Below are 45,470 nucleotides of genomic sequence, written 5' to 3'. Positions count from 1 at the left end.
GGATGGAGAAGGCTGCAGCGAGAACGAGCGTACAAATCCATACGGCCTTGTCTCTTAGGATTAGTTTGAGAAGAAGTCGACAGTACATTTAGAAGCACCTACGTTCCTCAAAGAATTGTTAGATTAAAAGTAACAGACCGGATGAAGATACGTGCGACGGGGGCGAGGCGAATGGCTGAGCGGTATCGATATGCGGGTTCAACGGTATCACATTGGCCACATAGATTTTTAACTTGCATTTCTACCCGCCCTTTTCGTAGAGTCGCCGATACGTGCTTAGCGCACCCTCGGCGCGTCCGGCAGGCTTTGCGAAATGAGATCCAGGAGACTTCGGCGCAGCATCATCTTGCGGAATGCTTCTAATGAGCCTCCCATCCTTCAAAAACAGAATCTCATCGCACAGCCTATCGACCGAATCCAAGATGTGGGATGACATGATGATGCACGTACCAGAATCGGCCAGCTTCCTGAGAATCTCGGAATGCAAGTCCACCCTGCTGGGGTCGAGCGCGTTCATGGGCTCATCTAATAGAAGGTACCGCGCGCCCGTCGCATACGCGATCGCCAGGGTAAGCTGCTGCTTCATGCCCTGGCTCAGAGTGCGGATCCTCATCTTCGCGAACTCGCCTATCTGCGTTTGTTCCACTATCTCTTCGATATCGCGAGCATGCGGCCACATATCGCAAACCATCTTGAGGTGATCTTCCGCACGCAATCCGGGATACAGCAACGTCCCCTCACCAGGTGCATAGAAGATCATAGAACGGACCTCTCTCGCACCCGTACCCTGCACCTCATCCAGAACGATGCTCCCGTCCACGCGAGGACCCGGCAAACCTGCCATCGCACGCAGCAACGTCGTCTTTCCATGCCCGTTCGGAGCGACGAGACCGTAGACCGTACCCGGGGCAAACTCAGCGTTCACCGAATCTACGAGCACCTTCTTTCCATAAGAGATCGTCAGCGTTTGAAGGTCAATCATCGAGATCATCCCCTTTCGATCTTTGGAACACTCAGGCGCACCATCAACGGAGATACGGCGCCCAAGACCACCAGCAGAGCGCCCGATGCGCCGACGACCTCTCCAAAAGGCATCGCGTTCGTCCCTCGCCCAAGGAACCCAATCGTCCCCACCTGGGAAGCGGGATCAAACGAGGCGAATGGAGCCAGCAGCGCGACGCCCATGCCCACGCTTTCAACATGAGCGCTCAACGAACCCAACACCAAGAGAACCGCGCAAACCATTCCGGTGACAACGGGGTTGCGGCTAATCGCTGCTGTCAACGCAGCGACGACGGAAATCACGCCGTATGCCATGACCAGCAACGGAATACTGCACAACACCGCCTCCCCCACCGTGGACGTTGTCGAAGCTCCCGCCCGAATGAGAGCGACGGGATACTCCGATCCACCCGCACCGTTCTTAATCACGGACACAACGACAGCGGGAACCATCGACACCAAAAGCAGCACCAAGCCAAGCAGGAGAGCCAGCGCAACAGCCGTCAGAAAACGCACATGCGCTGTTGCGGGGATCTGGAGAACCAGAAGGGAACGACACTGCAGGTGGGTGCACGCGAGCGATGTGACAACCACGGGCAACAGCAAAAATAAGGAGGGAAGCGCTGCCTGGAGATACGAAAGGAGGATTAATGGGGGCATCTTCGTACTTAACTCGTAAACCTTGGGGTCCGGCAAGCTCGCGATCGACTCAAGCAGAAGGGCGCGCGCCTCCGCGCGAGAAGGAGTCTCCGGCTCGATTCCGATCGATTGCAGGAGAGTCGCATCTGCCGCGCCCAGCTCACCTCGAGCGCGCTCGTACGTCGCAAGGCTTCGAAACCCCTCCGCAGGCATAGGCGCGTACACGAAACCCGAAAGAGCATCCCGCATGTCTTCCAGGGCCGCTTTGCCCTCGACGTCCATATTCGCAGCGTTCTGCTCTAGATACCGATCTATTGAACGGAGCTCCCCATCCCTATACCGAACAGCGGAAACGTTATCAGCGTCAGGAAACATCTCGACCAGAGCCGGGGCCAGCATCGTCGTCGACATTGCAATCGCGCATACGGCGAGGGTAGGAGAACGCAGGAGCAGTTTCCCCATCGTTCTTACGTATGCAACGGCGGAGGCACAAGCGCTCGAACGAGTTGCCGTTCTCGATGCAGTGAAGGAACCTCTCTCAAGACAAATCGGGGATATCGGGCACGCGCAGCCGCTCTTTCCAGCAACGCAAAGCAGGCTAATTGCCAGCACCTCGATCCCGATTGCGCATACGAGGGCAATCGCGCCACGCTCGAAGCAAAGTCCAGGCAGATTCACTATCTGCGTTGTCGGGTACGGGCTATAGGCGCCGACGGTCAACTCAGTGTTCGCATACGTAAGGGGATTCAACAGGGCGAACTCACGTAAAGCGATGGATCTTCCGTAATACCCGGGAACCATCGTCACCCCCATCAGGGCACATACGAACACGATTCCAAGCGTAGGGTTATTGGCAATCTTCACGGCAAGGTGAACGACAAGCGAGATGAACGCTGCCACCAAGAATTGCAAGATGGCCGTCTGCGCGAACACCAGCCAAGCCGGTTTGATAACCGGAGTCGCATATTGAATGTAGCCTATCGGATAGAACGGCGAGCCCGGGCCATTCTTCACAAGCGCGGCGATTATCCCTGGAAGATTGATGGCGAGGACGGCAAGCATTGCAAAAACACTCGCCCATACGCTCGATGCAACAAGTCTACCCAGCTCGCCCATCGGTGCCTGGATGATGAGCTTTTCACGTTTGTTAAGACGCGCGGCAAGGAACGAGACGGCAACGGCCGTTGCGACCCATAGCAAGTACTCCTTCGATCCGTCATAATAGGTGTACTCTCCATCCGATATCTGCAGAAACGGAAGTAGGGGAGAGAGCGGTGCCAAGATAAGACGTCCCGCGGCAAGAGGGTACAGAAGCGCGGGCATGCTTGATGAAGAGGTATAGACACCGTCCTCCCCCGCATTCACAAGCGCATCCGCATAGGATGCTGACAATTCCTGCTCAACACGGGTTATTCCCGACTCGAGGTATTCGACCCGTCCGTCGATGCCAGCCGCGCTCCTGAAGACGGGCAGAGCACAAAGAACCATCAACGCAACAACGACAACACAGAGCGACCTGGAGGAGAGAAGCGACCTAAAGATCGCCTTCGAGATTTTGAGCATATTCATCGCCAACCTTAACCTCATCCAGTCGGAACAGAGGGGCCGAACAAAATGCTCGGCCCTTATTACTTGCCGGCAAAGTCAATTTAACATAAACTGTTAAAAAGTAACCTGAGTTTTTTAAATTCTTCGGAGGTTATTATGAGTTCCGACAATCGCACTCCCCGGCTTCATTCCTTCCGCATCGCATGTGCGATAGCCTCTGCGACCCTTTGCGCCACCGCCATCGCACAAGTGGCGTTCTCCTTAAAGCCAGCAATCGAAGTGCTCGACAACCCTGTAATTGCAGACTCCCCCGCGTATCCAGCCCTTGCGATCTCGACATTGGTCCCTGCCGTCATCGGTATCGCTACGACCATCCTCAGCGCCGTTCTCGTGTGGACGATCAAGAGCGGAGACCCCTTCAAGAAAGGGTCTGCGACATGCTTGAAGGTGCTCGGCATTCTCTTCGTTGTTCAAGCTGCCACCAGCCTCTACGCCGGCTCACTCAAAACCTCCGTTTCGATGTTTGGCGGCGAGGGGGCCGTCGGCGCCCAAGAGATCGCTTCATCATTCGATTGGACCTCTCTGGTTCTCGGCATCGTCCTGTTCATGCTTTCCCAGCTCTTCTTGTACGCCCGAGAGCTGTACCTCGACTCCGACGAGATTGCGTAAGGAAACGCCATGCCCGTAATTGTTCGCCTCGACAAGATCATGGCCGAGCGAAAGATTTCCTCGAACGAACTTGCCGAAAGGATTGGAACCACGCCCGTGAACCTGTCCCGTATTAAAAAAGGGCATATTCGCGGCATTCGCTTCAACACACTCGAGCAGCTATGCCTCGCCCTTCGTTGCCAACCCGGAGACCTTCTCGAAGTCATGAGCGAAGAGGATGCCCGAAAGGAGTTCGGACTCGATTGGTCCGCCGAGGATTAGAGGGCGGTCGTACTCGCCCTGCACACGGGGATGCGAATCGGCGAGGTCTGCGGCCTTCGGTGGTGCGATGTGGATTTCGAGACGGGCCTGATCTCGATCAGACACTCGGTGGCGTACGCGAAGGGAATGGGTTCGTTCATCAAGGACACCAAGACCCATGACGCCAGGGGTCCCCATCGACCCGGTCGGCCTACTCCCCTTCCTGAAGGAGACCCACGAGATCGACTGCGGAAAGCTGCGCTTGCGCGACCTTACCGGGGCGGTCGAGATCGGGGACTGCTACATCCTGTCGGAGCCGGGCGCGACCTTCGCGACGACAAGCTATATCCGCAGGGCGTTCAAGACGTTCTCGGAGACCAACGGCCTCATGGGCACCAACGACGAGCTGATCACGTTCCACGGCCTTCGCCACACGTTCGCAACGCAGTGGATCCGCCAAGGCGGCGATATCAAGGCGCTCCAATCGATCCTCGGCCACAAGGACGCCATGGCGACGCTCAACGTCTACGCCGACATCGAGCCCATCTCCAAAATCCATAACATGCTGCGCGCCACGCCGTGCCTTTGGCGCGGGCACCTCGGGCCGAGGGTCGATCCGGGTCCCATGTTCCAACAGAGGATCCAGGAGTCCATCGAGACGCTCCAGGCGTTCGGCTACGGCATCACCGAGCCGGACGACCGAAATATCGCCATACGCGACGTGAAGACGAACAGTTGGCTCTAGCTCACCGAGTACGCGGCAGTGCTGGGCCCATCCCAACTGAGGTCACGGTGGTCCGATAGGGGCGCCGCCCGCGGCATGCGCCGCGGAGCGGTATCCCCTAACGAAGGGCGGGGATGCCCTCCGCTTCCAGTTCGGAATCAGCCGTCGGAGGCGTTCGGCTGACTGCGGGAACGGCCTGTCCGCTCAATGTGTTCGGCCGAGATCGGAAATCAACCCAACACGAGCCGGACACGCGCCAGACGGCTCTTCCCCGTGCGGCCTTCCCCCTTACGCTCATGTTGCAGGCATGTAACGCCGCAGCGAGCGCGCCTTTTTTGCGCCAGACAGGTACAATGATGAACACTGTACCGTAGCGGAGCGCCCCGCGCGCGCCGCAATCACGCGAAAGGGTTTCCCATGGCCGAGATCTCGTCCTCCCGTATCGTCATCACCGTCCTTGGCAAGAACCGCCCCGGCATCGTCGCCGGCGTCACCCGTGTCCTAGGCGAGGCCAACGTCGACATCCGCGACATCACGCAGTCCATTATCGAGGACATCTTCACCATGACCATGCTGGCCGATACCGCCGAGTCCAAGCTCGACTTCGCCGAGCTGCAGAAGGCGCTGGCCGAGGCCGGCGAGCTTTCGGGCGTCAACGTGTCCATCCAGCGCGAGGACGTCTTCAACTTTATGTACCGCCTGTAGCGAGCAAGCCGCTGGGGATAGCCTGACGCGCGCATGCCCATGCAAATCACCCCGATGCGGCCCGGAGAGGAGCGCGCATGGCCTACGACGCCAAGAAAATCTATTACCGCTTCGATGACCACTTGAGCCGCCTGGTTCTGGATTACGAAGCAAGCCGCCAGATTTCGCCCGAGAGCGAAAGCCTCTACCACGGCCTGCCGACCGACCCTTATGACGAGGGCTTGTTTGTCGAGCACAATGTCAAGCGCGGCCTGCGCAATGCCGACGGCTCGGGCGTGGTCGCGGGCCTCACTCGCATCTCGGATGTGCACGGCTACAACAAGGTCGACGGAAAGGTCGTGCCCGATCAGGGCAAGCTCACGCTTCGCGGCTACAGCATCGAGGATCTGGTCAACAATGCCCAGGCCGAGAATCGCTACGGCTACGAGGAAGTCGCCTATCTGCTTATCACGGGTTCGCTGCCCAACAAGGAAGAGCTCGACGGCTTCTGCGAGCGCCTGGGCGCCTTTAGACATCTGAGCGACGAGTACGTCAAAGAGTTCCCTATGACCACGGTGTCGTCGAGCATCATGAACGTGCTCCAGCGCGCCGTGCTGCTGCTCTACGCCTTCGATGCCGAACCAGACGTGATCACGCCCGAGCACGAAATCGACGTCGCCATCTCCATGCTCGCCCGTCTCCCCCGCATCGCCGCCTTCGCGCATATGGCCTCGGTCGCCAAGCGCCGCGGCTCCGAGGTTCATGTACCGCACCCCACACCCGGTCTCTCCACCGCCGAGACCATCCTGCAGGTGTTGCGCGGCGGCATGGCATTCACCCGCGACGAGGCCATGCTGCTCGACGTGATGCTCATGCTGCATGCCGAGCACGGCGGCGGCAACAACTCCACGTTTGCCTGCCGCGTGCTGTCCTCCTCGGCCACCGACCCGTATTCCGCCTACGCCGCGGCTATCGGCTCGCTCAAGGGTCCGCGCCACGGCGGCGCCAACGCCAAGGTCGTGTCCATGCACGAGGACATCCGTGCGCATGTCTCCAACTGGGAGGACGAGGACGAGGTCGCAGCCTACCTGGGCAAGATCCTCGATAAGCAGGCCTTCGACGGCACGGGCCTCATCTACGGTATGGGCCACGCCGTCTACACGCTGAGCGACCCGCGCGCCGAGGTGTGCCGCCGTTACGCGCGCACGCTTGCCGCCAAGAAGGACCTGGGCGAGGAGTTCGCGCTCATCGAGCGCATCGAGCGTCTGGCCCCGCAGGTGATGCGCGATCACGGCATGACCAAGCCCATCTGCGCCAACATCGACCTGTACACGGGCTTTATCTACAAGATGCTCGGCGTGCCCGAGACGCTCTTTACGCCGCTGTTCGCCGTCGCCCGCATGGCCGGCTGGTCGGCGCACCGCATGGAAGAGCTCTTCTGCGCGCATCGCATCATCCGCCCGGCATACCGTCCGGTGATCGATCCGCTGGAGTACAAGCCGCTCGCCGATCGCTAGGACGCGGACCGTTATAGAACCCGAGCGTGGCCAGGGCATCACCGCCCTCGGCCACGCTTTTTATGCCAGTAGAAAGGGCTGCATCGAATGATTGTGTTTTCCGATATGGATGGAACGCTGCTGACGAGTGACAAGCAGATGAGCGACGCCACCTGGGCGATGCTCGACGAGCTTGCGCGCCGCGGTGTTGAGTTTGTGCCCTGCACGGGGCGCCCGCTGTCAGGCATCTTTGAGCCCATCCTCGCTCACCCCGCCGTACACTACGCGGTCTGCGCCAACGGTGCCAGCGTCTGGCAGCTCGACGCCGGTACGCCCACCGACGTCTCGCGCGCCACGTGCATCTTGAGCCGTCCGCTCGACCGTGGCATTGCCCACCGCATCCATCGCATTGCCGCCGGCCACGATGTGACCTTCGATATCTTCGCGGATGGGCAGTGCTTCCTCCCCCGCTCGCTATACGGGCGTCTGGATGAGTTCTGTGGCGGCGACCCCCACATCGCGGCTTCGCTCAAGCGCACACGAACACCGATCGACATGGATATCGACAGCAAGATCGACGAGGTCGAGACGCTCGAACGCATCGCCATGTACTGGCACGACCCGGCCGATCGCGACGCCATCGCGGCGGCGCTCGACACGCTCGAAGGCATTGAGGTCACGCGTTCGTACGCCATGAATATCGAGGTCATGGGCGAGGGCGCCACCAAGGGGACGGCCCTCACGTGGTTATGCGAGCACCTGGGCGAGCGTCTCGCCGACGCCTGGGCGTTCGGCGACAACATCAACGACATCCCCATGCTACAGGCAGCGGGCCACGGCATGGCCATGATCAACGCCGAGTCCGAAGACCGCGAGGCCGCCGACGCCATCACCGAATACGACAACGACCACGACGGCGTCGCCCGCACCATCATGGCCGCCCTCGCTTAGTCGTTGGGTAGTCATTGGGGACGTTCTTAAACGACTAGTCGTTGGGGACAGTCTTCGCAAAAAAGCTGCAAGGACTGTCCCCCCACTGCCGGCAGAAAAGGAACGTCCCCATCTGCCGGATTAAGCGAGACTCTCCAGCACGCGACGGAGCTCCTGCTGGACGGCGTGGTCGCGATTACAACCCACCACGCGATCGGCCACCGCCTTGAGCGCGGGACGCGCGTTTTCCATCGCGCAGCCCGTGCCGACAAAGCGAATGATCTCGTAGTCGTTCATCGAGTCGCCAAACGCCATGACCTCGTCGCGTTCGACGCCATAGTGCTCCATGAGCTGCTCGATTCCCGAGGCTTTCGACACACCGGGCTGCATGGCATCGATCCATGCGTTTCCAGAAGGCGCAAAGGTAAAGAGCTGGCCAAGCTCGCGCTGCAGTACGTAGGCACTGTCCATAACGGCACAGTCATCGCAAAAGATACTCGCCTTGATGATATTTACGCTGGGATCGGGCAGCTCCCAAATGCGCTCGGCATTGGGAAGGTCCTTATCGACCTCACGCACGAACTTGCACTCGTCATCGAGCAGGAAGGACTTGGTTCGGTCAAAGAGCGCAAGATGCAGATTGGGAAACGTCCTGACGGCTTGGGCGAGCCTTCGAATCGCCAGGTGGGAATACACCTCACGGTCTACCATCTTACCGTCGGCGTAGACCTGGGCGCCGTTGGCGGCGACAAAGTCCATCTTGTCGAGAACGGGTGCAAAGAACTCGCACAGGCGATCGTAGCGGCGGCCTGACGATACGGCAAAATGCACGCCATGCTCGCGTAGCGCCAAAATCAGTTCGTAGGTCTCGGGAGGCACCTGGCTGTTTTCGTCAAGCAACGTGCCGTCCATATCGGATGCAATCAGTTTAAACATAGAAAAGCTCCCTTCGGGCTTGTTGGAATCGGGCATCTATCCGAACCCACCGTACCCAAAGGGAGCACGAATAAGACCCCGCAGACATAAACGTTACAAGGACCTGGCAAATAGCTCACGCGCGCCAGAGGTCCCACGGTCGCAGCGTCAGGCGACACGCCAAAGAGCGTCGCAGGCGACTAGTCGTTTAAGAACGTCCCCGATGACTAGTCGGCGTAGGTGAAGGTGGTGACGTCGAACATGCCCTCGGGGCGGATGCGGAGCGTCGGGATCACCGGCAGGGGCAGGAAGATGATGCCCATGATGGGATCGAGCGGCGGCTCGATACCCATGGCGCGCGCCTTGACCATAAAGTCGTCGTGCTGCGCGGCGACATCCTCGGCCGTGCCCTCGCTCATCAGGCCACCGAGCGCCAGCGGAATACGCGCCACGACCTCGCCGTTGCGCACCAGCACGTGGCCGCCCTGCCCCACGGCTTCAACAGCCGCCATCATATCGGCAGCGTTATCGCCCACGACGCATACGTTGTGCGAATCGTGGCCAATCGTCGAGGCGATGGCACCACCCGTGATGGTAAAGCCGCGCACCCAACCACGGCCGATATGCTTGCCGACCAGGCCCAGACCCGCGGGGCCGTCACCGTCGGTGCCCTCGGCCTGCAGTGACACGCCGCGGCCATGGCGCTCAATCAGCATAATGCGGCGCAGGCCCTCGGCACTCTCGGGGCGAGCCATACCCGTGATGGCCTTACCCGGCACCACGTCGATCACGGCCTCGCCCGGCTTAAAGGCATAGTCGAACACGTCGAGCGAAAGCTTCGGCAGCTTAACGGAGGCGCGCAGCTCATCGGCAAGGGCCGCAACCTCGGCCATCTCGGGCGCGATCTCGCCCACAAAGGTGCCGTCCTGCGCCACCAGAGCACCAGCGGCATATACGCGATGCGGAGCCGTGGCAAACGTCAGGTCGTTGAGCACCAGCAGGTCGGCACGCTTGCCCGGGGCGATGGCGCCACGCAGCTCGTGCGGGTCGCGGCAACCGTGGTCCAGGCCAAACGCCTCGGCCGTGGAGAGGGACGCCATGGAGATCGCGACCACGGGGTCGATGCCGGCCTCGATGGCCACGCGGCAGGCATTGTCGATCATGCCGGTCGCAAGTGCATCGGAAGGGGCGCGGTCGTCAGTCGCAAAGCAGCAGCGGCGGGCGCGGACAGGGTTCTCCAGCAGCATCGGGGACAAATTGGCCAGGTCGTGGCTGCACGTGCCCTCACGCAGCATCACATACATGCCGCGGGACAGCTTGTCGAGTGCCTCCTCGGGAATCGTCGACTCGTGGTCGGCGATAATGCCCGCTGCGGCATAGGCGTTGAGGTCCTTGCCGGCAACGAGCGGCGCATGGCCGTCGACCTGCTTGGACGGCGTCTGGTTGGCAGCATCGATGCGGGCGCAGGTCTCGGGATCGGCCATAAAGACGCCCGGCAGGTTCATCATCTCGCCCAGACCAAAGACATCGCCCGGATGCTCGGCAAAAAACGCCTGCATATCGGCAGCCGAAATGACGGCGCCGGCCTGCTCGTCGGGCAGCGCGGGCACGCACGAAGGCATCATGTACTTGATGGAGATGGGCGCACGGCGGCCGTCCTCGATCATAAAGCGCAAGCCGTCCAGGCCGGCAACGTTGGCGATCTCGTGGCTGTCGGCAATGGCAGTGGTGGTGCCGCGCGTCGCCGCCATGCGCGCATACTCGGCGGGACGGATGTTCGAGGACTCGATATGCAAATGTCCGTCGATAAAGCCGGGGGCAAGATAGCGACCCTGGCAGTCGATGACCTCAGTTGCCTCGTAGGTGCCGGCGGCATCGTCGCGACCATCGTAGAGCACGCCGACGATCACACCGTCCTTGACGGCAACGCTACCGGGCGCCACGCGCTGGCCATATACGTCGACAATCTGCGCATTGGTAAACAGCGTGTCGACGGCCACACGACCCTCGGCGGCCTCGATCACAGACCTCATGACCTCAACGGACATACATACTCCTTCTACTGTAGAAAAAAGCTGCGGAGCGGACAGACCTTCACCGCAGCAAACTAATAGCCATTGTATGCCCAAACGATGGGCCAACAATACGCCCCTCCGCTTAACGACATACGCCGCTTGGCGCAATGGAGACAGGCCGCTTTGCACCAATGACAAGGAGCGTCCCAAAGTGCCGGCACAAAAGGAGCGTCCCCAAGTGCCACCCCCAAGCGCCAGCCACGGCAGCGCCGATATTTTGGCAACGACAGACACTATGACCCAATCCGAGGGCACTAAAAAGATAGGAGCCCCCGCTCGTGACCGCGGGTCGGGGCTGCGACAATGATGTTGAAGTGCCATAGGCGCAGCCGCGCCGCAACGAGGTTGGGAGGCTCCCATGCCAAAGTATTCTACCGCGTTCGGGATGGACGTCCACCTGAGGTCGACCACCGTCTGCGCCCTCGACGCGGACACCGGCGAGGCCGTGACGAGGAGGTTCCCCGGCAACCCCTGGGGCGAGATCGCCGGGTGGATGGATGGGTTCCCCGGGCCGTCGCTCGCGGCCTACGAGAGCGGCTACCTCGGCTTCGCCCCGCAAAGGGAGCTCGCCGGGCTCGGCGTCGAGTGCGTCGTCGCCGCGGTCTCGAAGATCCCCAGGTCGGCCGCCGACTCGGCCTCCAAGAACGACAGGAACGACGCCGCCAGGATGGCCAAGGCGATACTCGCCCACGACATCTCCCCCGTATGGGTCCCCTCCCCCGAGGTCGAAGGCATCAGGGACCTCGCCGGCGCCTACGACGGGGCGACCGCGCGCCTGGCGACCGCCAAGCAGCGGCTGCTCGCCTTCCTCGCAAAGCGAGGGTTCGTCTACGGCGGCACCACGCCCGCCGGCAACCCGAGGAAGTACTGGACCTACGACTTCCTGAGGTGGCTCGACAAGGTCAGGCCGGAGGACGACGGCGGGGTTCGGACGCTCGCCGCCCTGAGGAACGAGGTCGAGGCCGCGGCGGAGGCCCGGGCGGACCTGCTCTCCGAGTACAGGGCCGCCGTGGATGCCAGCCCGATCGCCGCGGAGGCGGCCGCCCTCCAGTCGATCAAGGGCTGCGCCTTCGCGCTGGCCGCGGCCTTCTCGGCCGAGGTCGGCGACTTCACGAGGTTCCGTTCCGGAAGGCAGGTCACGGCCTATTTCGGCCTCGCGCCGAGTCAGAGGTCGAGTGGCGACTCCGTGCGGCTCGGAGGCATCAGCGGCGCGGGCAACGCGCTCGTGAGGAAGCTGGCCGTTGAGGGTTCATGGTGCTACGCCGCGGCACGGCACCAGCCGAAGCTCATGCCAAGGGACACGGGCGTGCCCCTCGAGATAAGGATGCACGGGAGGAAGGGGTCCGAGCGGCTCCTGCGGCGGCGCGAGGAGATGCTCGCCCGCGGCGTGCCCGCGGCGAAGGCCAACGCGGCCACCGCGGCCGAGCTCGTGAGGTGGCTGTGGGCCCTCGGCACGATGTGCCGGGAGGGCGAGGAATAGACATAGCCCCCGTCCCGGCGAGCCGGGCGGCCTTCGGGGATACCCCCTATTTCGCTGTGCGCGCGGAGCCCTCCGCATGCGCCTCGACAGACTTGGGGAACCCCGCCGAAGGAATGGAGTGCGGGCCGACAGAACGGTATCCGCGGATATGAGACTGAGCCGAAGGCGTCGACGACATGCCGGGGGCGGACCGGGACGGGTTCAACGGCAGGCCCCGCCGACCGATTGCAAGCGGTCGGCGGGGCCATTGTGGCTCTTGACAGCGGATTGGGTCATATGAGCGAAAACCCGCCAGAGCGAGCAAGGTGCCTTGAAACAAGGCGGCATTGATCTTTTGATCATGCCGCCGAAGTTGAAAGGCAGATTGCCGCTCTGGCGGGTTTGCAGCGTCGACCGGTTACGCGGTTTGGTAAAACCGCGTAACTAAATAAGCTTGAAGCCCTTGCGCTTGCCCACGGAAAGGGTGTCGCCCAGCTTGAGGGCACTGGGGTCGATGTTATAGCTCTTGGGAGCCACGGCCTCGCCGTTGATCTTGACGCCGCCGCCGTCGATGTCGCGACGGGCCTGGCCGGCGCTCGCTGAAAGGCCCAGGTCCTTAAGCAGGCCTGCGAGGTAGATCTGGCCCTCGTCGTTAACGGTCAGCTCGACGTGCTTCTCGGGGAAGTCGGCAAGCTGGCCTTCCTTGAACACACGGTCGAACTCGGCCTGGGCCTCGTCACCGGCGCCGGCGCCGTGGTAGGTATCGCACAGGTCGCGGCCCAGAGCGCGCTTGAGCTCGTAGGGGTCGGCGGAACCATCGGCCAGGGCGGCGTCGATCTTGTCGACCTCGGCCGGGGTGAGCGAGCTGGCCAGACGATAGTACTTGCCGATCATCTCGTCGGGGATGGACATGGTCTTGCCGAACATATCCTTGGGAGCATCGGTCAGGCCGATGTAGTTGCCGTAGGACTTGGACATCTTGCGCACGCCATCGGTGCCCTCGAGCAGCGGCATGGTGAGCGCGATCTGCGGCTCCATGCCCATCTTCTCCATGAGCTCGCGGCCAGCGAGCAGGTTGAAAAGCTGGTCGGTGCCGCCCATCTCCACGTCGGCCTTGATCTGAACGGAGTCGAAGGCCTGCATCACGGGGTACAGGAACTCGTGCAGGGCGATCGGCGTCTGGGACTGGTAGCGCTTGGTAAAGTCATCGCGCTCGAGGATGCGGGCGACGGTGAACTTGGAGCACACCTGCAGCAGTCCGGCCAGATCCATCGACAGGATCCAGTCGCCATTGTGCACGATGGTGGTCTTCTCGGGATCCAGGATCTTCATGGCCTGGCTGACATAGGTCTCGGCGTTGGCCTCGATCTGCTCCTGCGAAAGCTGCGGGCGGGTGGAGTTCTTGCCCGAGGGGTCGCCGATCAGTGCGGTACCGTTACCGATGATGAGGGTGACGTTGTGGCCCAGGTCCTGGAACTGACGCATCTTGCGCAGGGGCACGGCATGGCCCAGGTGCAGGTCGGGGCTGGTAGGATCGACGCCGAGCTTGATGTTGAGGGGCTCGCCCTTCTCAAGCTTCTTGCGAAGGTCGGCCTCGGGGACGATCTGCGCTGCGCCCGAGGTGATGATACGCATTTGCTCGTCGACAGACAGCATTGGGTATCCTCCTTTTGCTATAGCACCCTCACCGGATACGGCGGTGCTCGAAGTTCATAAACCCACTCATAATAACCAAAACGGCGCGGCCGAACACCTACGACAGGAAAATCCTCGTCCTGCCGCACGCGTCGATAACGACCGGCAAACGCGTACCGTCACGTTCGACCAAAAAGCGCCCCTGCTGACGGCGCGAGCAGTCACGGCAACGGACCTGCCCCGTCGCATCCGTGGCGCAGGTGCCCTCGGCAGTCAGCAAGCAGTGCTCGCACACCATGAGCTCGGGACGGCCGGCATCGACAGGCCCCAAGACACCGGGGCAAGCGGAAAGCTCGGCAACACGCTCCGCGTCGTGGGCGACAAGCTCGGCAGGCACATACACACAGCCCGCGCCGAGCCCGCGTAGCCAGGCAAGCGTAACCCGGTTTGCGCAAAACACCGGTGCCGCAACGTCAAACGCCACGCCCAGCTCACGCGCCATCGCCACCTGTCCCAGATTACGACAGACGACGCGCCCGGCACGCCGCATAAGCGAGCGGGTACGCGAGGCATCGGCTGCACGACAGACCTCGTCAAGCACCACAACGACGTCGGACAAATCGAGTTCTCCGCGCGGGTCGGCATCCATCAGCCGCCAGGCAAAGACCATGCGATCGGAAGCCCCCTTTTCCGTCGGCTCCGTCAACGCCGCCTCGGGCACGTCGCCAACAGTCATGGCGGCCTCAAAGGGCAGTATCTCAACGGCTCGTGCAACGGGTACGACCGCGTCCGCCTCGACCCGCATGTGCCCCAGCGCCGTCGCCGTCTGCTCCAACACGCCGGCGCTACGAATCAGGTACACCTCGCATCCCGCATCCACCTTGCGCTTGCAGTGCACGACAACGCGCTCCCCCGCCGCAGCATCCACCGGACAGGGCACCTGGGGCCAGCGCTTGGGCACATCGGGGCGTGCATCGGCACCCGGATAGAACCGGATCTCGAGCGTGTCGCCCGCGGCCACGGCGGCATCGAGTTCGACGGTCACCTCTTCGTGACCCACCGTCACCAAGTGGCCCACGCGCACGCCCTGGTTAATCGCACGCTCAAAGCTCATGAGCTCAGCACCCGATCGCCCCCGCAGATACGCATCGGTAAACCCGCGGTTGAACGACCTGCCCAGCTCGCGCTCGAGCGCCGACACGGCAGCGGCATCCCACGCGCCATCGCGCAGCATATCGAGTGCACGACGCCACACCCGCACCACGTTGAACACGTAGTCGGGGTTTTTCATGCGCCCCTCGATCTTGAGCGACGCCACCCCGGCCCCAACAAGCTCGGGCAGGTGCGCAATGCCCAGATAATCGCGCGGGCACAGCAGACGATCGCCCTCCACGGAAACGACGCTCTCCCCCGCCTCGTCCACCAGGTCGTACGCCAAGCGACACGGTTGCGTACAGTCGCCGCGCATCGCCGATCGTCCACGCCGCAGGGCCGAAAACTCACAGGCGCCCGAATATCCAATGCAAATCGCACCGTGGCAGAACACCTCGATAGGCACGCCGGTAGCACACAAGGCGGCAATCTCGTCGACTGCCAGCTCGCGGGCGGTCGTCACGCGCTCGACCCCGAGCTCATCGGCAGCCAGGCGCACGGCGCCTTCGCTATGAACGCCCGCCTGCGTGGACAGGTGAATCTCGACCCCGGGAATCGCCGCGCGCAACGCGCATACCAATCCGGCGTCGGCAACAATCAGGGCGTCGGCACCCAACTCTTGCGCGTGTGCCCCCAGTGCCACCGCGTCGGCCAACTCGTCGTCGAACACAAATACGTTAAGCGTCGCATACACGCGCACACCATACGCACGCGCCACGGCACAGCCGCGGGCGAACTCGTCGTCGGTAAAGCCGTGTGCGCTCACGCGGGCGTTGAACCCGCCCAGGCCCGCATAGATGGCATCGGCACCCGCTGCAATCGCCGCGAGCATCTGATCGAGTCCGCCGGCAGGCGCCAGCAGCTCGGGCAGCGCCGCCTCGGCAGCCCCCGGCTCGTTATCGCATTGTCCACTCGGCCCCGTCGCCCGAATCGCCATCGGCAAACTCCTTACCAACAAGGTATGCATTCACTCTGAAAAATACCGTCATCCAGCATACACGAGGCCTCGCGCGCCTCGTTTGGTTTATCGTGTAATAACTTATGTCCATCCTGCCCCAGCGGCGCACCCGCCGCCCGGCACGACATACCTGGAGGTCAATATATGGGTCCTCGCCAACGACAGGGGCGCAGTCGTTCCAAGACGCATGCCCTGCCCATGATCCTGCTCTCGTTCTTGGGCCTTTTGCTCATCGCGGGCGTAGCGTTTGGGATTGGCATGATCGGCAACGTCAATCGTTGGCTGTCCGATCTGCCCGACTATACCGACGCCAACGCCTATCTGGTGAGTGAACCCACCGAGATCGTCGATTGCAACGGCAACAAGATCGCGAGCTTCTACACGCAAAACCGCAAGTCCATCACCAAGGACCAGGTTTCCCCGTACGTGCTGCAGGGCACCGTCGACGTCGAGGACGAGCGCTTCTACGAGCATGGCGGCATCGACCTGTGGGGCATTGCTCGCGCAGCGGTGGCGACCCTTTCCGGTGGCCACGAGGGCGCCTCGACCATCACCCAACAGCTGGTGCGTAACACCATCCTGCAAGAGGAGCAGTTCGACTCGACCATCGAGCGTAAGGTCCGCGAGGCCTACATCGCCATCAAGATGGAGGAAATGTACTCCAAGGACGAGATCCTCATGATGTACCTCAACACCATCTATTACGGCCACGGTGCCTACGGCATCGAGGCCGCAGCCGAAACCTATCTGTCCAAGAGCGCCGCCGACCTCACCCTGAGCGAGGCCGCGCTGCTCATCGGCCTTCCCAACTCGCCTTCGCAGTACGACCCCACGGTCAATCCCGATCTGGCACTGTCTCGCCGCAACAAGGTTCTCGATAACATGCTGCGCCTGGGCCACATCACCCAGAAGGAGCACGACGCCGCGCAGGCAGAGCCCATCACCCTCAACGTAACCGAGATTTCGGGCAGTGGCGTCGACGTGTATTCGCAGCCCTACTTTGTCGCCTATGTTAAGCAGCTGCTGGAGCAGGAGTTCTCCACCGACGTGCTGTTTAAGGGCGGCCTAACCGTCAAAACCACCATCGACCCGACCATGCAGCAGACTGCCGAGGAGGCCGTGCGCGCCCAGCTCGACACGCTTTCGCTCGACGGCCTGGACATGGGCATGGTCGTCGTCGACCCCAAGACCGGCTACATCAAGTGCATGGTGGGCGGCTACGACTATAACGCCGACGAGAACCACGTGAACCACGCCACGGCCAAGCGTCCCGTAGGCTCCACGTTTAAGGCCTTTACGCTGGCCACTGCCATCCAAAACGGCATGAACCCCAACGTCACCCTCAATTGCAACTCGCCTCTTACAGCCAAGGGCACCACGACCAAGGTGCAAAACTATGCCAACCAGAGCTACGGCACCATCACGCTCAAGCAGGCGACGGCATACTCCTCCAACACCGGCTATATCCAGGTTGCAGAGGCTATCGGCAATAACAAGATCATGTCCCTCGTCAAAAAGCTCGGCATCGATCCATCTAAGGACAATATCGAGGACGTTCCCGTCATGACGCTCGGCACCGGCTCCATCTCGCCGCTCGAGATGGCCGCCGCCTACGCGACGTTTGCCAACGGCGGCTACTATCGCCAGCCGATCGCCATCACCGAGATTGACTCTCGTACCGGTTCGGTGCTGTACCAGCACACGGACAATCCCTCACAGGTGCTTACCGAGGGCGAGGCCGCCGCGGTCACCGATGTTCTGTCCGGCGTCATGCAGGGCAGCGGTACGGGTGCTGCCGGCGCCTTGAGCGTCAACCAGCCCTATGCCGGCAAAACGGGCACCACCGACAACACCACCAACCTGTGGTTCTGCGGCTATACCCCGCAGCTGGCGTGCGCCCTGTGGACCGGCTATTCCGCAGGTGAGATCCCCATCCAAAAATACGGCACGGACCTGCTGGGCGACAGCACCAACCTGCCTGTCTTTAAGCGGTTTATGAACACCGTTCTGACCGGTACCGAGCGCGAGGAGTTTGCGACCGGAACGGCGCCCACCTACAAGAACAACAGCGTCTGGAAGTTCTACGGCACCAACAACGCCAAGAAGACGGAGAACGACGACAAGGACGAGAACGAGGACGAAGAGGAAACTACCACAACGACTACCACGACGACCACGACCACCGAGACCACGGGTGGCGACACCACCGGCGGCACCGGTACGACCGGTGGCTCGACGGGCGGCTCAACTGGTGGTTCGACCGGCGGCGATGGCGGCACGCCTACGCCTACGCCTACGCCTACGCCTACGCCTACGCCTACGCCTACTCCCGACCCCTCGCCCACGCCTGACGATACGGTCGGCTAGAAATCATCCGGCCATAAGCAACAAGGCCCCCGAGCAGCTTATTAAACTGCTCGGGGGCCTTTTAGTTTAAAGCGACCTGGTGGGCGGTCTTTATACCGGCAAACAAAAAAAGGGGGTACCGACCAACGTCGATACCCCTTACAAGCCACTATGTCACGCACACAGTGCCGAGCGCACGACCCGCACGCCTACTTGCGAGAATTGCTCAGCTTATTGATCAGCGCCTCAAGACGCTCGCCGTCCTCGGCCGTCTGGGCAATAACCAAAATCGTATCGTTGCCGGCAAGCGAGCCAAGCACATCGGGCAGCTCTGCCGCATCAACGGCGGCGGCGATGCCGGAAGCCGTGCCAGGCTGAGCCTTGATCATAACCAGATTATCGGTGCGCAGAACGCCCGTTACGAGCTCGGAAACCATACGCTGCAGGTGCAGGTCCTCTGCCAGAACATAGATGCCCTCAGGGAGCTTACGCAGCCCCATATCGGCAATATCGCGAGAGACAGTCGCCTGCGTGCAATCAAAGCCCATAGCGCGGAGCTCATCGACCAGCACGCGCTGCGTACGGACGTCCTTATTGCGCACAATATCTCTAATGGCATCCTGGCGCCCATTGCGTTTTTTAGCCATACAAACCCTCTCTCCAAAAGATGGCGGAGACAATCAATCAGTGATTGAATAGTTTAACGCTATTTGAAGGCTTTTGTGTATAAGAACGCATTTCGAAACAATTCTATGCAAGTTTGTTTCGAAATGAGCCGTTTAGGCGGTTTTTGCGCCCGTCCGGTTAAGAAAAGCTGCCAGATGCGTACACATCACGCAGCGCGCGGGCTTGGCGCTGGCGATCGGCCCAAACAACAGACCGAGCCCCCGATGGTTATCCTTGAGCGCGGCGACCATCTGACGGGTTCGAGGCGCATCGAGCATATCACGCATGCGGGCGGAACGCTCGATTGACGACACCCCATGCGGGCTCAGACACAAATTCTCGATGCAGGCGACCAGTCCGGCAAAGTAGAACTTTTGGCTTGCCAGCTTGAGCCGACCACCGCTGTCTGCTTCCGAGAGTGAGTCCGCAAGCTCGTCGAGCGCTCGAGTGTCATCGGATACCTTGGCATACATGGTGGGATCAAAGGCATCTGTAAGTTTAGGTGCCGCCGTGTGGAAACAAGCATCGCCGCAGCCGGACACGCATCGTGTCTGCGAAAGCGCGTATGCCATAAACCCAACTGTGCGAAACACCTTGTCGCACAAAAAGCATGCCTCAAACAGCGAGCGGCTGTACATCACGCCAGAGGTCTGAACGACTAGGCCGCCTAAAATCAACTGAGGCAGCCCGGCCACCATCGAAGATTTGCTATCAATGGAAATATGAGCAGCATCCAAGACGCGCGAATGGCGCTCTCGATGTGCATCATAGCGGTCGAGCGACACCGTGGGGAGCACTATGTCTGCCGTAGTATCGCACGCGATATCGACCATCTTGGAAAGGGACTGCGGAGCAAACCACTCATCGGCGTTCATAGCGATGATTTGAGAGCCGCGCGAGGCAGCAAAACCGGCACGAAGACAAGCGCCGCGCTTCGCGTCCTCGACGTCAATCAAATCAATATGGATGTCCCTGTCGGCAGCAACTTGAAGCGAATGTCGCACACCGGGCGCAGCATCGCGGCAGACAACGACAATCTGCAAATCGTAGAGGTCTTGGTTCTGGATACTCTCGAGCGCACGCATCGCATAGCTGGGCGAACCTTCTACCACAAGGATCACCGAAAGTCGCGGATGCGAGCCACGTCGAACCAAGTTATCCGTCCTCTCGACAGCAGTGAATCAAACTGTCGTTCATGGTACACCCCGGCAATAAAAGCAATGAGACACCGGTTGTATTGCACGCCAAGAACAGATGTTGCACACGCGCAGCCCACAGATGACAGGTGTCGACGCACGACGCGTCGAGCCCTCCCCTAGTCGAGCACGATAAGCTCGGCGGGATCGTAATCCACGCCCATAAACGTAAGGCCGCAGGCAGGAGCCGTGGGGCCCGCAGCGGTACGGTCGCAAGCATCGATGACCTCGCGCATCCACTCGGGTTCACGGCGATGCATGCCAATCTCGACAAGCGTGCCCACGATCGTGCGGACCATCGAATGCAGAAACGCATTGCCCTCGATGGTAAACGTCAGGATGTCCTCGCCAAACGCAACCTCATGGCCAAACTCGGCACGCATCACGCAGCGATGCGTGGGCTTGCCAACGGCAGACGCCACCTTGCAAAAGCTCTTGAAGTCCTGCTCGCCCAGCAGCGCGGGACAGGCCGCAGACATCGCCTCAACATCCAATGGGTAGCGGTGCCACCACACCGCACCGCGCGAAAGCACAGGGCGCGCGTCGCGATCGGCAATACGGTACGTATACGTACGGGAACGCGCATCAAAGCGTGCAGAAAAGCCTTTACGGGCCTTGTAGACCTCGTTTATGGCGATATCTTTGGGCAGGAGGGCATCCATAGCCCTCAGCCACCTACGGCGCGTCAAAGCCAACTCAGCGTCCGTTACGGGCACGCTGATGAACTGTGCCACCGCATGCACGCCGGCATCGGTACGCCCCGCACACGTCAGGTCGATCGGGCGGCGCAGGAGCGTCTCGATAGCGCGGCGCAACTCGCCCGCAACCGTCGTCTGACCGGGCTGCTCGGCAAAGCCGCTGTAGGACGAGCCATCGTAGGCCACGCGGAAAACGAGCGTGGCATCGAGCTCAGGAATCGAATTGAAATCAGACGGCGCGGTCATGGGCGCTCCCAACAAACAGGCAATGGCATTTCGATAAAAAAAGAGGGGTACGCGAACGTACCCCTCGAATATAGCCTATGCAGACGGATTGTCTACTCAGCGGTCTCCTCAGCAGGAGCCTCCTCGGCAGCCTCGACCTTCTTGGGAGCAGCGGCCTTCTTGGGGGCCGGAGCAGCCTTCTTGGCCTTAGGCGTGCAAGGCTCGGTGACGAGCTCCATGATAACGATGGGAGCGTTGTCGCCCTTGCGGTTACCGAGCTTCATGATGCGGGTGTAACCGCCGTTGCGGTCCTGCCACATACCCTGGGCAGCCTTGTCGAAAATCTCGGCAACGAGCTGCTTATCGCCGAGCTTGGCGATAGCCAGACGACGAGAGTGCAGGTCGCCCTTCTTGGCCCAGGTGATGATCGGATCGACGACCGAACGCAGCGCCTTAGCGCGGGTCTCGGTGGTCTTGATGCGGTCGTTCTCGAAGAGGGCCTTAGCAAGGCTCTTCTTCATGGCCTTGGTGTGGCTCGCATCGGTGCCGAGCTTCAGGCCCTTCTTAACGTTGTGACGCATGGTCTAGTTTCTCCTCAAATATGCGAAGCATTAAGCCTTCAGGCTCAGGCCCATGGACTCAAGCTTGTCCTTCACTTCCTCGATCGACTTAACACCGAAGTTACGGATGTTGAGCAGATCGTTCTCCGAGAACTCAACGAGCTGACGGACCGAGTGAATGCTGGCGCGCTTAAGGCAGTTGTAGGAACGGACGGAAAGGTCCAAATCCTCGATTTGCTTGTCCAGCTCGGCGTTGTCGTTGGTGACCTCGGGAGCGAAGATCGAAGCCTCCTCCTCGACCTCGGGGGTCTCGGCAAGGTTCATAAAGGCGGCCATATGCTGGTTGATGATATTGGCAGCCTGGACCACGGCGTCGCGCGGGGCGATGGAGCCGTTGGTCTCGATCTCGAGGACAAGGCGGTCGTAGTCGGTGTGCTGACCGACACGGCAAGCCTCAACGAGCTTGGCGCAACGGGAAACCGGCGAGTACAGCGAGTCGACGTGGATCACACCGATGGGATCGTTGTCGCGCTTGTTGGCCTCGCCAGAAACATAGCCGCGGCCATAGCCGATGCGCATGCTCATGGTGAGATGGCCACCCTCGGTGAGCGTAGCAATGTGCTGCTCGGGGTTGACCAGCTCAAACTCGGACGGAATAAAGAAGTCCGCACCGGTGACCTCGCAGGGGCCGTCAACCGAGATGGTGGCGGTCGCCTCGTCGGTCGTGCCGAGAGCCCTGAAGACAAGACCCTTGACATTCAGGACGATGTCGGTGACATCCTCGACCATGTTAGGGATGGTCATGAACTCGTGCTGCGCACCATCGATCTGAATAGCCTCGACGGCGGCACCCTCGAGCGAGGACAGAAGTACGCGACGAAGGGAGTTACCCAGCGTATCGCCGTAGCCACGCTCGAGCGGCTCGACGGAGACACGAGCAGACGTCTCGTTGATCTCTTCGACCTGAACCTGAGGCCTAATGAATTCTGACATGTATTACCTCCAGCCTCAGCAGCCCGGATGGACTACTTAGAGTAGAGCTCGACGATGAGCTGCTCGTTGATATCACCGCTGATCTGCTCACGCGTCGGCAGAGCGAGCACGTTACCAGACAGCTTCTCGATATCGACCTCGAGCCAGCCAGGGACCTCAAAGCGCTCGGAGGAAATCAGAGCCTCCTTGATGGGGAGGAGGTCACGGAACTTCTCGCCGACAGCGACGACGTCGCCGGCCTTGACGCGATAGGACGGGATGTCCACGCGCTTGCCGTTCACGGTGAAGTGACCGTGACGGACGGACTGACGAGCCTCTTTGCGGGTGCGGGCGAAGCCAAGACGGAAGACGACGTTGTCGAGGCGAGACTCAAGGATAATCATGAGGTTCTCACCGGTGACGCCGTTCATCTTGCGGGCCTTATTGAAGTAGCCGTGGAACTGCTTCTCCAGAACGCCATAGATGAACTTGACCTTCTGCTTCTCACGCAGCTGCATGCCGTACTCAGATTCCTTGCGACGGCGCTTGGGCTGACGGATAGATTCCTTCTTGCTGCTGTAACCGAGCTCAGCGGGATCGATCCCGAGCTGACGGCAGCGCTTAAGAACAGGAGTCCTGTCGATTGCCATATTGATACGATCCTTTCAGTTACACGCGGCGACGCTTCTTGGGGCGGCAGCCGTTGTGCGGGATGGGGGTCTTGTCCTGGATGCTCGAGACCTCGAGGCCAGCAGCCTGGAGGGAGCGGATGGCGGTCTCACGACCGGAGCCGGGGCCCTTGACGAAGACGGAAACCTTCTTCATACCGTGCTCCATGGCCTGCTTGGCAGCAGCCTCGGCAGCCATCTGGGCAGCGAACGGCGTGGACTTACGGGAGCCCTTGAAGCCCACCTGGCCAGCCGACTTCCAGGAAATGACGTTGCCCTGGGGATCGGTGATCGAAACGATCGTGTTGTTGAACGTAGAACGAATGTGAGCCTGGCCCACGGAAATGTTCTTACGGTCCGCGCGCTTCAGACGGGCAGCGCGAACGTTCTTCTTAGCAGTAGCCATCTATCTAGCGCTCCTTATTTCTTCTTCTTAGCACCGATCTGACGCTTCGGGCCCTTGCGGGTACGAGCGTTAGTGTGGGTGCGCTGGCCGCGGACCGGGAGGCCCTTGCGGTGACGAAGGCCGCGGTTGCAGCCGATGTCCATAAGGCGCTTGACGTTCTGGTTGCGCTCACGGCGGAGGTCGCCCTCAACCATGATCTGGTTCTTATCGATATAATCGCGGATGGCGTTAACCTCATCCTCGGTGAGGTCCTTAACGCGCGTATCCACGTTAACGTTGCACTCGACGCAAATCTTCGTCGCAGTGGTGCGGCCGATGCCGTAAATGTAGGTCAGACCGATCTCAACGCGCTTCTCACGCGGGAGGTCGACACCATTAATACGGGCCAACGTAGTCTCCTCTCTTAACCCTGACGCTGCTTATGACGGGGGTTCTCGCAAATGACGAGGACCTTGCCATGGCGCCTAATGATTTTGCACTTATCGCACATCTTCTTGACCGAAGGACGTACCTTCATCGTTCTTCCTTTCGGTAGCGCTCAAACTACTTCCCTACTATCTACTCGCCCAGCCGCAGGCGTTTAAAACTATGGCTGGTCTTCACACACAATCCGACCGTAGGTTGAGCTAAGCCTGCAGTCGGAAATGGAGTGCGTGTATGCGTGCCGCTATTTGTAGCGATAGGTGATGCGGCCGCGGGTCAGGTCGTACGGGGAAAGCTCCACGACAACCCTGTCACCGGGGAGAATACGGATGTAATTCATTCGGATCTTGCCAGAAATGTTGCACAGAACCGAATGACCGTTCTCGAGCTCGACCTTAAACATGGCGTTGGGCAACGGTTCCTTTACCGTACCCTCGAGCTCAATTGCGTCTTCCTTCTTCACAAGCAATCATCTTTCTCTAGAAAACGACAGCGATTGAGTATTCTACAACACGTATGCACGCATTGTAATAACTTCGTAATGGCTCCACAACTAAGTGGAACTTGTTACATTTGAAATGTAAAACAAAGCCGTTCCCTGATGCCCAAGATCGCCTTGAAATGAGAAGGCATAGACCTTGGGGTCATGCCTTCGAAATTGAAAGGCGAGGTTGGGCATCAGGGGGCGGCGACTTTTACATTTCACCGCCTTGCAAGGAACACCAAGCACCTTGGGCATCCGTGGTGAGAATCACCGGACCGTCATTGGTAATGGCGACGGTGTTCTCGTAGTGCGCGGCGGGCAGGTGATCGTTGGTCGTAACAATCCAACCGTCGGAGCCCGTGCTCACATGGTTGGAACCCATCGTAACCATCGGCTCGATGGCAATGACCATGCCGGCCTGGAGGCGAACGCCCCTCCCCTTCTTTCCATAGTTAGGAACATTGGGGTCCTCGTGCATCACGCGGCCAATGCCATGGCCCACATAATCACGAAGCACGCCGTAACCGTGAGACTCGGCGAGGAACTGAACGGCATAACCGACGTCCCCGATATGGTTACCGGGAACAGCCTGCTCGATGGCAGCCTTAAGGCAATCACGCGTGACCTCGCACAAAGCCTTGGCTTCGGGCGTGGGGGTGCCGACGAAAAACGTCCAAGCGTTATCGCCGACCCAACCGTCGACAACGGCTCCCGTATCGATGGAGATGATATCGCCATCGCGCAGGATCATGTCGGGGTTGGGAATACCGTGGACCACGGCATCGTTGATCGATGCGCAAATGGTCCCCGGGAACCCGCCATAACCCTTAAAGGCCGGGGTGCCGCCATGCATGCGGATAATCTGCTCCGCGAGCTGATCGAGCTCAAAAGTCGAAACGCCGGGGCGCACCATGGCTCCAACGTGGCGGAGCGCCATCTTAGATAGCGCTCCTGCCTTCTTCATCTGCTCGATTTGCGTTGCAGACTTAATCTTGATCATAGACCGAGAGCCTCTTTGACATCCCCGTACACGGTCTCGCGAGCCTGGTCACCGTTGACCGACTTGAGCAGACCCTGGCCACGATAGTAGTCAACGAGCGGGCTCGTGGACTTCTCGTAGACGTCGAGACGGTTCTTAATGGTCTCGGGCTTGTCGTCGTCGCGCTGATACATCTCGCCACCACACTTGGGGCAGGTAGCATCGGCAGCGGTGCCGGTGTAACCGCAGGCGCGGCAGGTGCGACGCGAAGACAGACGGTCGATGATGACCTCGGGGGCCACGTCGACCAGAAGGGCGCAGTCGATCTCGCGACCCATGGCGGAGAGCTCGGAATCGAGCGTCACAGCCTGGGCGGTGTTGCGCGGGAAGCCGTCGAGGATGAAGCCCTGCTGGGCGTCATCGGCGGCAAGGCGCTCCTTGACAAGGTCGATCACGAGCTGGTCGGGAACGAGCTCGCCAGCGTCCATGTACTTCTTAGCCTGAATACCAAGCTCGGTGCCACTCTTGACGGCAGCACGCAGCAGGTCGCCCGTGGAAATATGGGCGACGCCAAACTCGGCGACGAGCTCCTGTGCGACGGTGCCCTTACCGGCACCCGGAGCTCCGAGCAATACGAGGTTCATGAGCAATCCTCCTCTAGCCTATTTAAAGAATCCATCGTAATCATACATCTTGATCTGGCCTTCGAGCTTATCGACCGTGTCGAGCACGACGCCGACCATGATGAGGATGGACGTGCCGCCAAATGCCTGAATCAGATGGTTACCCGTGAAGGAGAAGATGATCGAAGGCACGATGGCGATGAGCGCCAAAAAGACAGCGCTGGGAAGCGTGATCTTGTTGAGCGCGTTCTTGATGTAGGCCGCGGTAGCCCTACCCGGACGGACGCCCGGAATAAAGCCGCCCTGCTTCTTAAGGTTATCGGCCGTGTCATCGGGGTTGAACACCATGGAGGTGTAGAAGTACGCGAAGAACACGATGAGGACAACGTTAAGCACCCAGTTGAGCCAACCGGTCGAAAGCGCGGAGGCAACTGCCTGAATCCAGCCGATGCCGGGGAAGAACACGGCAATCTGAGCCGGGAAGTACAGCAGCGCCGAAGCGAAGATGATCGGCACGACACCCGCGGTGTTGACCTTGATGGGCAGGTAGGTGGTCTGGCCACCCATCATGCGACGGCCCACGACGCGCTTAGCGTAGGAGACCGGGATGCGGCGCTGGCCGCGCTCAAGGAAAACAATCAGCGGGATAACCAGCAGGATGATGGCGCAGATGATCACCATGGTGATGATGCCACCGGCATTGCCCTCGGTGCTGGAGAAGATAGCCTGCGGCAGACCGGCCATGATGTTCGCGAAGATGATCAGCGACATGCCATTGCCGATACCGCGCTGGGTGATGAGCTCACCAATCCACATGATCAGCATGGCGCCCGCGGTGAGCGTACCGACGATCATGAGGTCGAAGATGATCTCGGGAGCGCCGGCGCCATTGAAGCTGATGCCGAAGCTCTTAAAGAGGAAGAGGTAACCCACGGAGTTGAGGATTGCCAGAGCAAGGGTGAGGTAACGCGAATACTGCGTAATCTTGGTCTGACCGACCTCGCCCTCGCGGGCAAGCTCATGCAGGGAAGGCACGACGGCCTGGAGCATCTGGAGGATGATCGAGCTGGTGATGTAAGGCATGATGCCCAGCGAAAACACCGACACATAGCTCAACGCGCCGCCAGAGAAAAGATTCAGGAGGGCCATAGCACCTGCGGCGACCGAATTGTTATCGGTCGAGAAAAGGCCCAGCATCCCCTGGAAGGGAATGCCGGGCACAGGAACGTGCGCACCAATGCGGTACACGACGAGCATAGCTATGGTAAAAAGAATCTTTTCGCGCAATTCTTTGATGCGGAAAGCATTCTTAAGACCATTTAGCACGGCAGCTCGACCTTTCCGCCGGCGGCCTCGATCTTGGCCTGCGCAGAAGCGCTGACCTTGTCGACCTTGACCGTGAACTTCTTGGTGAGCTCACCATTGCCGAGCACCTTGACGGGCTCGAACTCGCTCTTGGTGATGCGAGCGGCCTTAAGAGCGGCACCGTCGATCACAGCGCCGTCCTCGAACTTGCGCTCGAGACGCTCAACGTTAACAGCGGTGTACTCGATACGACGGGGGTTACGGAAGCCCGGAAGCTTGGGCAGGCGCATAGCCAGCGGAGTCTGGCCACCCTCGAAGCCGGCACCCTTGGTGCCACCAGAGCGGGAACCCTGGCCCTTCTGACCGCGGCCAGAAGTGGTGCCGTGACCCGAAGAATTGCCACGGCCGACGCGCTTGCGGTTCTTGGTGGAACCGGGCGCGGGAGTAAGATCGTGAAGCTGCATTTGCTACTCCTCTACAATCTCGACAAGGTGCTTGACCTTGAAGATCATGCCGCGGACGGACTCGTTGTCAGCAATCTCGCGAACCTCGCGGATCCTGTGGAGACCGAGGGCACGGACAGTACGGACCTGGTCCTGCTTGCAACCGTTGGTGCTGCGGACCTGCTTGATCTTGATGGTGTCAGCCATGCTTAGTTCTCCTTACCGACGAACATCTCGGAGACCGTCAGGCCACGGCGAGCCGCGACGTCCTCAGGGCTGGAGAGCTCCTTGAGGCCCTCGACGGCAGCCTTGATGATGTTGAGGCCGTTGTCGGTACCGAGGGACTTGGACAGGACGTTCTTGATGCCAGCAAGCTCAAAGAGGGGACGCACAGCGCCGCCGGCGATAACGCCGGTACCCTCGACAGCGGGCTTGATGATGATGCGGCCGGCACCAAAGTGGCCGAGAACCTCGTGCGGGATGGTGCCCTGCTCGGTCACCGGCACGTGGAACATGTTCTTCTTGGCATCGAGAGATGCCTTGGAGATGGCCATGGGCACCTCAGCGGACTTGCCCATGCCAACGCCAACGTTGCCCTTGCCGTCGCCAACGACGACGAGAGCGACGAGGCTCATGCGACGACCACCCTTGACGGTCTTCGACACGCGGTTGATGTAAACGACGCGCTCCTCGAACTCGGAGGCCTCGCGCTGCTGCTTCTGATTACGAGCCATGTGCTACATACCTCCTAGAACTCGAGACCGGCGGCACGAGCACCGTCGGCGAGGGCCTTGACGCGGCCATGGTAGATACGGCCACCACGATCGAAGGCGACCTTGGTGATGCCGGCCTCGATGGCGCGCTTGCCAACGAGCTGACCGACCTTCTCCGCAGCCTCCTTGTTCGAGGTGTGGGTGCCCTTGAACTCGGCCTCGAGGGTCGAGGCAGAGACGAGCGTCAGGCTGGAGCCCTTGCTGTCGTCGATGATCTGGGCATAGATGTTGGCGTTAGTACGGGTCACGCGAAGACGCGGACGCTCGGCGGTACCCGAGACCTTGCCGCGAACACGACGCTGACGACGCTTGAGGCCTTCCAGCTTCGCCTTATGCTTGTTCATACGTAAACTCCTAAAAAGGTTGATCTTGCCAGCACCTGACGGGGTGCTGGTCTTATGCGAGTGAGTCGGTTACGACTACTTGGCGGCCTTACCCAGCTTGCGGCGGATGTGCTCGCCAACATAGTGGATACCCTTGCCCTTGTAAGGCTCGGGAGGACGATGACCGCGGATCTCAGCGGCGATCTGACCGACCTGCTGCTTGTTGATACCCTTGACGTTCACGTGGGTGTTGTCGGGAACCTCGAAGGTAATGCCCTCGGGAGCCTCGACGATCACGGGGTGCGAGAAGCCCAGGGAGAACTCGAGGTTCTTACCCTTCTGCTGCACGCGGTAACCGACGCCGGCGAGCTCGAGCTTCTTCTCGAAGCCCTCGGAAACGCCGACAACCATGTTGTGGATGAGGGCGCGGGTGAGGCCGTGGCGGGCACGGGTCTCACGCTCGTCGTCGGGACGGGAAACGGTGAGGACGTTGTCCTCGACGTTGATAGCGAGCTTCTCAAAGACATCGAGCTCGAGCTGGCCCTTGGGGCCCTTGACGACAACGTTGTTGCCGTTGACTGCCACTTCGACTCCGGCGGGAATCTGGACAGGCTTATTACCGATACGAGACACGGTGATCTCCTTTCCTTCTACCTACCGAGCGAATTACCAGACGTAAGCGATGATCTCGCCGCCGACGTTGTGCTTGCGAGCATCGCGGTCGGTCATGACGCCATGGCTGGTGGAAATAATGGCGGTACCAAGGCCACCGCGGACGCGGGGCATGTCGGCAACGCCGGTGTACTTACGCAGGCCCGGCTTGGAAATGCGGCGGATGCCGTTGATGACCTTAGCCTTCTTGGGACCATACTTAAGCGTGATGTGCAGAGTCTTCTGGGGAACGGTGTCCTCGACATCGTAGCCCTCGATGTAGCCCTCCTCGTGCAGAACACGAGCGATCTCGACGAGCTTCTTGCTGCTCGGCATGGAGACCGTGGCCTTGTTCACAGAGTTAGCGTTACGGATGCGCGTAAGCATATCTGCGATCGGGTCTGTAAGGTTCATACAGATTCTCCTTCGTTCTTGATGAACACGTGCTCTTGGTTCTTCGCCGCCCTTAACGGCAAAGCCTAACTAGCGCGTTTTCCCTGTTCCAAACGGATGCTTGAAACGCTGGTAGTGACTTACCAGCTGGCCTTCTTAACGCCGGGAAGCTCGCCCTTGAGTGCAAGCTCACGGAAGCAGACACGGCACAGGCCGAACTTGCGGTACACAGAGTGCGGACGGCCGCAGCGCTGGCAGCGCGTGTACTCACGAGTAGAGAACTTCTGCTTGCGATTGCACTTGACGATCATCGATGTCTTAGCCACTTATATCCTCCTCACATAGAGTATTGTTCGCCCCAAGCGCCGCTCCCTTGTGGAAACGGCGCTTTTAGGGCAGGTGAACCTATTTCTTGAACGGGAAACCGAAGGCGTCCAGAAGGGCCTTGGCCTCCTCATCGGTGTTGGCGGTGGTCACGAAAGTGATGTCCATACCACGCTGGTGATCGACGGAATCGAAGTCGATCTCGGGGAAGATGAGCTGCTCGGTGACGCCCATGGAGAAGTTACCACGGCCGTCGAAGCTCTTGGCGGAGATGCCGCGGAAGTCGCGGATACGGGGGATCGCGACGGAGGTCAGACGATCGAAGAACTCCCACATACGGTCGCCACGCAGGGTAACCTTGCAGCCGATCGGCATACCAGCGCGCAGGCGGAAGGTAGCGATGGACTTACGGGCACGGGTGATCATCGGCTGCTGGCCGGTGATGGCGCGCAGGTCGCGCACGGCACCGTCGATGGCCTTGGAATCGGTAGCGGCCTCGCCGACACCCATGTTCACGACGATCTTCTCAAACTTGGGGATCATCATGACGTTCTCGTACTGGAACTTGTCCTGAAGCTGCTGCTTGACCTCGTTGTTGTACTTGGTCTTCAGACGCGGCACATACTTCTCTTCTGCCATTGTTCACTCCTTCTTGGGGTTTTAAGCACGGGGCGTGGCCACGGTGGGTTGTCCTCGTGCCTCCTGACTGCATCCGCACCGCTCATGGCATTTTGCGGTTTGGACTCGACGCAGCAGGAGCCGACAAAACAATCGGTACTATACGCGTATTGGGTGCGTATTTCCAGAAAAACCTCGTCTGCCTGCACAACTCCACAACTCCCCCGCACAAATGGATCCCAAAAAGCAGTTGCGGTGAAATAGGGACTGTTTGGCGGCCTAAACGGCTTAAACAGTCCGTATTTCACCGCAACTTATTGGTGGGGATGCGATTAGCGCTTGCGGGGGACGAGTTTGGTGCGGCGCAGGTGGATCATCTCGGCGGCGATGGAGATGGCGATCTCATCGGGGTCCTCGGCCTCGATGGCAACGCCGATCGGAAGGTGCAGCTCGTCGATCTGGTCCTGCGTAAAGCCTTCCTGCTCCAGGCGGGCACGCACAAAGGCCGTCTTGCGGCGCGAGCCCAGACAGCCCAGGTAGGCAGGCTTGGCGCGCATGGCCTGAATCACCACGTCGATATCGGACTTGTGACCCGCCGTGGCGACGACCACCAGGTCGCGCGGGCCGATGGGGCACAGCTCGCTCAGGTTCTTGTAATCGACCAAGCGACGATCGTAGACACCGGGCACCCAATCGGGGGTCAGCGTGCCGGGGCGGTCGTCGCACGCCACGACGGCAAAGCCCGCCGCCGTGAGCACCCGCGCCGTCGCGGCGCCCACGTGGCCGCAGCCAAAGATATAGGTCAGGCCCTCGGGGCAGAGCGTCTCGATGTGCGCGGGAGGAATCTCGGAGGCGGCGTTTGTATAGGTAACCTTACTCCCCTCCTCCACCAGCGAAAGCCCGGGGCAACCCGCAATGGTGCGGCGCGATTCCTCGCCATGGTATTCAGTAGCGTCGCTTTCGAGCGCGCTTGCGATAAACGGCTCAAAGTCGATGACGAAGTCGCCGATACGTCGATACGTCAAGACGTCGGCAATTTCCTGGAACAACTGTGCCTGGATCGCATCCAGATGCAGATAGCACAGGCAGATGGCTCCGCCGCAGATCATACCGGTATCGGAGTTCTCGCCGCCCATGGTGTAGCGGACCAGACGCGATTGCCCCGCGGCCAGCAGCTCTCGCGCCTCGTCCAGCGCAAAAAGCTCGATCTTGCCGCCGCCGATGGTGCCCGCCTGGCTACCGTCGGCAAAGACGGCCATCCAGGCGCCCACGCCGCGCGGCGACGACCCCGCCGTGCCGGCCACGACCACGAGCTCGCACGTCTCGCCAGCACGCAGGGCGACAAGCGCCGCATTCACAACATCGAGCTTTTCCATTGCCGCCTTCTATCCTCTAAAGATATCGGTGAGCATAGCGAGTGCCTCGAGCACGCCGCCGCCGACCGACGTCGCCTTGTCCGAAATGTAGTTGATATAGCTGGCATCGCCGCGCGGATCGACATCGGCGCATTTAAAGCCCTCGGTCACCTGCACGCCGTTCGCCAAAAGCCCGCGCAGACAGCCATCGATCTGCGTGCACATGGGCGAATCGCCCGCGTAGCCAATCACGTCTCCGGCGCTCACGATGTCGCCGATCGCGCGGTCGGACCGAAACACGCCGGCGGCGGGGCTGTGGATAACGCGCTCTCTGCCATAGCCAGCGATAATGCCCGGCACGCCCGTGTTGGGTTGGGGCGAACCCTGGGTAATGACACGGCCCAGGAAATGCCCGCGCATGGTTTCGACCACGGCGTCGCAGTCAACCGGCGCGGTAAAGCCCGGCCCCACGGCGATGACGGCAGGCGCCATGTCGCGCGTGGTACCCAGGTTGCGCTTAGCCAGAATCGCGTCGACCACGGCAGCGGGTTTCAGCTCGCCGAGCATCTTGGCCTGAGGGTCCACCACGACGGCAACATCCCCCGCTTGGGTAATCTCGAGCGCCTCTGCCGGCGTCTGCGCCAAGCGAGCGCGAATGCCCTCGACCTGGACCTCGCCCAGGCGAATAGCCTCGCAAAAACTGATTGTGCGGCGGATGCACGTGGGAACCGCGATATCGGCCATAACGACCGACACGCCGGCGCGCACCAAGCGAGCGGCGACACCCGTGGCGATATCGCCGGCGCCGCGAACATAAACGAGCATTCCCGGGGCACCTCCCTGTGCTACGGTTTGAGCAGAGCAAAAGCGGTTCGACCGCTACTCTGATGATTATTTATTATCACAGTATTATACGGCGGTGAACAGATGGAAACGGTTAGCGGCAATCTTGCCTCGGCGCTCAGGATCGAGCCGGGCATTACCGCGATTATCGGCAGCGGTGGCAAGTCGACCTTGCTGAAGGCGCTGGGTCTCGAGCTCATGCGCGCTGGCGGCAGGGTGCTCCTCTGCACCACCACGCGCATGTTCCCCGTCGCCGGCGTGCCATGGGACGGGTCGAGCCGTCGCCTGGACGCCGCGCCTTGGAAGCCAGGTGCCCCACACGCCCCAGGCTGCACCTGCGAGGCCTGCGCGGGGCTTGTGCGGGGAAGCATCTGCCAGGCAGGCGTCTTGGACCCCCAGACGGGCAAGCTCTCCTCCCCTGCCGAGCCGCTCGACCAGCTGGCGCAGCGCTTTGACTACGTCCTGGCCGAGGCGGACGGCAGCAAGCGGCTCCCGCTCAAGGCGCACGCCCCGTGGGAGCCGGTCGTTCCCGCCGGCACGGCCAACGTCATCTGGCTCGTCGGAGCCTCGGGACTCAGCAAGCCCATCAACGAAGCCGTCCACCGCCCTGAGCTCTTTTGCGAGCGTTGCGGCTGCGAGCTCACCGACATCGCCACGCCCGAGCGCGTCGCCCAGGTGCTCAATTCCGAGATGCAGGCGCTTAAACTCAGCACCGCACGCGTCATGCTCAACCAAGTCGACACGCTCAGCGACCCCACGATGGCCGACCGCTTCGAGGCAGCCCTCGGCCGCCCCCTCATCGCCACCAGCCTCAAGTAGCCGGCCCCATCTCGTCAGTTGCGGTGAAATACGGACTGTTTGGCCGTATGACGGCCGCAAACAGTCCGTATTTCACCGCAACTGCGGAGGGGACATGGCATCTTTGCTGCTAGCGAGGCACGTAGCGACCGGGCTGGGCTCCGGTGGGCTCGCCATCGCGCGCCACCAGCACGCCGTTCACAAACACGGCCTTGGCGCGGCCATGTGCCTCAAAGCCCTCGAGCGGCGTGTAGTCCACGGCCTGATGCTGTGTCGCGGCGCTGATCGTCCAACGCGCGCACGGATCCCACACGCACACGTCGGCATCGGAGCCCTCGGCAAGACAGCCCTTGCGCGGATACATGCCAAACACGCGCGCCGGGTTCTCGCTCATCAAACGGCACAGATCCTCGGGACCCAGCTGTCCCTCAAAGCTCGTAGCGATCGCGACGGGGCGATGCTCCACACCGGGCCCGCCGTTGGGAATCGCGCGGAAGTCGTCGCGCCCGCGGTCCTTTTGCCCGTGCAGGTTAAAGCTGCAATGATCGGTCGCAATAGTATCGATCTCGCCGTCCACAAGCGCCTCGCGCAGGGCTGCACGGTCGCCGGCATGGCGCAGCGGCGGGCTCATCACGTACTTGGCACCCGCAAAGCCGTCCTCGCCCTGCTCCAAGTAGCAAGTATCGTCGAGCATCAGATACTGAGGGCAGGTCTCGACATAGATGTTCTTCTGCCCGCGCGCTTTGGCAGCGCGAATGGCCTCGAGCCCCAGCCTGGTCGAAAGGTGCACCACGTTGACCGGAGCGTCCCCGGCCAAGTGCGCCAGATACAGCAGACGGCTCACGGCCTCGGCCTCGCACACATCCGGACGGCTGAGCGCATGGCCCTCGGGCCCGTGGATGCCCTGCTCAAACACGCGCTTCTGCAGCTCATTCACCAGCGTACCGTTCTCGCAATGCACGCACAGTATGCCGCCAATACGCTTGAGCTCCTCGAGCACCTCGAGCGTCTCGGCATCGTCCAGGCGCAGATGATCGTAGGCAAAGTAGGTCTTGAACGACGATACGCCCGCCTCGCGCATGGCCGAAAGATCGGCGCGGTTGCGCTCGTTCCACTCGGCGAGTGCCATATGAAAAGCGTAGTTTGCCGTGCAGGTGCCGTCGGCGCGGTGGTGCCACTCGGCAAGGGCATCGGGCATGGTCACGCCGCGGTCGGCCGTGGCGTAGTCCACGATGGTCGTGGTGCCACCGCAGGCAGCCGCGCGCGTGCCGGTCTCAAAGCTATCGGCTGTCCAATCCATGCCGGTCCAGCACTGCATGTGCGTGTGGCCGTCGATAAAGCCCGGGAACACCCAACAGTCTGTGGCGTCCTGGACGGTATCGTCCTCGCCCGGCTCAATCGCCGCGGCAATCCGCACAATCTTGTCGCCCTCCATGGCAAGATCGGCGCGGCGAAGCCCCCGAGGCGTCACGAGCGCGCCGTTTTTGATGATGATCATAATTGCTCCTTATTGATTGATGCAGTTGGCCACGCGATCAAAATACGAGCAGGCGGCGATATGCTCCGTTATGCGTTGCTGTCCCTTGGCGGTATCGACGTCCCACAGCTCGTAGGCACGCGCCTCGACCAGCACCACGTCGGTACGGTCCTTGAGGATCGAACCGCCGCCGTCCTTGCCCTCAAGACACATGAGTGCATCGAACAGTTCCGCCGGAAAGAGCACCGGGCTCGAAGGCTCACCGTTGCACGCAAGACGCACCGGATGCTTGCGGCCACACTCGTCAAATGCACGAACCATAGCCTCAAAAGAATCCGAACTCACGAGCGGCTGGTCGCCCGGCAAAAAGAGGCAACCTTTCCAGTTGCGTTCGACTCCCCACGAAAGGCCCGCACGGACGCTTTCGCTGCGCAGCTCGCCATCGTGCAGCACGCACGGGCAATGCTTGTCCTCGCAAATCTGGGCGACCTCGGGCCAACGCGTCGAAACCACGACGTCAAAGCCCCGGGGAACCGAATCGATGGTCCGGGCAATCAGCGGCTCGCCATAGATATCGGCAAGCATCTTGTTAGAGCCAAACCGCTTGCCCTCGCCCGAAGCCATAATGACGCATCCAAGTTTCATGGTGATACCTCCCCTGAAACCATCGTACCCATAACTCGCGCCGCGGGCATCCACATCGAAAGCGCTTATCCCGCACGCCCACGATGCAAAAAGGGGGCACCCCGCCGGTTGGCAGAGCGCCCCCTTTACATGGCTTACCTCAGCCCGGCTTTAGGCCTGGAGCCAACGGGCGGTGTTACGCTCGTCGAGGGCCTTGAGGGTAGCGGCGGGATCGGCAACCTTCTGCAGGAACATCATGGCAGCGATGGCGTACGGCTTGTAGCTGGCCTCCTTGTACATGCCCACGCGGTGCATGTCGAAGACGTCGGCGTTAACCTCGCCGTGCTCGCAGGAGACACCGGAGATGTCGGCGGGCAGCGGGTGCATAAAGATGGTGTCCTGGCCGTTGGCGGTCTTCTCCATGAGCTCGGTCGTGGAGCACCAATCCTGATGCGTAGCGTTCTGGGCGAGCAGTTCCTTCTCGAGCGCTGCGATGCCGGCGTCGTCGCCCTCGGCGTACAGGTTGGTGCGCTTCTCCATGGCGGCAAACGGAGCCCAGCTCTTGGGGATCACGATGTCGGCGCCCTCGAAGGCCTCGGCCATGGTGTTGACCTGCTTAAAGGTGGTGCCGGACTCGGCGGCGTAGCCCTTGGCGCGCTCGACGACCTCGGGCATGAGGTCGTAGCCCTCGGGGTGGGCCAGGGTGACGTCCATGCCAAAGCGGGGCAGCAGGCTGATCAGCGACTGCGGGCAGGACAGCGGCTTGCCGTAAGAGGGCGAATAGGCCCAGGTGACGGCAACCTTCTTGCCCTTGAGGTTCTCGAGGCCGCCAAACTCGTTGATGAGGTAGAGCATGTCGGCAGAGGACTGCGTGGGGTGGTCGGAATCGGACTGCAGGGAGATGAGCGTGGGACGGTGATCCAGAACGCCGTCCTCGTAGGCCTGCTGCACGGACTCGGAGACCTCGGCCATGTAGGCGTCGCCCTTGCCGATGTACATGTCGTCGCGGATGCCGATGACGTCGGCCATGAAGGAGATCATGGTAGCGGTCTCGCGGACGGTCTCGCCGTGGGCGATCTGGGACTTCTTCTCGTCCAGGTCCTGCAGCTCAAGGCCGAGCAGGTTGGCGGCCTTAGAGAAGGAGAAGCGCGTACGGGTGGAGTTGTCGCGGAACAGGGAGACGGCCAGGCCCGAGTCGAAAATCTTGGACGAAACGTTGTTCTCGCGCAGCTCGCGCAGGGCGTCGGCGACGATGTAGAGAGCCTTGAGCTCATCGGTGGTCTTGTCCCAGGTGTGCAGGAAATCGCTGCCGTACATACCCTTAAAATCGAGGCCGTTCAGTTGCTCGACGAGCTCGGTAAACTTAGCGTCCATGGAAATGTCCTTTCTAAAGATGAAACGATCGCAATGAGTAGATGTGTTCCGGCATGCGCGTGTGGCTAGAACATGCAGAGCACCATGACGAGGACCCGCCACCGTTGAGGAAGCATGGGAGATAACGACCGCGGGCCCCAAGTCAACAGGGGGTGCCGGGGACACGAGCGGCCCCCGGCTCAACAAAATCGAGGAATGGGACTAATCGATCTTGTTGTTGGTCAGACCGGCGCGGAACACGGTGGCATCGCCATCGGCCTGGCTCGGATCGTAGAGGTTCAGGGCAGCCACGTACATGGCGGCAGCGGTGACCAGGTCGTCCTTGTAGGTGACCTCGTTGGGAGCGTGAGCCTGAGACTCGGCACCCGGGCCAAAGCCCACGCAGGGGATGCCGTAGCGGCCCTGGATGGAAACGCAGTTCGTGGAGAAGGTCCACTTGTCGCACAGCGGGCGACCGGTGCGCTTGTCCATGCTGGGCTCGCAGCCGATGCGCTCGTCACCAAACATGGCCTTGTGGGCGTCGACGAGGGCCTTGACGTGCGGAGCGGTCTCCTTGTTGATCCACGTGGGGAAGTAAGCCTCGGTCTCGTAGACCTCGCCGGTCCAGGACGGACGGTCGTACATGTACATGGAGACCTTCACGTCGTCGCCGTACTTCTTGGCGGCCGGCAGGTTGCGGATCTCGTCCAGGCAGGACTCCCAGGTCTCACCGGCGGTCATGCGACGGTCGATGGAGATGGCGCAGGAGTCAGCGACAGCGCAGCGACTGGGACTGGTGTAGAAGATCTGGCTGACGGTGCAGGTGCCGCGGCCCAGGAAGCGGGCATCCTCGAAGTGCTCGGGGTTGTACTTGGGGTCGAGCATCTTGACGAGACCCTTGATGTCGGTCGACTCGTCGCAGCCGTTGTTGTTGAGAGCGCGGACGTCGGCGATGATGTCGGCCATCTTGTAGATGGCGTTGTCGCCGCGGTCGGGAGCGGAGCCGTGGCAGGAGGTGCCGTGAACGTCGACGCGGATCTCCATGCGGCCGCGGTGACCGCGATAGATGCCGCCGTCGGTGGGCTCGGTGGAAATGACGAACTCGGGCTTAATGCCGTCCTTGTTGTAGATGTACTGCCAGCACATGCCGTCGCAGTCCTCTTCCTGGACGGTGCCGACGACCATGATCTTGTAACCCTCGGGGATGAGGCCCATGTCCTTCATCATCTTGGCAGCGTAGGTAGCGGAAGCCATGCCGCCCTCCTGGTCAGAGCCGCCGCGGCCGTAGATGATCTCGTCGGTCTCGTAGCCCTCATAGGGATCGGCGTCCCAGTTCTCAATGTTGCCGATGCCGACGGTGTCGATGTGGGAGTCGATGGCGATGATCTTGTCGCCCTCGCCCATAAAGCCCATGACGTTGCCCAGGCCGTCGACCTTGACCTCGTCATAGCCAAGGCTCTCCATCTCGGCCTTGATGCAGGCAACAACCTCACCCTCCTCGCAGGACTCAGAGGGATGGCTAATCATTGCGCGAAGAAAACGCGTCATATCAGCACGGTGGGACTCAGCAGCAGCCTTGATAGCGTCGAAATCGAGTTCTTTAGCCATTGTTCATAACCTTTCAAACGAAGGAATCTACCTGTGAGGTGGCGGAGCGATACCTATTTACTCCGCCCCAACGATTAGCAAGTGGGATATTCGCCTTCCCAAACAATGCGGCGATACTGGTCGGGATCGGTGTCGCCCTCGGTGGAGAAGCAGAGCACGGAGCTCGTCTTGTCCAGGCCGATGAGCTCCTTGAGCTCGGCGTACTCGGGATCGAGCATGAGGGTCTCGACCAGGCCGGTGGTCACAGCGCCGGACTCGCCGGAGATGACGCGCGGGTCGCCCTTCTCGGGAGCGCCCAGGGTGCGCATGCCGCGAGCGGTGACCCAGTCGGGGCAGGACACGAAGGCGGTGGTGTGGTTGCGCAGGATATCCCAGCCCAGGATGTTGGGTTCGCCGCAGCACAGGCCGGCCATGATGGAGGGCATGTCGCCGTCCACGATGCGCGGATCGCCGTCGCCGGCGGCAGCGCCCTTGTACAGGCAGGCGGCAGGCGCGCACTCAACCACGACGAAGGTGGGCGGGTTATCGGGATACAGGTTGGTGAAGTAGCCCACCACGGCGCCGGCGAGCGAACCCACGCCAGCCTGGACAAACACGTGCGTCGGGCGGTTGATGGCCATCTCGCGCAGCTGCTCGGCAGCCTCGGAAGCCATGGTGCCGTAACCCTCCATGATCCAGGACGGGATCTTCTCGTAGCCCTCCCAGGCGGTGTCCTGAACGATGACGCCGCGCTCGCAGGCGTCGGCCTCGGCGGCGGCCATGCGCACGCACTCGTCGTAGTTGACCTCTTCAATGGTCACCGTGGCGCCCTCGGCGGCAATGTTATCGAAGCGGGGTTTGGTGGAACCCTTGGGCATGTGCACGACAGCCTTCTGGCCCAGCTTGTTGGCAGCCCATGCCACGCCGCGGCCATGGTTGCCGTCGGTGGCGGTAAAGAAGGTAGCCTGGCCAAAGTCCTCGGCCAGCTGATCGGAGGTCAGGTAATCGAAGGTGCAGTCGGCAACGTCCTTGCCGGTCTCGTCGGCAATGTAGTTGGCCATGGCAAACGAGCCGCCCAGGACCTTAAAGGCGTTGAGGCCAAAGCGATAGCTCTCGTCCTTAACGCACAGGTTGGACAGGCCCAGGCGCGCGGCCTGGCCGTCCAGGCGGGCAAGCGGAGTGACGGTGTACTGAGGGAACGACTGGTGGAAGGCACGGGCCTTCTTCACGTGGTCGAGACTCATGATTCCCAAGCGCTTGTCATCGCTCTTGGGCATCGTGTTGCCCGCCCACTGGATCTTATCGGCCATACGGTGAACTCCTTAAGTCCTCTCTTGCCGGCCCCCGCATACGCGTTTCAGCCCGATCCCATTCACACGGCTGAACTTTTATGTGGATGCCAAACAAAAAGTTTGTTAGTAATGTTCTATCACACTTTTTGATTGGTATACCTAACGAATTGTTTGTTGCCGCAATCGGTACTTTTTCGCCGCCGAACGGTCATGAATTGCCTTGTTGATGGATTTGTTTGCGGTCATGTGTGGTTTATGGCACAGTGAGCCCAAACTAATTTTTAGGAAGGCACCTATGACCCCCGCACAGATTGAGTTTTATAAGCGCCTTGCACACGGCCTGGCGCTCCAATTTGGCCCCAACTGCGAAATCGTCGTCCACGATCTGGAGACCGATGACGTGGACCACTCCATCGTAGTGATTGAAAACGGCCACGTCAGCGGGCGCAAACTGGGTGACGGCCCCAGCCATATCGTGTTTGAGTCCATGCACGAGGGCGCCACCGATGTACACGACCGCGAGCCGTACCTCACTAAAACCACCGACGGTAAGCTGCTCAAATCGTCGACGATCTTTATCCGCAACGACGAGGGCAAGCCCGTCGGCATTTTGGGCATCAACTTTGACATTACGCTTATGAAGGCTTTTGAGCGTTCGCTCGACGCCTTTACCGGCACCGGCGGCACGGGCTATACCGAGCCCGAGCCCATTACCAAGAACATCGGCGACCTGCTCGAGGACCTGCTGCACGAGTGCGAGCAGTTTGTGGGCAAGCCCGCGGCACTCATGACCAAAGACGAGCGCATTCGTGCCATTGGCTACCTCGACCGTCGCGGCGCCTTCCTCATTTCCAAGTCGAGCGAGCGCGCCTGCGAGTTCTTTGGCATCTCCAAGTACAGCTTCTATAGCTACCTCAATGAGGCCAAGGCGGCGGCCGGCGACAAGTAGGCACTCGCCTGGATTGCCCCTCCCCTTTTGGGCGCGAGTTCTGGAAAGCACGAATCCAAGACCGAGCCGCTTGGGAAGTTCCATATAATCGATGTCATTAGTATTTCGAAAGGATGGAACAGAATGGCGTTGAGCAAGGCATCATGCACCGGTCGCGGATTGATTCCGGCAATTGGTGGACATGTGCACCGCATGTTCGATGAGAGTGAAGACGACCTGTTTTCGCTGAGCCTTGACGACGTGATGGATGATCGCCCGTGGACCGCCGACGAACTCATGGGCGGCGGGGCTCGCCCGTCAAGTCCCAATCCCGCACTTGCGCCTAAGCCCGCATCTGCGCCGACGCCCGCGCCTACGCCCGCACCCACTTCGGCGCCCACGACCGCTCCCCGCCCCGCAAGCGACCCGTCCGAGACGGCGGCATTTCTCGCTGCGGCGACGCAGGGCAAATCGGCCGACAGCACCGTTATGTACAACGCCCAGCAGTTGCCCGTTCCTGCGGCACGCAAGCCTCCGGTCACAAGGCTCGATGAGCCCGTTGCCCATCAGGTTGCCTACGATTCCTGGGCTGCAACCGATCTGGATGAGACCTCTACCGGCATGCCGGCGCTCGACGTTCCAGTTAACCCGCTTTTTGCCGCCAACACGAGCGCCGCGGACTATGAGGGCGGTGCGGCATATTCCGATTATTCCGATGGCTATGCTGGCAACGGTCGCATCGAGACCGAGAACTATGGCACCGCATCGAGCGATTATCTCAACGATCCGTACGCCGCCACGCCTGCACCGGAATATGACCCGGAGGCCGCGTCCGCGCCGGCGTATACCAAAAGCACGGGCGAAGAGCGCTTTGCCGATTATTACGCCGAGGAAAAGGCGCTGCGTTTCTCGGAATTTCCGCAGGCAGTCAAGGTTGCCTTTATCGCCATTATCATTGCCCTGCTCGGTGTCATTGCGTTTGAGGGGTTCCAGCTGTTCCGCGGCCCCACCCAAGCGGAGTCGGAGACCCAGCAAAAAGAGAACGATAACCAGTACCTGGACATCAACACCCTCAAGGGCGACCCCAACGACGGAGACGACGAGTAGCGAGAGCTGAAGGCGGCCGCAGGATCCCGCATCCAGCACCGGCTTCTAAGTGCTGTTTTGTCATCCAGCTACACTTTTCCGAAGTTTTAAGGTGCCTATTTCGACACTTTTCCGGATTTTATACTCTGTCCCTCCAGATGCGCTTTACGGTGCAGGCGTTGGAAGAAGGGCCATGTGCCGCTGGCGGCCCACATGTTCTGCAGATCAAGCTGCTCGGAGACGGCTCGCGCGAGCCGTCCAGCTGGAAGCTTTTTGCCGACGGTGCGTGCGTTGCGGACGGATCCGGCGCCTTTGCCCGCGAGTGCTTCTGCGAGGGCGCCGAGGTGTTCCTGGACCTGTGTCGCGACGCCGTGCACGCGGCCGAGCTGCACCAGTGGAGCCAGAGGGAGTACGAGCTGCTGAGCGCGGCGCGCGGGATTGCGGGGGTGTAGGTGGGCAGATAAGCCATCGGCAATTCCGAGATGGCAAGGGCCGGGAATTAGATTCCCGGCCTTTAACCTAGCACTGCTTTATAAGATCGAGCACCGCGGGAATGTCATCGGCATTACGAAGAGCAACATAGGTCGGTAGGCCTGGGCCAAATCCACCCTGCGTACGTTTGTCCTGGCACATGTCCTCTGGATCAATTAGGTCATCCACGCTCTTTGCCAGGCCGACGGCAATCCAGCCACCGTTGCTGGTCCTACCTTCTAACACGGCATGCAGTTTTCGCTTGCCCGACCTGAAGCCTACATAGTACTTGGCTATGTAGGACTCCCACGAAGGGTTACCACTCAGAACGGACTCGCGCACCTCATCGAAAAGCTTCTGGTTGAGCCCACCTTCGGCAAAGGTGGGGTGGTTCTCATGCAGAGTCCAGACAGGAGCCTCGTCAGGCTCCCCACGAGAAGGACGGTACTTGTCGACGACGTCTGCCGGAAGGTCGGGATACTTCCATATCTCGCACGCTTCTTTCGCCAGCTCGTCCGCGCGCTGCCCAATCTCTTCCTCACCCCATTTTTCATGCGAGACAATCGATTTGTTTAGGTAGAGCGGGCTGCACTTAAATCCGACGTCAGGCAGATTGAGCTTGTCCGAGAACGACCGGTTTGAGTACTCCTGGTTGTAGCCCGTCAGCGTAAGATTTCCCAAGTTGTTGCACAGCCTGTCGTGGACGTCTTCCCAGTTCTCACCAAGCGATTCCTTCCAGCCGTGCTCATCATCAATCGTCTGGGGCATGATGTGCTCGATCTGGTAATCGTCGGCTGAGATGGACTCCTTCGGGTGGTGCCAGTTCTCCATGCGTTCCAGGTAATAGCGCTTTTTAGAGAAGCGGTTGTAGCAGTCACGCGCCTTAAACTCCTCGACAAAATGCTCGTCTGTCGGAAAGTATGCGGTCATACCGCTGCTGTGGATAAGGAGCATCGCCGTAACGTACTCCTCGATATCGTCCTGCTGCTCGAGATTGCGATACATGCCGGCAAAGAAATTATTTAGGCCCGTGGTAAGTCTGCCGCAAACCGCTCGCCTGAACAGAAACGACTCGATAGTCTCGCAGATACGTAAAAACGCATTGCGGTCTAGTCCATTCCCCTCGTAAACCGAATAAAGCAACATTAAGAGGGGCCTTATCTGCTTCACGTCGAGGCTTACGATTCTGCCGAACACTCGGCGCAGTCCGTCGTCCTTCTCCTTACCAAGGAACAGACTGGCGTATCTATGTGCATACCCGCGCAGCTCCTTAAGCAGGCCCTCGGTGTCACCATCGTAGTCGTCGGCGAAATAGCGCTTAAACTCGTAGTAGGCCTCGTTCTCCTTCGGCATCCTATTGGGAACTTTAAGCCACAGCCAGTACCAGATAAATGCATTGAACTCGTCCTCGCCGCCTTTTCCGAACAAGCACTCGAGTGGATGCCAATAACCCTCATAAAGCTTGGTCTGTTCGTCGTTGGGAAGCGACATTAGAACGTAGTTACGGATGAGGTCAATGGGCGTGAGCGGCTTGCCCTTGGAGTTCATGGACTCAAATATGAGCTGGGCATTATCAACGCCAGCGGTGAGCTTAGTGTCGATGACCTGCACGCGGTTTAGCCCCGCCCAAAGCCTTGCCGGGTCAAATGATTTACCACGCATCTTCTCGCGGAAGAACGCATGGTTCTCGACAATCCGATCCGATTTTTCATCTGGCACGGGAGCCCCAGACACGATGGAGAACAGCGTCTCTTTATCGTCCTGCGAGAGCACCAGCTTGTAGCGTGCCAGACCGTTGTAGTCGTCATCGTTAAAGAGGTAATTTTTCCTCAGCGCCGAGATTTTGAGGTCGCCAAGGAAGCCAGCCTTGTCGGGGTTGCTCTCCAAATAGTCAGCCAAAGCTGCAATCATCAACGAAAACGTCGTCATGCGCTGCTGTCCGTCAATCAGAAGCACGCGCGAAATGCTCGTGGCAGAGCTCTCGGACTCGGGGATATAAAGCATTGACCCCACGAAGTGCGATACGCCATCACGACCCGCTCGCATGACGTCATCCCAAAGCACCTCGCACTCTTTTACACTCCACGAGTAAACTCGCTGGTACACGGGAATGACAAACTGCATCTTCGCCACGCCCATAAGGTCGAGCAGATTCGCCTCGGTTGCTTTCATTTACGCTTGTCCCCTTTCTTGTTTACGCCGCTTGCGGTCAGTCCCCCACTGAACGAAAGACGCTAAAGACCAGAGCATCGAAGCGCTGGAGCAACCGGGATGCTCGTCTCACTAGATTTTACAACGCTTGTCGCGAATACAGTTGAAAGCCAATCCGGTTCCGATGGCTCCCCCTATGAGAAGCACGTGGACACTAAGGGACGCGTTCTGAGCGACAAGTGCATCGCGGACGAGGTTCCGTTTGGGATTCCGGAAAGCTGGGCCTGGGCGAGATTTAGTGAA

At 60.6% G+C, this 45,470-nt stretch carries 47 protein-coding genes and 1 pseudogene; 13 read left to right on the top strand and 35 right to left on the bottom strand.

What is annotated here, in order from left to right:
* Positions 1–241 precede the first annotated feature (241 nt).
* Both AAAX32_RS09425 and AAAX32_RS09420 read right to left on the bottom strand, forming a co-directional pair.
* Positions 242–982: an ABC transporter ATP-binding protein gene (locus AAAX32_RS09425; protein ID WP_117769450.1), complete on the bottom strand. Its 741-nt coding sequence runs from the start codon at positions 980–982 to the stop codon at positions 242–244.
* 5 nt (positions 983–987) lie between these two features.
* On the bottom strand, positions 988–3,210 hold the full coding sequence (locus AAAX32_RS09420) for a hypothetical protein (RefSeq protein ID WP_349100652.1): 2,223 nt from the start codon (positions 3,208–3,210) through the stop codon (positions 988–990).
* A 135-nt stretch (positions 3,211–3,345) separates the two neighbouring features.
* Between AAAX32_RS09420 and AAAX32_RS09415 the strand changes: the two genes are divergently transcribed.
* The 7 genes and pseudogenes from AAAX32_RS09415 (at position 3,346) to AAAX32_RS09385 (ending at position 7,953) form a co-directional block, all read left to right on the top strand.
* A complete protein-coding gene (locus tag AAAX32_RS09415; protein ID WP_006235293.1) occupies positions 3,346–3,858 on the top strand; it encodes a DUF2975 domain-containing protein in 513 nt (170 codons plus the stop codon).
* Positions 3,859–3,867: 9 nt separating this feature from the next.
* Positions 3,868–4,119, top strand: a complete 252-nt coding sequence (locus AAAX32_RS09410) for a helix-turn-helix transcriptional regulator (protein WP_006235292.1) — start codon at positions 3,868–3,870, stop codon at positions 4,117–4,119.
* 18 nt (positions 4,120–4,137) lie between these two features.
* Positions 4,138–4,221, top strand: a pseudogene (locus AAAX32_RS09405) (tyrosine-type recombinase/integrase); the annotation flags it as partial.
* 55 nt (positions 4,222–4,276) lie between these two features.
* Positions 4,277–4,843, top strand: a complete 567-nt coding sequence (locus AAAX32_RS09400) for a tyrosine-type recombinase/integrase (RefSeq protein ID WP_349100650.1) — start codon at positions 4,277–4,279, stop codon at positions 4,841–4,843.
* Between the two features lie 396 nt (positions 4,844–5,239).
* A complete protein-coding gene (locus AAAX32_RS09395) occupies positions 5,240–5,527 on the top strand; it encodes an ACT domain-containing protein (protein ID WP_006235289.1) in 288 nt (95 codons plus the stop codon).
* Positions 5,528–5,604: 77 nt separating this feature from the next.
* Positions 5,605–7,023, top strand: a complete 1,419-nt coding sequence (locus tag AAAX32_RS09390; RefSeq protein ID WP_152068344.1) for a citrate synthase — start codon at positions 5,605–5,607, stop codon at positions 7,021–7,023.
* A gap of 87 nt (positions 7,024–7,110) precedes the next feature.
* Complete coding sequence (locus tag AAAX32_RS09385; protein ID WP_195569050.1) at positions 7,111–7,953, top strand: Cof-type HAD-IIB family hydrolase; 843 nt, start codon at positions 7,111–7,113, stop codon at positions 7,951–7,953.
* A 120-nt stretch (positions 7,954–8,073) separates the two neighbouring features.
* Here AAAX32_RS09385 and AAAX32_RS09380 read toward each other — a convergent pair whose 3' ends face one another.
* Positions 8,074–8,868: an HAD family hydrolase gene (locus AAAX32_RS09380; protein ID WP_349100649.1), complete on the bottom strand. Its 795-nt coding sequence runs from the start codon at positions 8,866–8,868 to the stop codon at positions 8,074–8,076.
* A gap of 206 nt (positions 8,869–9,074) precedes the next feature.
* The gene (locus AAAX32_RS09375) at positions 9,075–10,895 is read right to left on the bottom strand and encodes an adenine deaminase C-terminal domain-containing protein (protein WP_349100648.1); all 1,821 of its coding nucleotides are present in this window, start codon (positions 10,893–10,895) and stop codon (positions 9,075–9,077) included.
* A gap of 385 nt (positions 10,896–11,280) precedes the next feature.
* Between AAAX32_RS09375 and AAAX32_RS09370 the strand changes: the two genes are divergently transcribed.
* Positions 11,281–12,402, top strand: a complete 1,122-nt coding sequence (locus AAAX32_RS09370) for an IS110 family transposase (protein ID WP_349100647.1) — start codon at positions 11,281–11,283, stop codon at positions 12,400–12,402.
* 423 nt (positions 12,403–12,825) lie between these two features.
* On the opposite strand, the gene tyrS is transcribed toward AAAX32_RS09370, so the two are convergent.
* Positions 12,826–14,037: a tyrosine--tRNA ligase gene (gene tyrS / locus AAAX32_RS09365; protein ID WP_347493079.1), complete on the bottom strand. Its 1,212-nt coding sequence runs from the start codon at positions 14,035–14,037 to the stop codon at positions 12,826–12,828.
* A 97-nt stretch (positions 14,038–14,134) separates the two neighbouring features.
* Entirely contained in the window at positions 14,135–16,105 is a 1,971-nt protein-coding gene (locus AAAX32_RS09360; protein WP_349100646.1) for a U32 family peptidase, read from the bottom strand.
* Between the two features lie 165 nt (positions 16,106–16,270).
* On the opposite strand from AAAX32_RS09360, the gene AAAX32_RS09355 reads away from it, so the two are divergent.
* Complete coding sequence (locus AAAX32_RS09355; protein WP_349100645.1) at positions 16,271–18,493, top strand: PBP1A family penicillin-binding protein; 2,223 nt, start codon at positions 16,271–16,273, stop codon at positions 18,491–18,493.
* Between the two features lie 188 nt (positions 18,494–18,681).
* Here the strand turns inward: AAAX32_RS09355 and AAAX32_RS09350 are convergent, their stop codons facing one another.
* From AAAX32_RS09350 to yqeB, 23 genes are all read right to left on the bottom strand, one after another.
* Positions 18,682–19,119, bottom strand: coding sequence for an ArgR family transcriptional regulator (locus AAAX32_RS09350; RefSeq protein WP_006235280.1), 438 nt, complete (start codon positions 19,117–19,119; stop codon positions 18,682–18,684).
* 132 nt (positions 19,120–19,251) lie between these two features.
* Positions 19,252–20,250: a glycosyltransferase gene (locus AAAX32_RS09345; RefSeq protein ID WP_204987222.1), complete on the bottom strand. Its 999-nt coding sequence runs from the start codon at positions 20,248–20,250 to the stop codon at positions 19,252–19,254.
* A gap of 203 nt (positions 20,251–20,453) precedes the next feature.
* Positions 20,454–21,278, bottom strand: coding sequence for a tRNA pseudouridine(38-40) synthase TruA (gene truA / locus AAAX32_RS09340; protein WP_161156848.1), 825 nt, complete (start codon positions 21,276–21,278; stop codon positions 20,454–20,456).
* 92 nt (positions 21,279–21,370) lie between these two features.
* On the bottom strand, positions 21,371–21,838 hold the full coding sequence (rplQ, locus tag AAAX32_RS09335) for a 50S ribosomal protein L17 (protein WP_055287451.1): 468 nt from the start codon (positions 21,836–21,838) through the stop codon (positions 21,371–21,373).
* A 30-nt stretch (positions 21,839–21,868) separates the two neighbouring features.
* Entirely contained in the window at positions 21,869–22,810 is a 942-nt protein-coding gene (locus AAAX32_RS09330) for a DNA-directed RNA polymerase subunit alpha (protein ID WP_006235276.1), read from the bottom strand.
* 32 nt (positions 22,811–22,842) lie between these two features.
* Positions 22,843–23,439 carry a 30S ribosomal protein S4 gene (rpsD, locus tag AAAX32_RS09325; protein ID WP_006235275.1) on the bottom strand — a complete coding sequence of 199 codons (597 nt, stop codon included), beginning with the start codon at positions 23,437–23,439 and terminating at the stop codon, positions 22,843–22,845.
* 19 nt (positions 23,440–23,458) lie between these two features.
* Positions 23,459–23,863: a 30S ribosomal protein S11 gene (rpsK, locus tag AAAX32_RS09320; RefSeq protein WP_006235274.1), complete on the bottom strand. Its 405-nt coding sequence runs from the start codon at positions 23,861–23,863 to the stop codon at positions 23,459–23,461.
* Between the two features lie 14 nt (positions 23,864–23,877).
* Positions 23,878–24,252 carry a 30S ribosomal protein S13 gene (rpsM, locus tag AAAX32_RS09315; RefSeq protein ID WP_022094275.1) on the bottom strand — a complete coding sequence of 125 codons (375 nt, stop codon included), beginning with the start codon at positions 24,250–24,252 and terminating at the stop codon, positions 23,878–23,880.
* Between the two features lie 14 nt (positions 24,253–24,266).
* Positions 24,267–24,380, bottom strand: a complete 114-nt coding sequence (gene rpmJ, locus AAAX32_RS09310; protein WP_006363204.1) for a 50S ribosomal protein L36 — start codon at positions 24,378–24,380, stop codon at positions 24,267–24,269.
* Between the two features lie 150 nt (positions 24,381–24,530).
* Positions 24,531–24,749, bottom strand: a complete 219-nt coding sequence (gene infA, locus AAAX32_RS09305; RefSeq protein ID WP_035137443.1) for a translation initiation factor IF-1 — start codon at positions 24,747–24,749, stop codon at positions 24,531–24,533.
* Between the two features lie 232 nt (positions 24,750–24,981).
* Positions 24,982–25,770 carry a type I methionyl aminopeptidase gene (map, locus tag AAAX32_RS09300; protein ID WP_161156850.1) on the bottom strand — a complete coding sequence of 263 codons (789 nt, stop codon included), beginning with the start codon at positions 25,768–25,770 and terminating at the stop codon, positions 24,982–24,984.
* Positions 25,767–26,393, bottom strand: coding sequence for an adenylate kinase (locus tag AAAX32_RS09295; RefSeq protein ID WP_161192216.1), 627 nt, complete (start codon positions 26,391–26,393; stop codon positions 25,767–25,769). The genes map and AAAX32_RS09295 overlap by 4 nt, the downstream gene beginning before the upstream one ends.
* A gap of 18 nt (positions 26,394–26,411) precedes the next feature.
* Entirely contained in the window at positions 26,412–27,698 is a 1,287-nt protein-coding gene (secY, locus tag AAAX32_RS09290; protein WP_035137447.1) for a preprotein translocase subunit SecY, read from the bottom strand.
* A complete protein-coding gene (gene rplO / locus AAAX32_RS09285) occupies positions 27,692–28,141 on the bottom strand; it encodes a 50S ribosomal protein L15 (protein ID WP_006235267.1) in 450 nt (149 codons plus the stop codon). Before rplO ends, secY begins: the two co-directional genes overlap by 7 nt.
* 3 nt (positions 28,142–28,144) lie before the next feature.
* On the bottom strand, positions 28,145–28,327 hold the full coding sequence (gene rpmD / locus AAAX32_RS09280; protein WP_006235266.1) for a 50S ribosomal protein L30: 183 nt from the start codon (positions 28,325–28,327) through the stop codon (positions 28,145–28,147).
* Positions 28,328–28,329: 2 nt separating this feature from the next.
* On the bottom strand, positions 28,330–28,854 hold the full coding sequence (rpsE, locus tag AAAX32_RS09275; RefSeq protein WP_006235265.1) for a 30S ribosomal protein S5: 525 nt from the start codon (positions 28,852–28,854) through the stop codon (positions 28,330–28,332).
* 14 nt (positions 28,855–28,868) lie between these two features.
* Positions 28,869–29,237: a 50S ribosomal protein L18 gene (gene rplR, locus AAAX32_RS09270; protein WP_055252235.1), complete on the bottom strand. Its 369-nt coding sequence runs from the start codon at positions 29,235–29,237 to the stop codon at positions 28,869–28,871.
* A 75-nt stretch (positions 29,238–29,312) separates the two neighbouring features.
* Positions 29,313–29,849 (bottom strand): 50S ribosomal protein L6, encoded by a 537-nt coding sequence (rplF, locus tag AAAX32_RS09265; protein ID WP_006235263.1) that lies wholly within the window; start codon positions 29,847–29,849, stop codon positions 29,313–29,315.
* Between the two features lie 33 nt (positions 29,850–29,882).
* The gene (rpsH, locus tag AAAX32_RS09260; protein WP_006235262.1) at positions 29,883–30,281 is read right to left on the bottom strand and encodes a 30S ribosomal protein S8; all 399 of its coding nucleotides are present in this window, start codon (positions 30,279–30,281) and stop codon (positions 29,883–29,885) included.
* Between the two features lie 119 nt (positions 30,282–30,400).
* The gene (locus AAAX32_RS09255; protein ID WP_022094280.1) at positions 30,401–30,586 is read right to left on the bottom strand and encodes a type Z 30S ribosomal protein S14; all 186 of its coding nucleotides are present in this window, start codon (positions 30,584–30,586) and stop codon (positions 30,401–30,403) included.
* Between the two features lie 79 nt (positions 30,587–30,665).
* Positions 30,666–31,223: a 50S ribosomal protein L5 gene (gene rplE, locus AAAX32_RS09250; RefSeq protein WP_006235260.1), complete on the bottom strand. Its 558-nt coding sequence runs from the start codon at positions 31,221–31,223 to the stop codon at positions 30,666–30,668.
* 311 nt (positions 31,224–31,534) lie between these two features.
* Positions 31,535–32,578 (bottom strand): XdhC family protein, encoded by a 1,044-nt coding sequence (locus tag AAAX32_RS09245; protein WP_347479571.1) that lies wholly within the window; start codon positions 32,576–32,578, stop codon positions 31,535–31,537.
* Positions 32,579–32,587: 9 nt separating this feature from the next.
* On the bottom strand, positions 32,588–33,382 hold the full coding sequence (gene yqeB, locus AAAX32_RS09240; RefSeq protein ID WP_217108048.1) for a selenium-dependent molybdenum cofactor biosynthesis protein YqeB: 795 nt from the start codon (positions 33,380–33,382) through the stop codon (positions 32,588–32,590).
* A 102-nt stretch (positions 33,383–33,484) separates the two neighbouring features.
* Here yqeB and yqeC point away from each other — a divergent pair, with 102 nt between their 5' ends.
* Positions 33,485–34,219: a selenium cofactor biosynthesis protein YqeC gene (yqeC, locus tag AAAX32_RS09235; RefSeq protein ID WP_217108049.1), complete on the top strand. Its 735-nt coding sequence runs from the start codon at positions 33,485–33,487 to the stop codon at positions 34,217–34,219.
* A gap of 109 nt (positions 34,220–34,328) precedes the next feature.
* Here yqeC and hydA read toward each other — a convergent pair whose 3' ends face one another.
* The 5 genes from hydA to dpaL form a co-directional block, all read right to left on the bottom strand.
* Complete coding sequence (gene hydA / locus AAAX32_RS09230; RefSeq protein ID WP_217108050.1) at positions 34,329–35,696, bottom strand: dihydropyrimidinase; 1,368 nt, start codon at positions 35,694–35,696, stop codon at positions 34,329–34,331.
* Positions 35,697–35,705: 9 nt separating this feature from the next.
* Positions 35,706–36,320, bottom strand: a complete 615-nt coding sequence (locus AAAX32_RS09225; protein ID WP_217108051.1) for a nucleotidyltransferase family protein — start codon at positions 36,318–36,320, stop codon at positions 35,706–35,708.
* Between the two features lie 150 nt (positions 36,321–36,470).
* Positions 36,471–37,673: a knotted carbamoyltransferase YgeW gene (gene ygeW / locus AAAX32_RS09220; protein WP_055287465.1), complete on the bottom strand. Its 1,203-nt coding sequence runs from the start codon at positions 37,671–37,673 to the stop codon at positions 36,471–36,473.
* Positions 37,674–37,874: 201 nt separating this feature from the next.
* The gene (locus tag AAAX32_RS09215) at positions 37,875–39,260 is read right to left on the bottom strand and encodes a YgeY family selenium metabolism-linked hydrolase (protein ID WP_055252228.1); all 1,386 of its coding nucleotides are present in this window, start codon (positions 39,258–39,260) and stop codon (positions 37,875–37,877) included.
* A gap of 74 nt (positions 39,261–39,334) precedes the next feature.
* The gene (dpaL, locus tag AAAX32_RS09210; RefSeq protein WP_349100643.1) at positions 39,335–40,549 is read right to left on the bottom strand and encodes a diaminopropionate ammonia-lyase; all 1,215 of its coding nucleotides are present in this window, start codon (positions 40,547–40,549) and stop codon (positions 39,335–39,337) included.
* Between the two features lie 277 nt (positions 40,550–40,826).
* Between dpaL and AAAX32_RS09205 the strand changes: the two genes are divergently transcribed.
* The 3 genes from AAAX32_RS09205 to AAAX32_RS09195 all read left to right on the top strand — a co-directional run bounded on the left by AAAX32_RS09205 (position 40,827) and on the right by AAAX32_RS09195 (position 42,997).
* Positions 40,827–41,480 (top strand): helix-turn-helix transcriptional regulator, encoded by a 654-nt coding sequence (locus AAAX32_RS09205; protein ID WP_040359230.1) that lies wholly within the window; start codon positions 40,827–40,829, stop codon positions 41,478–41,480.
* Between the two features lie 123 nt (positions 41,481–41,603).
* Complete coding sequence (locus AAAX32_RS09200; RefSeq protein ID WP_161156949.1) at positions 41,604–42,566, top strand: hypothetical protein; 963 nt, start codon at positions 41,604–41,606, stop codon at positions 42,564–42,566.
* Between the two features lie 158 nt (positions 42,567–42,724).
* Entirely contained in the window at positions 42,725–42,997 is a 273-nt protein-coding gene (locus tag AAAX32_RS09195) for a hypothetical protein (RefSeq protein WP_147293056.1), read from the top strand.
* Positions 42,998–43,064: 67 nt separating this feature from the next.
* On the opposite strand, the gene AAAX32_RS09190 is transcribed toward AAAX32_RS09195, so the two are convergent.
* Positions 43,065–45,188, bottom strand: coding sequence for a DUF262 and DUF1524 domain-containing protein (locus tag AAAX32_RS09190; RefSeq protein WP_006235248.1), 2,124 nt, complete (start codon positions 45,186–45,188; stop codon positions 43,065–43,067).
* Positions 45,189–45,470 lie beyond the last annotated feature (282 nt).

Source organism: Collinsella sp. CLA-ER-H3 (genome assembly GCF_040092425.1).
GTDB lineage: Bacteria > Actinomycetota > Coriobacteriia > Coriobacteriales > Coriobacteriaceae > Collinsella.
Note: the sequence above shows the minus strand (reverse complement) of the source record. Positions and strands in the feature narration are given on the sequence as shown.

Bases quoted from the DNA above. Each gene is read 5' to 3' on its own strand.
- AAAX32_RS09415 (WP_006235293.1), top strand. From the start codon at position 3,346: ATGAGTTCCGACAATCGCACTCCCCGGCTTCATTCCTTCCGCATCGCA.
- rplE (WP_006235260.1), bottom strand. From the start codon at position 31,223: ATGGCAGAAGAGAAGTATGTGCCGCGTCTGAAGACCAAGTACAACAAC.
- AAAX32_RS09380 (WP_349100649.1), bottom strand. From the start codon at position 8,868: ATGTTTAAACTGATTGCATCCGATATGGACGGCACGTTGCTTGACGAA.
- rpmJ (WP_006363204.1), bottom strand. From the start codon at position 24,380: ATGAAGGTACGTCCTTCGGTCAAGAAGATGTGCGATAAGTGCAAAATC.
- AAAX32_RS09215 (WP_055252228.1), bottom strand. From the start codon at position 39,260: ATGGCTAAAGAACTCGATTTCGACGCTATCAAGGCTGCTGCTGAGTCC.
- AAAX32_RS09360 (WP_349100646.1), bottom strand. From the start codon at position 16,105: ATGGCGATTCGGGCGACGGGGCCGAGTGGACAATGCGATAACGAGCCG.
- AAAX32_RS09350 (WP_006235280.1), bottom strand. From the start codon at position 19,119: ATGGCTAAAAAACGCAATGGGCGCCAGGATGCCATTAGAGATATTGTG.
- truA (WP_161156848.1), bottom strand. From the start codon at position 21,278: ATGACCGCGCCGTCTGATTTCAATTCGATTCCTGAGCTCGATGCCACG.
- AAAX32_RS09200 (WP_161156949.1), top strand. From the start codon at position 41,604: ATGGCGTTGAGCAAGGCATCATGCACCGGTCGCGGATTGATTCCGGCA.
- AAAX32_RS09425 (WP_117769450.1), bottom strand. From the start codon at position 982: ATGATTGACCTTCAAACGCTGACGATCTCTTATGGAAAGAAGGTGCTC.
- AAAX32_RS09390 (WP_152068344.1), top strand. From the start codon at position 5,605: ATGGCCTACGACGCCAAGAAAATCTATTACCGCTTCGATGACCACTTG.
- ygeW (WP_055287465.1), bottom strand. From the start codon at position 37,673: ATGGACGCTAAGTTTACCGAGCTCGTCGAGCAACTGAACGGCCTCGAT.
- AAAX32_RS09205 (WP_040359230.1), top strand. From the start codon at position 40,827: ATGACCCCCGCACAGATTGAGTTTTATAAGCGCCTTGCACACGGCCTG.
- AAAX32_RS09395 (WP_006235289.1), top strand. From the start codon at position 5,240: ATGGCCGAGATCTCGTCCTCCCGTATCGTCATCACCGTCCTTGGCAAG.
- AAAX32_RS09190 (WP_006235248.1), bottom strand. From the start codon at position 45,188: ATGAAAGCAACCGAGGCGAATCTGCTCGACCTTATGGGCGTGGCGAAG.
- yqeC (WP_217108049.1), top strand. From the start codon at position 33,485: ATGGAAACGGTTAGCGGCAATCTTGCCTCGGCGCTCAGGATCGAGCCG.
- AAAX32_RS09410 (WP_006235292.1), top strand. From the start codon at position 3,868: ATGCCCGTAATTGTTCGCCTCGACAAGATCATGGCCGAGCGAAAGATT.
- AAAX32_RS09330 (WP_006235276.1), bottom strand. From the start codon at position 22,810: ATGTCAGAATTCATTAGGCCTCAGGTTCAGGTCGAAGAGATCAACGAG.
- rplQ (WP_055287451.1), bottom strand. From the start codon at position 21,838: ATGCGTCACAACGTTAAGAAGGGCCTGAAGCTCGGCACCGATGCGAGC.
- AAAX32_RS09385 (WP_195569050.1), top strand. From the start codon at position 7,111: ATGATTGTGTTTTCCGATATGGATGGAACGCTGCTGACGAGTGACAAG.
- AAAX32_RS09355 (WP_349100645.1), top strand. From the start codon at position 16,271: ATGGGTCCTCGCCAACGACAGGGGCGCAGTCGTTCCAAGACGCATGCC.
- rpsD (WP_006235275.1), bottom strand. From the start codon at position 23,439: ATGGCAATCGACAGGACTCCTGTTCTTAAGCGCTGCCGTCAGCTCGGG.
- rpmD (WP_006235266.1), bottom strand. From the start codon at position 28,327: ATGGCTGACACCATCAAGATCAAGCAGGTCCGCAGCACCAACGGTTGC.
- AAAX32_RS09225 (WP_217108051.1), bottom strand. From the start codon at position 36,320: ATGAAACTTGGATGCGTCATTATGGCTTCGGGCGAGGGCAAGCGGTTT.
- hydA (WP_217108050.1), bottom strand. From the start codon at position 35,696: ATGATCATCATCAAAAACGGCGCGCTCGTGACGCCTCGGGGGCTTCGC.
- AAAX32_RS09420 (WP_349100652.1), bottom strand. From the start codon at position 3,210: ATGAATATGCTCAAAATCTCGAAGGCGATCTTTAGGTCGCTTCTCTCC.
- tyrS (WP_347493079.1), bottom strand. From the start codon at position 14,037: ATGCTGTCTGTCGACGAGCAAATGCGTATCATCACCTCGGGCGCAGCG.
- rpsK (WP_006235274.1), bottom strand. From the start codon at position 23,863: ATGGCTACTGCTAAGAAGAACGTTCGCGCTGCCCGTCTGAAGCGCGCG.
- AAAX32_RS09245 (WP_347479571.1), bottom strand. From the start codon at position 32,578: ATGGAAAAGCTCGATGTTGTGAATGCGGCGCTTGTCGCCCTGCGTGCT.
- yqeB (WP_217108048.1), bottom strand. From the start codon at position 33,382: ATGCTCGTTTATGTTCGCGGCGCCGGCGATATCGCCACGGGTGTCGCC.
- dpaL (WP_349100643.1), bottom strand. From the start codon at position 40,549: ATGGCCGATAAGATCCAGTGGGCGGGCAACACGATGCCCAAGAGCGAT.
- AAAX32_RS09400 (WP_349100650.1), top strand. From the start codon at position 4,277: ATGACGCCAGGGGTCCCCATCGACCCGGTCGGCCTACTCCCCTTCCTG.
- rplO (WP_006235267.1), bottom strand. From the start codon at position 28,141: ATGCAGCTTCACGATCTTACTCCCGCGCCCGGTTCCACCAAGAACCGC.
- AAAX32_RS09370 (WP_349100647.1), top strand. From the start codon at position 11,281: ATGCCAAAGTATTCTACCGCGTTCGGGATGGACGTCCACCTGAGGTCG.
- rpsE (WP_006235265.1), bottom strand. From the start codon at position 28,854: ATGGCTCGTAATCAGAAGCAGCAGCGCGAGGCCTCCGAGTTCGAGGAG.
- AAAX32_RS09375 (WP_349100648.1), bottom strand. From the start codon at position 10,895: ATGTCCGTTGAGGTCATGAGGTCTGTGATCGAGGCCGCCGAGGGTCGT.
- rplR (WP_055252235.1), bottom strand. From the start codon at position 29,237: ATGAACAAGCATAAGGCGAAGCTGGAAGGCCTCAAGCGTCGTCAGCGT.
- AAAX32_RS09295 (WP_161192216.1), bottom strand. From the start codon at position 26,393: ATGAACCTCGTATTGCTCGGAGCTCCGGGTGCCGGTAAGGGCACCGTC.
- rpsH (WP_006235262.1), bottom strand. From the start codon at position 30,281: ATGAACCTTACAGACCCGATCGCAGATATGCTTACGCGCATCCGTAAC.
- map (WP_161156850.1), bottom strand. From the start codon at position 25,770: ATGATCAAGATTAAGTCTGCAACGCAAATCGAGCAGATGAAGAAGGCA.